The following is a 54,606-nucleotide window of genomic DNA, read 5'->3' as shown; positions in this document are numbered from 1 at the left end:
CTTCGTTCCAGCGCAGCTTCTTGCGCAATGTCGCGAAGTAGTTCCAGCCTTGGGGGTGTAGAAATCGCACGCGGTGCTCAGACCTTTTGACGAGGATACGATCGCCATGCAGCAAGGACGCGAGTGACTGCATGTCGAAGTTCGCGCTGACATCGCGCCCGCTCACCACTTCGACGGCCACTTCTGTCGCATCGGAGAGCACGATGGGGCGGTTGGACAGCGTATGCGGCGCGATAGGAACCAACACCCAGCCCGGGATCGACGGATGAAGCATGGGGCCTCCTGCGGACAGTGAATATGCCGTTGAGCCAGTGGGGGATGCAATGATGAGGCCGTCGGCCCTTTGATTGGCCACGAACTGCCCACCGACTTCAACGCGCAACTCCACCATGCCCGAGGTTGCTCCACGGTTGACCACCACATCGTTCATGGCCAAGGCTTCAAACACCACACGCTCGTCGCGAACGACGGTTGCATGCATCAGCGGTCGTTGGTCTTCTTCGTAGGCACCTCGCAGCATCGGTGGTAAGGTGGTCTGATAGGTGTCGAAGGGAATGTCGGTGATGAATCCGAGCCGGCCCTGGTTGATTCCGATCAACGGCGTTCCAAAACGAGCTAAGCGGCGGCCAATGCCTAGCATCGTTCCATCTCCCCCCACCACCAGCCCCAGATCGCACCGCGCACCGATCTGGTCTACATTCAAAGATGGGTAGTGTGTCAATCCGGTGTTGCTGGCGGTTTCTGCTTCCAGCACCACCTCACATCCCTGACGCTCCAAGAAATGCGCAATGTCTTCCAAAGCCCGGCGAGAGCCATCGCCGGGGGCGCCTGCAGCTGAAGTCTGGTACTTGCCTATAAGTGCGACATGGCGGAAATTGGACGTCATCGCGAAATTACATCATTAAACAGATGTGAGCTTTGCGACGCGCTTCATCATCCGCGTCTTGCAAGCGCTGTCGCGCTCTGATTCCAGAGCGGCCACCACGATCCAAGTTTTCACGTCCTGGCCGAGCTCTTCCGCCAGCGCTCCAGCAATTGCTGGGCTCAGGTGCCCGCGAGTTTTTGCAGTGTGCAACGCACTCCTAGATAACTTCAATTTGTCCGTCCAGTATGGCGCTGGCTGCGTTGAAAGCGCAGCCTCTAGCAGATTCATTGTTGATTGCATATTGGGGACTCCTACATGTTGTAGTCATGCCTACAGGTTGAGGGCATCGTATCAAAAGGGTTGACTACAAGGTGTAGTCATCGCGAAACTCCGTACCGCTTACGTGGTGTAAGCATATCCGGAGCCGCCAATGTCCCAACCGTCCCCCTTTTGCACACCCCCAGCCACCAAAGGCGCTGCACGCGCTGTGGCGGCTCCTGCAGCGCCTGCGCTGGGGGTGTGCACCCGCAAGGGCCAATCCGGCGCCGGGATGCTCAACACATGGCAGTCCATTGCAACCCTCGTGGAGGGCATGCAGCAGCGCGCCGCAGCCGCGCCCAGCAAGCGGAGCGCGGGCGCGGCAGCGACGCGCGGTATCCAAACTCTCCCCGTTGGTAATCACGGGGAGAACCTGAACGAGTCACAAGCATGACCCGCGCAAAGAAAACAGACCTCGTCCTCGACGGCAACGAGGTAAAGCTGCGCCTCACAGCCGAGCGGACCAAAACGAAGCAACCCGTTCATGTCGATTGGGTCCGCTTCACCTGCAACCTGCGTAACGCGCCCACGCCCTCGGTCGATGATTTGTTCCCCGCGCCTGCTGGCGCATGGCAGGAACAAAACTTCCAGCGTATGGCCGCTGTGCTGCGCGAATTGTCGGACCCAGACTTTTCTGCCAGTGCCCAGGCCAAGGCCCTCGCAGAGCAAGCATGCGAAGCCCTCGGCCCCGATTTCAGCGTGTTCCCTGAAATCCGCAAGGGCCATGACTTCTACCGCTTTCGCTGGTCCATCGTGCGCAATGAAGTCGAATGCGGTTGGGTCGGCTACCTCTCCAGCGGCGACAGCCCACGCCAGCACGCGCAGGCCCGCACCATTCACTGCAACCTCTACGGCACGGCTTGCACCTTCGCCCGTCACGGCTTCAATCAGCGCCTCGCCGCCATAGTGGAGCGCACCGAAGCCACTATCACCCGCGTAGACCTCGCCCTCGATTTCTTCGACGGCTTCGCCGGTGGAATGGACCGCGTCCAGGCCGACTACAAGGCCGGGTTGATGGACCACCATGGCCGCACACCCAGCTGCAATCAGGTCGGTGATTGGTGCAACGGTCGCGCCCGGTCCTTCTACTTCGGCAGCAAGGAAGCAGGCAAGCAAACCAACGTGTACGAAAAGGGCCACCAGCTCTTTGGCCCCAAGGACGACAGCCCATGGCTTCGCGTCGAGCTGCGCTACGGCAACAAGCTGCGCGTGCTGTCCTCCGACATGCTGCGCCGTCCTGCCGATTTCTTTGCAGGCGCCAGTGAATGGCACGCCGCCATGCTGCGCGAAGCCGGATCACAGGCCACGCCCGAGCCCGTCCGCACCACGCAGCGCCTCGCCGCTGAAACCATCTGCGCCGAGGTCAAGCGCAACGTGCAGTGGCTCATGGACACCGCCGCGCCAAGCATCGCGCTGTGCTTCAAGCACCTCGGCAACACGCAGTTCATCGAAGAAATCCTGTTCAACAAAAAAGCGCCTGGACGGCTCCAGCGCTTCAACGAAAACGAGATAGCAGGTGCGTTTGATCGCGCCTTCTATCGTGTTCTCGCACCTGGGCGTGGCCGGTCCGGGATGCAACCTGTTTAGGCCGTAACCAAGGACCCAAAAAATGAAGATGACCAGCAAAGCCGTGTTGCACGGCCTCAAGCAATCCAAGGGCGACTACGAGGGCCGCGCCTTCGATTCCACCACCTTCCACCTGTCGGTGGACATCGCGCAAAGCAGCAGCGGTGAATCCATCGGCGTAGTCACTCGCCCGTTCAAGCTGGGCGACTCCACCGAGTTCCAGAAGTGGGCACACCTCAAGAATTCTTGGCCCCTCGGCGGCGTGATGTGCGAATGCGAGTTCGACATCGTGGCCGGTGCGGACAACACCACAAAGCTCACGCTGCTTGCCATCAAGCCAGCAGCCTCGCCCAAGGCCGCGTAAGGCCACAAGGCACCCCATGCGCAACGTGATCCAGTCCCGCACAACAGGCGCTTTCCTTGCGCCGTCTTTCGAGGACGGTCAACCGGAATGGGTCATGTTGCTCTGCGAAGCCGCAGTGGTGGAAGACCTCGAGACCTGCGTGCAGCTTATCGAGGACCACACCGAGCCATTCCACCGCCCCCAGGTCGTGGACCTTGACGACCTCTACAAAAAGCAGGAGCCACACCATGGAAATTGACCTCGCATTTTTCGCCCATCGCGTTGCAATGCTCGCCTGCCTTTCTGGCTTCGTCGGCGGTCTGCTGTTCGTGCTGGTGCATGGCGCAGTAGTCGCCCTCTCTGAGCGTCTGCGCTCTCGCGCACACCGTGCCGAACGCATCGCCCAGGCACGCATTCGCGCTCAATCAATCATGCGGGCCATGCCACGTGGCTGACCCCACCGTTATCGAATGCCCCGGCACCTGCACGGTGACCGTGGTGCATGAATTAAGCCTCCCTCCGCTGCAACTCGATACAGCGGATGGAGCAGCCATCGCGGGCGCCGTCCTCGCGGTCTGGGTAGTCGGCTGGGCATTTCGCATGCTCATTCGCGCCCTGCACATCGACGGCAATTCATCAACTTCATCCGAGGAAAACTGACATGCAAAAAACCTTCAATCGCTCGCTCGTCGCCGTTGGCGCTCTGGCCGGTGCTGCTGCTGCAAATGCCGCTGCGATCGACGTCACCGCCGTGGTCACTGACATCGCCGCTCAGGCCGCCCCCATTGGCCTGATCGGTTCTGCCGTGCTGATCTTGTTCGTGGGTATCAAGGCATTCAAGTGGGTGCGTAAGGCTCTGTCCTAAGCCACGCCCCAAGCGCTCCCCGACCGGCCGGCGGGGGCCTTGCAAAAGCTCACGCGGTGGGTTTCTTCAAGGTGCAAAACAAATGGGCCTATTCGTCATCATCGCCATTTTGGGGGCCGCATGGCTAATGTTTACCGCCTGATTTTTGGCGTTGTCCTTGCTGTTGCGTCCTTTGGAGCTGCGGCATTTGCTGCAAATCCCCAGTTTTATAGTCAAAGTGGTGCGTTTCTTGGATATCAGTTGTATCCCTCGGCAGGTGCCGTTTGTTCCGCCATCCATGGCGTCATTCAGGGCAACGATCAATCAGGGGACAACGTCTATAGCGTTCAAAACGTTACCTCTACCTCCTGTGTAATCGGTCGAAGCTATAGGGGCAGTGACCTCATTCTTTATGCTTATGGCATCGGTCAACAAGCTGGTGACTGTCCATCAGGCTCCACTGGCACCAGCCCTAATTGCACATGCACGGCCCCACTTGTCGAAAAAGACGGCCAGTGCAAACCCGCCGGTTGTGGCCCTGGAATGCATGAAGAGGGCGGCGCATGCGTCCCCGACAAGTGCGACCCAGAGGACACTCGCGTAAATGGCGTATGCGTCAAGCCTCCAAAGTGTGACCCCGGTTACACCCGTGTCAATGGCACTTGCAAAAAGAATGGTTGTGAACCGGGTAAGTCAGTCGGAGACCGAATTACCAACGGCGATAACACCACCTACACCTGTGAGTCCGGCTGCACTGTAAAGACCAATCCATCTATCTGCATCAAGTTTGGCGACACGCAAGAGTGCACCGGTACTGGTCGCCTAACTGGCGGTACCTGTACGCCATCTGATGGCGGCGGCTCTACTCCAGGCACTGGCGGCACTGGTGGCGATACGGGCGGTAGTGGCCCTGGCACAGGCCCCGGCACAGGCGGTACAGGCACTGGTGGCACAGGTACAGGCGGCACCGGCACGGGTGGTACTGGAACCGGTGGCGGCGGCACAGGTACTGGTGGCACAGGTACGGGCGGAACTGGCACCGGTGGCACTGGCACTGGGGGTACAGGAACCGGCGACGGTGGTACAGGTACAGGCGGCACAGGCACAGGCGGAACTGGCACAGGCGGAACTGGCACCGGTGGTACTGGCACAGGTACTGGTACACCGGTCCCTAACTATCCGAAGCCCAAGCCTGTCCCCCCCACACCCGAAGGCACATGCCCCCCCGGCATGCATAAAAGCGGCTCGTGGTGCATCAACGACCCGGTGCCACCTGATGGCGACGGTAAATGCCCCCCTGATTCCGTCAAGGTCGGCAGTACCTGCGTGTATCCCCAGCCCGGTGGCGGTGGTACTGGCACAGGCGGCGGCGGCACAGGCAGCGGTGATGGTGATGGCGACGGCGAAAAGGGCGGCTTTGGCGGCTCCTGCATGTCCGGCTTTGCCTGTGAAGGGGATGCCATCCAGTGCGCCATTGCCAGAGAGCAGTACGCCCGCAACTGCAAACTGTTCGACGACACAAGCGCTGAATCTGACCTCTACAACGCCAACAAGGGCAAGACCGGCAACCAGACCGGCGACTTACCTGGCAATGAAACCATCAGCCTGAGCGGTCGCATTGACACATCAGACCCGCTTGGCGGTGGTGGCTGCATTGGAGATTTGAACGTCACCGTATGGGGTCAGGCCGTCACCTTGCCCCTGTCCAACGTCTGCCAATACCTCGCCATGCTTGGCAACATTCTCGTGGCCGTGTCGATGCTCATGGCCGCACGCATCGTCACAAGGGGATAGAACCATGCCCATCTTTATCGCTGCCATCGGCGGCATGTTGATAAACCTCGTCGGCACCATGGCGGGCCGTGTCCTGCTTGCCTTGGGCATCAGCGTAGTGACCTACACCGGCGTCTCTTCGTCCCTCGACTGGATGAAGGCCGGGGCACTCTCCGCGCTTGGTGGTCTGCCCGCTGAAATGATCGGCCTGATTGGCTTCATGAAAGTAGGGGTTTGCATCAGCATCATCACCAGCGCTATCGCTGCCCGCGCCATCGTCAGCGGCATCAGCGGCGACAGCTTCAAGAAGTGGGTGATGAAATGATCTACCTGACCACCGGGGCGAACGGCGCCGGAAAAACGCTCATTACCCTGCGCGATGTGCGCGCCCAGCAACTCAAGGAAAACCGTCCGGTTTATTACCACGGCTTCGACATGGACGAGGCCAAGGCAGCGGAATTCGGCTGGCAAAAGTTCGACCCCAAGAAGTGGCAAGACCTGCCGGATGGCTCCATCTGCGTGATGGACGAATGCCAAAACGAATTCCCGCTTAGGCGCTCCGGTAGCGATGTTCCCGACTACGTGCAGGCCATCGCCCAGCATCGGCGGCGGCGCGGTTTTGACTTCTGGATGATCTGCCCGCACCCATCGCTGATCGATGTTTTTGTGCGTCGGCTGATCGACAAGCCTTCATGGCACCGCCACCTGAAACGGGCCTTTGGCGCCGATGTGGTGAGCGTCCTGCGCTTCTCAAGCCCTGACATGAAGTGCGAAGAACCCGGCGCAGGGGCACGCGGTGAAGTCTCGATGGTGGGCTACCCCAAGGAGGTTTACAGCTGGTATCGCTCGGCCAGCCTGCACACCGGGAAAAAGAAAATCCCTCGGGCCGTCTATGTCGTTGCCGCGTGCGTCATCGCTGTCCCTGCGGCCCTGTACTTCGCCGTCACTGGCGTCTACAAGAACGTAACCAAGCAGGCCAAACCCGCTACAGAAGCGGTAGCCAACGTGCCAGGCACAAACGGCCCCAACACCGGCAACCCAAACATGCGCCAAGTCGCCCATGTGATGACCGCCGATGAATACATTGCCCAGCGCTCCCCGAGGCTTCAAGACTTTGCGCACACGGCACCCGCCTACGATGAAGTCACCAGGCCTACAGAGGCGCCATACCCTGCCGCCTGCGTCCAGATGGGCAAAACCTGCAAGTGCTACACCCAGCAGGCCACGCTATTGCAGGTGAGCGGCGCTGTGTGCCTCCAGATCGTGGCGCAAGGCTTCTTCATGGACTGGAAAACGGCCAGCAAGGGCGACTACAGCCACCGCGACAGGGGTGACTATCAGCAGGGCCGCAACATGCCGCCAGCGGGCCAGCAAATGGCCCAAGCGGCCCCTGTTCGCTCCGTGCCAGTGCCTGACCCTGCCCACAAGCATCAGCAGGTGCAATCGACGTCTGAATGGGCACAAGGTCTAGCAGCCCGCAATGCACAGGTGCGCTCCAGCTTGACCCAGTGATTCAGTCGGCGCGTATGTCTTCGGTCTGCGCTGTCTCTTTCACCAGTGCCCACCTGTAGCCGGGTGGTGCTGCTGGCTTTTCATGTGTGCGAGTCCTTGGTCCAGCTTCAATGATGCCGTCGCGCACGCCCGCTTTGATGACCCAGTACGTGGCCCAAAAAATGGCAATCAGCACGATCAATGCAACGGCCAGTTCGAAAATTGCTTGGCGCTGCAGCGCCTCTTCAAAAGCTCTGGTGTTCATGCCCCCAAAGCTAGCACAGGCGTTCAAATGTCGCCAAAACGGATCTGGCCAGGACAATTCATGCGCTGACGGAGATAGGGCAGCGGGCCAGTGGGCGCATTGCGCGGATGCGGTCCAGGTGGCCTTTGTAGCCTGTCCGCTTCACCGGCTCAGCGAACACCAGCGCTACCTGCGCAGCCTTCACCAGCTTGCCCAGGTCGCGCACCTTTTTCGCCAGCTCACGCGCCCAGCTCGGCGTGGTCTTGCGCACTGGATAGGCCACCCGGCCCGCTGCCTTGAAAGCTGCGCCACGCTCGGTCCTGATTGCCCGCAGGAGCCGCGTCGTAGGCCGCGACGTAGCCCACACCAGCAAGCGACCGAACTGCAAAGGCATCTGCAGCGCCAGAGCTTCAGGAAATTTGCGGTAGTTGCTTGCGATCATGGTGTTCCCCTTCAGGTGTACCGGGCCCCTAGATTCCGAGCCGGACAACTGTTGTCTGTTGCCCGTGCAAGCTGGCCTTGCTTGCACCGTTCCCCTGAGTTCTTCGCCGTGCCATTAGCGTTGCAGGGATTGGGTTCCGGAGGGGGGAGGGTTTGTAAAGCGCAGCTTTATGGATTCCCCCCGCAGGAACCCAAAGAGCCGCAGGCGCGGTCCTGGCTTAGCGTTGGCCGAAGAGGCGAAGAAATCTGGGGAATGGTGCTGGGCGCTACCTCTCACGGGCAACGGACGCTGCGCGGCGAGCGCCTAAAGCTGCGAAGCAAGCTCAAGCCAATTGAAGCCTTCGATAGCGTGCACGGTTTGATACATTCGCGCTATCAAAATTACAGCTAACTGAATCCTGTTTTGACCATCTACGGCTACGCCCGCGTTTCAACCCTTGAACAGAACACGGCAGCACAGCTAGCGGCCTTTCGGCGGGCTGGCATTGATAAGGTTGTGCAAGAAAAGCGCTCGGCTGTTAAGCAGCGCCCTGAGCTCGAAAAACTCTTGACCGTCTTGGTCAAGGGCGACGTTTTGGTGGTCTACAAATTGGACCGCCTTGCTCGGTCTGTGTCTCACTTCGTCAAGGTCTTTGAGTACCTGAAATCGAAGGGCGTCGGCTTCCGTTCTTTGACGGAGTCAATCGAGACCGACACGGCACATGGCCGCATGTTCCTGCACCTGCTGTCTGCCTTCGCTGAGTTTGAACGCGAATTGATCAGGGAGAGGTGCTTAGCTGGTCAGCGTGCTGCAAGGGCTGCAGGCAAGACCTGGGGCCGAAAGCGTGCCTTGTCTGATGACGATGTAGCCCAGGCTGCAGCCTGTTGGCGATCTGGTTGGTATGACCAGCGGACCCTTGCGGATATGCTGGGGGTGTCCATAAGTAGCCTACGCGACCACATCCACCGCCATGAAGGGCGGGGCCGCTGGGCCAAAACACGATTACAAAAGTAAAAGATGGCCGCTGAGTGTGTGCGGCAGAATTCGGCCAGTAGCAGTCGGTGGTGGGTTAAAGAAGCAGACATTCAACGTTTGAGTTCAGCGGCCGCCGCAGGCGGTCCGCTGGAACGACTGGTTAGAACCCACTGAGCAAGCCCCCAGAGGGCAGACCTGGATTGTGAATGCCGCCAATCCCTAGCCCGCCCAACCCGAGGTTGGGAACTGTGCGGCTCCACGATGCCTTAACTGCCTCGCCAGGAAGCGACATGAAGTTCTGATCGCCTGATGCATCTCGCATGATCTCCACACAGCGATCGAGCGGCGTTTGCTTAAAGAACTGATGAAAGAACGCAATGTAGCCAACGGCCGCATCGCTCCAAGCAACCGAAGCAGTGTTCCCAACGATGGCCCAGTACGGGTGATCGGGCGTGGAGTTCATGGCCATGCGACACCCGGAGAATCCGAAGCACGAGGACATCGTGATGAGCAAACCGCCCTGCATAAAGTTCATCAAGGGTTGCAGTTCGCGTTGCAAGTCGTTCCAGCTGAGAAATTCGCCATCAGTCAGCCCCACGCCTTCGTCGTTTCCATGCATGCTCAGATGAAGCATCGGTCGCTTGCCCGAGAACTGCGGCTCTTGAAGAGTTTGAACTAAACGTTCTCCCAGAGCCTTCCGCAAAGCCTCAAGGCTCGACGCAAGGTGGTATGCGTGCGGAATCCGAGCTAGCTTGAGTGCGCTGCACAACGCTCGCCCTTCAATCTGATCGTCGAGAAGATCGTCAGCGGACGGAGATTCGACGATGTACACGAATCCTTCGAGCATGCATCACCTGTATTTGTGGGCTCTAACGCAATGTAGACCGCACCAAGCCGCAGGCCATATCTGGCGCTTGCGGTCTAAACTGGCACGCAGAAAACGCCGCAAGGGGCTTGTAACCTAGCGTTGTGGCACGTGAGCTGCATGAAAAAGCATTACTAAATTCAGCCATGAAACCCGCCGCCCCTCCTGTGTTGCGCGCCACACGGTTGCTGGATTTGGTCCGTGAGCGAATTCGTTCCAAACACTATAGCTTTGCGCATGGGGCTGGGCCACGCCATGGAGTCGTTCATCGTCAAACGACGGCTTTGTGGCTGTGCACTGACCAACTGCTCTGGGCCCTGAGCAGACGGTGGGCACCATTTCCCTAAACAGTCATCTATTCACAATCCGGCTTGCTCACAGTTCGAGCGATGCTGTTGGAGATCCTATATCGCAGGTTTCTCGGTCTAATTTACGTTGGTGGGCTATCAAGGCCTCCGCGCTCTATAACGGTATTCACCTGGGTATTAATGCCACTCTCGAAGCCAATGACCAGCCCGCTAACTCGCGCGGCGGTCCTCACCGCATTCGTCTTTGTCTCGCTGGGCGCCTTCCTGGACCTTGTTCAAGGGGGCCGCTTCGTTTTTTTCTACGGCGCTCAGTACACGCAAGCGGCGTTGGTGGCCTTTCTCTTCCTCCTCCCTGCCTGCGCCGGTCTGTTGCTCACCCAACCGCGTTTCACTGCCCATATGCAATGGCGCTATCCAACTCGTTGGGTGCGCTGGCTGTTCATCAACCCTCTCATCACTGTCATCACTGCAGGAGCCATAGTCGTTGCGCCTCGTGGCTGGCTCGCGGCAGGCACTTGGGCCTTCGGCACACCGCAAGCTCCTCTCGTCGCTAAGGTCATTTCGGTGGAACAGTTCAGAGCTCGCAAGGGGTGCGACCAGCATGCCACCCTCAGCCTCCTATCGGTTCAAGCAACTATCTGCCTCGCCGATCACTACGTCGGCGCCCCGCTCCGGACGGATCAGGAAGTTTTCGTTTCCGGGAAGGCCTCTTTTACTGGGTTTTTTATTGGCAACTTTGCAGCCAAATGAGTATCTTCCAGCGGCCGCCTAACGCCTCCACCAAGAGGACCAGTCGCGCTTACATGGTGGTGCGTTGAGTGTCCGCTCTTACTTGCCGCCACCGGCTGCTCCTGGCCGAATTCTGCCCCACGGCGTGGGGCGCTGGCGGGCCTGAGTAGACGGTGGGTGTAACCTGTCCGTCAACCAGAAGCCAAAATGTGGCGCTGAATGCGTGCCTTGCCTGATGAAGATGTGGCCCAGGCCGCCGGGCGTTGCCCTTCCTGCTGGTGCGACCAGACCAATCTGGCGGATATGCTTGGCGAGCCGCTCAGCAACTTGCGTGACCACCCCCACCGCCTCGGAGGCCGGGACCGCTGGGCCAAAACACGATTACAAAAGTAAAATCATTCCATGCTCGATGACCGTGCCAAGTTGTTGCTCAAAGCCCTGGTCGAGCGTTACATCGCTGATGGGCAGCCTGTAGGGTCGCGTACCCTTTCCCGTGCGTCCGGGTTGGATTTGTCGCCTGCCACGATACGAAACGTGATGGCGGACCTGGAAGAGCTAGGGCTGATCGCGAGTCCACATACCTCAGCAGGCCGTATCCCTACCGCGCGTGGATACCGATTGTTTGTGGACACCATGTTGACGGTGCAGCGAGAGTCTGTCATGCCGCCGCAGCTGGCACCTGAACAGCCTCAAAAGGTCATCGCCAACGCTGCGCAGCTGTTGTCCAACCTCTCCCAATTCGTTGGAGTGGTGATGGCACCTCGGCGTACCTCGGTATTTCGTCACATTGAGTTTCTGCGACTCTCTGAAAAGCGGTTTCTGGTCATCATCGTGTCCCCGGAGGGCGATGTTCAGAATCGTGTGATCTTTACCGAGGTGGACCACTCCCAGTCACAGCTGGTGGAGGCTTCCAACTTTCTGAACGCCCACTACGCGGGACTTGCGATGGAGCAGGTACGGGAACGCTTGAAGTCCGAGGTCGATGTGTTGCGCGGAGAGATCGCATCGCTCATGCAGGCGGCGGTCAACGTGGGTTCGGAGGCGCTGTCCGAGGCGCAGGATGAGGTGGTGATTTCCGGGGAGCGCAACCTGCTGTCGGTCAGCGACTTCTCCAGTGACATGGGCAATTTGCGCAGGGCTTTCGACTTGTTCGAGCAGAAGACTCAGATTCTCCGGCTCCTGGATATTTCCAGCCAAGCGGAGGGAGTGCGCATCTACATCGGTGGAGAGAGCCAGGTCGTACCATTTGAAGAGCTGTCGATCGTGAGCTCCCCGTACGAGGTCGATGGCAAGGTGGTAGGAACATTGGGAGTGATAGGTCCTACGCGCATGCCATACGACCGCATGATCCAGATTGTGGACATCACCTCCAAGCTGGTATCCAACGCGCTCAGCCACCGCAAGTAAGCCCCTACAATACGGCGCTTGCCACGTTGTATAGCGCTGTAGCATGGCCTGGGGGCGTTAGCTCAGTTGGTTAGAGCAGAGGACTCATAATCCTTTGGTCGTTGGTTCAAGTCCAACACGCCCTACCACCCTTGCTCGCAGGGTGGATGTATCAGCAAACGATGTGTTTTGTGATCCAAATCGCTCAGTTTGTTTTTGTAGCCTTCATCGTGCATTACAATCTCGGCTTGCGTTGAATTGACTGTCTGTTTGCATAGCCTGATTCAGGAAGGCAATCAGAAAGAAAGCAAATTTCAGGGGTTGCCAAGAAATCATGCTATAATTCAAAGCTTAGCGGCTGTAGCTCAGCTGGATAGAGTACTTGGCTACGAACCAAGGGGTCGTGGGTTCGATTCCTGCCAGCCGCACCAATGTTTAAAGCCTGCAATCGCGAGATTGCAGGCTTTTTCATTTGTCCAGGCGTATTGCGCCGATTGGAGAGTTCTGGCGATGAGCAAGGCTTTTACCAAGGAAACTGACGGTGCCGATGATGACGAGGGTTTGGCATTGCCTCCTTTGCCGCCGGGTGGCAAAAACTACATCACCCCGTCCGGGTATGCGCGTCTGAGGGCGGAGCTGTTGGATCTCATCGACAACGAGCGGCCCAAGATCGTGGATGTGGTTCACTGGGCTGCCAGCAATGGGGATCGGTCTGAGAACGGTGACTATCTTTACGGCAAGAAGCGCTTGCGCGAGATTGATAGGCGTATCCGTTTTTTGACCAAGCGGCTGGAGATCGCCGAAGTGGTGGACCCCAGTTTGCACGCGGGTAGCGAACAGGTCTTTTTTGGGGCTACCGTCACCTACTCAGACGACGAGGATGGTGAGCGCACGATCACCATCATAGGCATCGACGAGGCGGACAGTCGTATGGGGCAGGTCAGCTGGATTTCACCCGTTGCACGGGCGCTGCTGAAGTCGCGCGTTGGGGATGAGGTGCAGCTACCAACACCAGGCGGTGTGCGCCACCTTGAGGTGTTGGAGGTGCAGTACCCACCCCGTAGTGTCGTCTCGTAGCGATTGCAAACAGGCAGTGCTCCTGCGCACCACTTTCCGCGACCTGAGCGGGCTTGGTGTACTGCTGCGCCAGTGCGTCAGGGTTGTGGTGTGATTCTGGCCGCGCGCAGCACAGCCTGGGTGCGGCGCAGGTTGCGCAGTGCAAGCTCCAGGTGGGATTGGTCGCGTACTGCCACTATGAAGCGCAAGTCCGTGGTGTCCAAGGCCGCTTCATCATCCATATCCACATGGGTGATGTCGGCCTCTGAATTGGCAAGCTCTGCTGCTACCCGTGCCAGCACCCCTTTGCCGTTGTTTACGGTAACAACCACGCCCGTTTCGAACATGCGGGTGGGCTCATCCGACCAATCGACAGCGATGAACCGCTCGCTGTCTTTGTGTTGCAGACGCTTGGCGACACTGCAATGTGCGTTGTGCACCACCAGTCCCTCGCCACGGCCCAGATAACCGACGATGCTGTCGCCCGGCACTGGGCGACAGCAGGCGGCATACTGCACGGAAGCATTCTCGCTACCGTCCAGGGTCACAGCGCCTTGCGACAGGGTTTCGTGCGATGTGTAGCGCTCGCGGGTCATGAGCAGGGCATCCGGGCGGTGTCCATGCTCAGACATCAGCACCATGAGGCGCTTGGCTACGATGCTGGCAATGCGCTTGCCCAAACCCAGGTCGGTCATCAGCTCGCTGCGCGTGCGGTTGCCAGTAAACCGCAATAGTTTGTCCCACAGCGGTTGCGTCTCTGCGTTTACTGGAGGCAACTGCTCCAAGCCTTCGGCGCGAATGGCCTGGGTCAACAGCTTTTCTCCCAGCCCCTCAGATTCAGTATGAGCCAAGGTTTTGAGGTAGTGGCGGATCTTGGACCGTGCACGGCCCGTGCGCACAAAGCCAAGCCACGCGGGGTTGGGTGTGGAGATAGGGTCGGTGATGATCTCCACCACATCCCCATTCTTGAGTTCGGTGCGCAGCGGGATCTGCTCGTTGTTGATCTTGGCGGCCGTGGTGCGGTCGCCCACATTGCTGTGAATGGCGTAGGCAAAGTCCACCACGGTGGCGCCGCGAGGCAGTGCCATGATCTGGCTTTTGGGTGTGAAGACGTAGACCGCATCGGGAAACAGGTCCACCTTGACGTGGTCCCAGAACTCCGCCGCATCCCGCGTTTCGTTCTGTATGTCCAGCAAGGATTGCAGCCACTTGGTTCCGAGGCGCTCGGCTGCAGTGCCTTCCCCGTCCTGGGCCTTGTAAAGCCAGTGTGCCGCCACGCCCGCTTCGGCAATCACGTGCATCTCGTCGGTGCGCATCTGGAACTCAATGTTCACGCCCGAGGGCCCTACCAGGGTGGTGTGCAGAGACTGGTAGCCGTTGAGTTTGGCAATGGCAATGTGGTCCTTGAACTTGCCAGGTACCGGCTTGTACATCTGGTGCAGTACACCCAAGGCGGTATAGCAATCGGTCACTGTCGGCACGATGACTCGGAAGCCGTAGATGTCCGTCACCTGGGCAAAGCTCAGGTGCTTGAGGTCCATCTTCTGATAGATGGCATACAGCGTTTTCTCGCGGCCAGCCAGGCGCACCTTCATGCCGATCTTGGAGAAGGCCGCATCCACTTCGGTCTGCACTTTTTGAACCAGATCGCGTCGGCGGTTCCTGGATTTGTTGACGGCCTTCGCCAAGGTGGCGTAGCGCCAGGGGTGCAGGTGTCTGAAGGCCAGATCCTGCAGTTCACGATAGGTCTGGTTCAGGCCCAGGCGGTGGGCGATGGGGGCATAAATTTCCAGCGTCTCGGACGAGATGCGGCCCCATTTGCTGCGCGGCATGTCTGACAGCGTGCGCATGTTGTGCGTGCGGTCGGCCAGCTTGATGAGGATGACGCGCACATCACGCGCCATGGCCAGCAGCATTTTGCGAAACGATTCAGCCTGGTTCTCTTCGCGGGTGTTGAACTGCAGCTTGTCCAGCTTGGTGAGGCCGTCTACCAGTTCGGCCACCGGGGCGCCAAACCGGTCGATCAGGTCGGCCTTGGTCACGCCGCAGTCTTCCATGGCGTCGTGTAGCAGCGCGGCCATTAGCGCCTGGGCATCGAGCTTCCACGCCGCGCACTGTGCGGCCACTGCAATAGGGTGGGTGATGTAGGGCTCACCGCTGTTGCGCAGTTGCCCCAGGTGGGCTTCGTCGGCAAAACGGTACGCCTGGCGCACCTGCTCGATGCTGACGGGGTCCAGGTAGTCCAGGCTGTCGGTCAGCGCCGCGAAGCTGGCCGCAGCCGCATTGGCGGCCGCAGCGGCTGCCGAGAAATTGCCTGCCGGAGATGGTTCACCCGGCCGGGGCTGCGTTGCAGAAGGTGAATTGAGCACCGCGTTCATGCCTTAAATGTAGCGCGGGACTGCGCCAGAGGACTTTCGGGCAAAAAAAAGCACCGCTGGCGCGGTGCTTTTGGGTGGGCATTGCCCCGCAGAACGTTCAACCGGGAACCTTCTTGAGCATCTCCAGGCCCACTTTGCCTTCGGCGATTTCACGCAGGGCGGTCACAGCAGGCTTGTTGCGGCTTTCGATGCGGGGGGCGTGCCCTTGGCTGAGCATGCGGGCACGGTACGTGGCGGCCAGTACGAGCTGGAAGCGGTTGGGGATCTTTTCCAGACAGTCTTCTACGGTGATGCGTGCCATCGGTTACTCCGGGGATTCAGGTGATATTGAGCGACTGGAAGGTGTCAGCACGGGCGCGGCGCTGGGCGGCGTACTTGAGTCGCTGGGCGTGAACTACGGCTTTCAGGTCGAAAAGCGCGCGCTCAAACAACTCATTGATTATAACGAAGTCGAATTTGCTGACCTGGGCCATCTCGATGGCGGCATTTTTGAGGCGGACCTCGATGACATCCGCAGAGTCTTCGCCCCGGCGCTCCAGCCTGGAGCGCAGCTCTTCCCAGCTGGGGGGCAGGATGAACACCAGCACGGCATTGGCAAAAGCCTGTTTGATCTGCAGTGCGCCCTGGAAGTCTATTTCCAGAATCACATCCGAGCCCTGTGCAATGCGTTCTTCGATGGCCTTCTTGGAGGTGCCGTAGCGGTTGCCGTGCACATGGGCCCATTCGACAAACGCGTTGCCTTGCACCATGGCGTCAAACTCGGACTCCGACGCGAAGAAGTACTCGCGGCCATGCTTTTCCTGGCCGCGGGGCGCACGGGTGGTGTGCGAGATGGAGGGGTGGACATGCGAGTCCAGCTCCAGCAAGGCCTTGACCAGGCTGGACTTGCCGGCCCCACTGGGGGCTGCCACTACGATAAGGTTTCCTGGATAGTCCATGGTTGATGTGCGCCAGGCGCTATCAAAAAATGAGTGTTATTCGATATTTTGCACTTGCTCACGCATCTGCTCGATCAATACCTTCATGTCCACGCTGATGCGCGTGAGGTCGAGAGCGGCAGACTTGGAGCCCAGCGTGTTGGCTTCGCGGTGCAGCTCCTGGATCAGGAAATCCAGGCGTTTGCCCACTTCGCCACCCTTTTTGAGCAGGCGCTCGATTTCGTCCAGGTGCGAATCCAGCCGCGTGATCTCTTCTGCCACGTCGATGCGGATGGCAAACGCCGTGGCCTCGGTCAAGGCGCGGTCACGCGCAGCTTCGGGCAGGGTGGCGCCATCGGTGAGGGCCATGGCCTCTTTCCAGCGTTCCATGAAGCGCAGGCGTTGCTGCTCTACCAGCAGCGGAACCATGGGTACGGCTTGTTCGGCCAAGGCCCGCAGCTGCTTGACACGGTCCAGCAGCATGGTCGCCAAGCGCTTCCCCTCGCGCTCGCGGGCTGCCAGCAAAGCGGTCAGCGCTTCCTCGGCCAGGGCGGGGATCGCTTCGCTCCAGTCCTCGGTGCCAGAGTGCGCGTTGGCGCACAGACGCAGCGCGTCAGCCACGGTGAGGGGGGCGGCTGTGGGCAGCCACGCCTTGATGGAGTCTTGCAACGAATTGAGACGCTGCAACAGCCGCGCGGGCGGGTCTTGCAGGCTGTTGCTATCGTCGGTATCTAGGGCGGCTCGCACTTCGACCTTGCCGCGCTTCAGGCGCGCCGTGAGCAGGCTGCGCAGCGTGGGTTCCATGGCGCGCAGTTCGTCGGGCAGGCGGAAAGACAGGTCCAGAAAACGGCTGTTGACGGATCGGATTTCCAGTCCCAGCCTGCGCGTCTGGGGAGCGCGGGCGTCGGTTTCAGCGCCAGTGGCAGATGCGCCATGCTGTGCGCTGGCGTATCCGGTCATGCTGTAAACTGGCATTGGACTTTTTGATGGTTGCTTGCGATCCGGCGATTATCCGGGTTCCGCCTTACCCCCGAGTCATCTTCGCAAAATATGTCAAAAATCAAACCGGCCCCCTTGCCGCCCGATACCGCGATTGGCGGCTACCGTGTGGTGCGCCGGTTGTCCTCCGGTGGTTTTGGTGTGGTCTATCTGGCCCTCGATGCCGAAGGCCAGCAGGTGGCTATCAAGGAGTACCTTCCTTCGTCCCTGGCCACCCGCGCGCCTGGCGAACTGCTTCCGAAGGTGCCGCCAGAAAAGCTCTCGCTGTATCGGCTGGGACTCAAGAGCTTCTTTGAAGAAGGCCGTTCGCTGGCCCAGATCTCGCACGCCTCGGTGGTCAGCGTGCTCAACTTCTTTCGCGAGAACGAAACGGTCTACATGGTGATGAACTACCTGGAGGGCGCGACCCTGCAGGACTTCATCATCACCGCGCGCGACCTCAAGACGCAGAAGGTGTTCCGGGAGTCCACCATCCGCTCGCTGTTCGACGAGGTACTGCGTGGGCTGCGCATCGTGCACCAGCACAAGATGCTGCACCTGGACATCAAGCCCGCCAACATTTTCATCACCGATGACAACAAGGCGGTGATGATTGACTTTGGCGCGGCGCGCGAAGTGCTGAGCAAGGAAGGCAATTTCATCCGCCCCATGTACACCCCCGGCTTTGCTGCGCCCGAGATGTACCGGCGCGATTCGCAGATGGGGCCGTGGACCGACATCTACGCCATCGGCGCCTGCATTTACGCTTGCATGCAGGGCTTTCCGCCCAACGAGGCGCCTCAACGCGTGGACAAGGACCGCCTGTCGCTGGCACTGACAAAGTTGCGTGGCGTGTATTCCGACAACCTCATCGAGGTGGTGGAGTGGTGCATGGCGCTCGATCCGCTGTCTCGGCCTCAGTCGGTATTTGCATTGCAAAAGGAGCTCAGCCGCGAAGGTGAGCGCCGCTACACCAAGCTCACTGTGGGCGAGAAGATGCGGCTGCAACTCGACACCCTGGTGTCTGACACCAAGAAGAATGTGCAGAAGGTGGGTGAAGCCACCGGTATCGGAGCCAAGCCCAAATGAACCAGGCACACGCAATGCGGGTTCGGGCGAGGTACATGTCCACGGATGGCGCCCGGGTGCATCCTTGTTTGCGTGAGTCCTTATGAAGTTCTCGGTATTCCAGATCAGCCGCCGTGGCGGCCGCGAGAAGAACGAAGACCGCATGGGCTATTGCTACACGCGCGAATCGGGCCTGTTTGTATTGGCCGATGGCATGGGAGGTCACCCCGAGGGCGAAGTGGCCGCGCAGATCGCGCTGCAGACCATCTCGGCGCTGTTCCAGCGCCAGGCCAAGCCGCAGCTCAAGGATGTGCAGGAGTTCCTGTCCGGCGCATTGCTGGCGGCACATCACCAGATCCTGCGCTACGCCACAGAGAAGGGCATGCTCGACACACCGCGCACCACCTTGGTCGCGGCGGTGTTGCAGGCCGGTACCGCCACCTGGATCCATTGCGGCGATTCGCGCCTGTACATGGTGCGCGATGGTGATCTGCTGACCCGTACGCGGGACCACTCGTACATGGAGCTGCGCAACACGCCGCCGCCTGGCCTGGACAAGATCAACCGCAACGTGCTGTTCACCTGCCTGGGTTCGCCCACCAAGCCCATTTACGACATCACCGGCCCTGTGTACCTGGAGCAGGGCGACCGCATTCTGTTGTGCTCTGACGGCCTGTGGGGCACGCTCAGCGACGAAGACATCGCCAAGCAGCTGGGCCGCAACACCGTGTCGCACGCGGTGCCCGAGCTGGTGGAAGATGCCCTTCGCAAAGCCGGGGACAGCAGTGATAACGTGACGGTGGTGGCCCTGGAGTGGGAGACGCCGGATGCGTTCGAGTCCACCCAGGGGGTGTCCACTGACAGCATCAGCGACGACGTGTTTGCGTCCACCATCCAGGCGGGCCCGCTCGATGGGCTGGTGGATGATCTGGACGATGCGGCCATCGAGCGGTCGATCGCCGAAATCAACGAAGCCATTCGTCGCTCTGCTGCCCGCAAGGCCTGAACTGCCATCGGCGCTTTGGGTTGCATCCGGGCTCCCTCCATGCGAATGCATGGAATCAGATTTTTCGCCTTACATCGCCCACCTCATGACGCAGGTGGGCGACTCGCTTGATACAGAGAATCACATGACCACCTTCATCCGCACCGGCAACCGCGCCGCCAACCAACTGCGCCCTGTCCGCATCACGCGCCACTACACCATGCACGCCGAAGGCTCGGTGCTGATCGAATTTGGCAACACCAAGGTGCTCTGCACCGCCTCGGTGGAAGAGCGTGTGCCCCCGCACAAGCGCGGTAGCGGCGAGGGCTGGGTCACGGCGGAGTACGGCATGCTGCCGCGCGCCACCCACACCCGCAGCGACCGCGAGGCCGCACGGGGCAAACAGACCGGCCGCACGCAGGAGATCCAGCGTCTCATCGGCCGCAGCCTGCGCGCCGTGTTTGACCTCAAGCTGCTGGGTGAGCGCACCATCCAGCTCGACTGTGATGTGATCCAGGCCGATGGTGGCACGCGCACGGCCGCCATCACTGGCGCGTGGGTTGCAGCCCAGGATGCGGTCAACCAGTTGCTGGCCAGCGGCAAGATCGCCCAGTCGCCGCTGCTGCAGCCCGTGGCGGCGATCTCGGTCGGCATCGTGCAGGGCACGCCGCTGCTGGACCTGGAATATGTGGAAGACGTGGATTGCGACACCGATATGAATGTCGTGATGACGGGCGCTGGCCACTATGTGGAGGTGCAGGGCACAGCCGAGGGCGTGGCCTTTACCCGCGCCGAGATGGACCAACTGCTGGGGCTGGCCGAACAGGGCATCGCCCAGCTGGTGCAGCTGCAGCAGCAAGCCCTGCAAAATACTCCTTAATTGATAGCTGCTTGCGCATATTTCACTAGCGCTTGCAGCCATTTTGACCATGAAAATTGTTCTAGCATCCAATAACCGCGGCAAACTGGCCGAGTTGCAGGCCATGTTTGCGCCCCTGGGCGTGGAGCTGCTGCGCCAGGCCGATCTGGGTGTGGGCGAGGCCGAGGAACCCTTCCGCACCTTTGTTGAAAATGCCCTGGCCAAGGCACGGTTTGCATCCGAACACACCGGCCTGCCCGCGCTGGCCGACGATGCTGGCATGTGCGTGGATGCCTTTGGTGGCCTGCCGGGCGTGGACACCGCTTATTACTGCACCCAGTTCGGCTACGAGAAAAGCGACGACAACAACGTGCGCGCCTTGCTGGAGCAATTGCAGGGAGTGACCAATCGCCGCGCCGCCATGGTCAGCACCCTCGTTGCCGTGCGCAGCCCGCTAGACCCGGAGCCGCTGATTGCGGTAGGTCGGGTGGTGGGGGAGATCACCACCGCCCCCCGTGGCAGCAACGGCTTTGGTTTCGACCCCGTGATGTTCATCCCCGAGTTCGGCAAGACCTTTGCCGAGCTACCCGTGGAGGTGAAAAATGCCCACAGCCACCGGGGCCGCTCGGCGGCCCAGATGCTGGCTTTGATGCGTGAGCGCTGGCTGTAGAGGGGGCGCTGAACGTGGTTCATATTCCCATCACGCCCCAGGGCGACGTTGAGCCCGCCGTGGTGCGCGACATCCAGCACTACATGCGCCCTGGCCTGCTGCAACTGCCCAGCCTGCCGCCGCTGTCGCTGTACGTGCACCTGCCCTGGTGCCTCAAGAAATGCCCGTACTGCGACTTCAACTCGCACGAATTTCGCGCAGGGGGTACCGGCGGCGCGGTGCCCGAGCAGCGCTACATCGATGCCCTGATGGCCGACCTGGAGGCCGCTCTGCCCCTGGTCTGGGGGCGATCCGTGCACAGCATCTTCATTGGCGGTGGCACGCCCAGCCTGTTTTCGCCGGCAGCCATCGACCGGCTGATCGGCGACATCCGCGCCCGCCTGCGGCTGGAGCCAGATTGCGAGATCACGATGGAGGCCAACCCCGGTACGTTCGAGAAAGACCGTTTTCGCGCCTTCCGCGCGGCGGGCGTCACACGCCTGTCGGTGGGGGTGCAGAGCTTTAACGACCAGCACCTGAAGGCCCTGGGCCGCGTGCACGACCGTTCCCAGGCGATGGCGGCGGTGGAGGAGGCTGCTGCGTCCTTCGACACCTTCAACCTCGACATCATGTACGCCCTGCCGGGCCAGACGCTGCCAGAGCTGGAGCAGGACCTGCGAACGGCGCTGGCCTTCAAGCCGCCGCACATCTCCATCTACCACCTCACCATCGAGCCCAATACCTACTTCGCCAAGTTCCCCCCAGCCATCCCCGAGGACGACCAGGCCTACGCGATGCTTGACCGGATCACGGAGATGACGGGGCAGGCGGGTATGGCGCGGTACGAGATTTCTGCGTATGCGCAGCCGGGCCACCAGTGTTTTCACAACACCAACTACTGGCAGTTTGGCGACTACCTGGGCATCGGCGCGGGTGCGCACAGCAAGCTGAGCTTTGCGCACCGCGTGGTGCGGCAGGTGCGCTTTCGGGACCCCGCGCGCTACATGGACAACGCCCTGGCAGGCCATGCCGTAGCGCAGGACGACGAGGTGCGCCGCGCCGATCTGCCGTTTGAGTACATGCTCAACGCCCTGCGCCTGCGCGAAGGCTTTGCGCTGCAGGACTTCATGGCCCGCACAGGCCTGCCGTTGACCGCCATCGCCAAGGGCCTGGAGGCCGCCGAGCGCAAGGGCCTGATCGAGCGCGACATGGCGCGTGTACGGCCTACCGAGCGGGGCTTTGACTTTCTGAGCGATCTGCAGGCGCTGTTCCTGGCGGACTGACCGCGCGGGTTTCAGTCACCCCTCATCGGCAGCGCAACATCATCTCAACCGCACTTTGCGGCGAGGATGCGGCCGGTGCCGTCCACCTCCAGGTTCAGCCGCTGGGTGTCGTATTCCTTGGTGATGATCTGCCCGGGGCGCAGGATGCGCGCCGTCTGCGCGCCCGAGCGCTGACGGGCAGATTCAACAACCGATGCGGTGCTGTTTTGCCCCACGACAAACTGCGCGGGCTGGGCGTTGCACACGCTGGCGGGGGGTGATCCAGACCCTGCGGCGGCCGAGCCCGCCGATAGCGCGGGTGTCTGCCCATAACCCGCGCAACCGGTGACGGCCGCTCCCAGGGCCAAGCAGCAGGCGACGGCAAAAGTGGGTCGGGTCTTCATCATGGCAGCGGGCTCCTGAGTTCAAAACGCCCACCATAGCGGAATGCAGGTGCCATGGGGTTTCCGTAGCAATATGGGCCGGTTTCCAGCCGTAACGGGCTGTTGCCTGCATCCGTCTCCGCTGGAGCGGGTTCTTGACTTGTATCAAGATGTGTTGTGACATGGCAACATGCTCGCCAACTGATCGCGGGGCCACCACTCCTCGACGGGTTGCCGTAAGCCCGGTTCCGCACAATGGAGCGTCCGCCGTTGTGCGTTGTGTGTTGGCAACGGCGGGCCCTTGCCATCTGGGGCTGCGTGATGCGCGGGCCTGTGTCGACGTCACCGTACCGAACCTTCTGACCATGCCTGACGATTCCCGCCTTCGCCTCATCCGTGCCCTGGGCGACACCCTGGATGGTCTGGATGTTGCGCTGTGTGCGTTTGACGACAGCGACCGCACGCTGGCCTGGAACAGTACCTTCTTCAAGTTCTTTCCAGAGCACGCGGGGCATGTGTACGTAGGCGAGCCTTACGAGGCCAACCTGCGCCGCTTCTACACCCAGCGGCTGGATGCCCAGGAGCTGCCCAACATCGAACGCTACATCACGGCCGGTGTTGAGCGGCACCGCGCACAGACCCGGCCTTACAGCTTTGAGCACCGGGGGCTGCGCGTCCATGTGTCGTCGTTGCCCATCGATGGCGGGGGGCGGGTGCGTGTGTGGCGTGCCGAGGCGCTACCGGCTCAGAGCGAATCCATTGACAGAGCCGCGCAATCCAGCGCCGACATCCACGAACCCGGCTACCTGCGCAGTCCGGTGATCGAAAGCACCGAACTGTTTGACCGCATTCCCGATGGGCTGATGATCTGCGCTGAAGACCAGCGCATCCAGTGGGTCAATCAGCCCTTCATGCAGATGTACCACCTGCCAGACCGCGCTGCCGCAATGGGGCTGGCGTTTGACGAGGTGTACCGCCACGCATGGTCCGTCGGGGGTGAGGGCGACATGGCACCGTTTTACGACGGTCTTTCGACCTTGCAGGAGCACATGCGTTTTGCGGGGGCGCCGTTTGAAGTGCCCTTGCCACGCAGCCGCTGGAGCCGCGTCATCGCCAAGCAGGGCAGCGATGGCACGGTGTTCTACGCCCATGTGGACATCACCGAGCTCAAGCGCCAGCAGCGCTTGCTGGCGCAGGCCGAACGCAGCGCCCGCGACAGCGAGGCGCAATTGCGGGAGAAATCCATCCTGCTCGAAGCCACGCTGGAGCACATGGACCAGGGCGTGGCCAAGATCAGCGCCACGGGGGTGGTGGAGCTGTGCAACCGCCGGGCCATGGAACTGCTGGACCTGCCGGCCGAGCTGATGGCATCCAAGCCCACGCTGGTGAATGTGCTGGCCTACCTGCGGGCTCGTGGCGAATTCCAGGGCGCATCGCAGGAAGTGCAGGACCTGCTGCGACACAGCAATGGCGGGGTCGATCAGCCCCAGGTGTATGACCGTCCCCGGCCCGATGGCCGCATCCTGGAGGTCCAGACCGTGCCCATTAAAGGCGGCGGCGCGCTGCGCACCTTCACCGATGTCACCCAGCGCAAGCAGGCCGAGCAGCAGATCCGCCATGTGGCAGAGCACGACGGCTTGACGGGCTTGCTCAACCGCACCGCCTTTTTGCAAGCATTGCAGGCCGCAGCCACCGACGTGCACCGGTCGGGCCGTGGCTTCGCTGTCTTGTACGTGGATCTGGATGGGTTCAAACCCGTCAATGACCGCCACGGGCACGCCGTAGGTGACCAGTTGCTGGTTTGGGTGGCCCGGCAACTGACGCAGGCCGCGCGCGAGGACGATGTGGTGGCGCGCCTGGGCGGCGATGAGTTCGCGTTGCTGCAGCGGGGCGTATCGGACGGTGACAGTGCGTACCGCCTGGCCGACCGCCTGGTTCAAGCCCTGAGCCGGCCCACCGAGATCGAAGCGCATGCGCTGCAAATCGGCGCGTCCATCGGTATTGTCCTGTCGCCCGGTGACGGCACCGAGGCCGAAGAACTCCTGCGCAAGGCCGATTCCGCGATGTACCTGGCCAAGGCCACGGGGCGGGGCTGCGCAAGGATTTACGGAACGTGAACGTTGGGCTGCCCGGGCGCTTAACCCACGATCCCTTTCTGCTGCTGATCGACGGAGCTTAGAGGAATCGGTCCTGTCCTACATGCCCACATTGGTCACCGTCCTAACATTGGTCTGTCGATCCCCTCGACATCCCTCCCGCTTGCATCGTGCAAGTGTTAAGCCCGCAACCTGCGGGCTTTTTTTTGTCCGCCCTTCGGCATCACCACGGGGGTGAAAAAAGCGACTGCGTCGTAGGTCTTTTGCCGGGCGGCAAAGCCCCGGAGCCCATCTGTTGGCACCATTGCGGAATGGGTGATGTCGTCATCATCCGGCCATCCCAGCGCGCTACATCACAAGAATGATTCTGTACAAACCCGGCACGCAATTTCTCTACAAAGGCAGAACGGTGAGCGTGGACTACGTCATTATCAAACGCACCGGTCTGTGGATCCGTTTGGCGCACAGCGAAGAGGTATGCCGCCCTGAAGATTTGACCCCCATCGCACCGCAGGGAGCGGGACTGGCGAGGTGAAAGAAAGGCCACACGCAGGGCACAGGCCCGGCGTGGCACCCCACCGGGAGGTCTACTTGAGCTGCTGGGACAACCACAACAGCCCCCAAACGATCGCCACCAGCTGAACCAGGTTGACGAAGAGCGCCGCCGAATGCACGCGGCGAAAGTGGTGAATCGCTCCGTCGCTACTCGCCTCGATCTGTGCACCGAGCTGCTGCATGGCTTGCAGCAAGTGCTTGCGCAGCAGCGAGACGATGCAGGCATTGACCGCCACGCCGATTGCAAAGGCGTACCTGCCCCAAAGCGCATAGCTTACAAACGCCCCCAGTGACGCCCAGAACGCAGCACGGTAGTACACGTTGAAAAACCCCCGAACGAACCGCGCGTCCAGTGGGGTGTCATGTTTTAGCGTAAGAAGCGGCAGACCGCCCATCAAGAAGTAGGCGGTGGTGACCAGCAGGGCCACCGTGAAAAAGAACGATGCGTAGAGGGCCGACGACAACATCTTTCTCTCCTCGACATGGCTAGTCACTTCAGGCCGCAGGCCCGTACCCAATTTCTCCATCCTGCCCATGAATGCGGCAAGGTTCAGTAAAAACGCAGTCTAGGGGGCAGATGCGTTCTTGTGAATTGGGTTGGGTGAGGGGTGGTCAGCCACAGACATGTTGCTGCACTGGCCTTTGCGCACATTTCGCTGTTGTAGCTGCGCCGGGCCAAGAACTGGCGGAGACTGTGAGATTCGAACTCACGGACGGTTGCCCGTCGGCAGTTTTCAAGACTGCTGGTTTAAACCACTCACCCAAGTCTCCGGGAGGGAAGGCGCGAATTCTAGCCGACTGCGGGTGCTGATTTTTTCAGCATGCCCCGGTTCTCGATGAACTTGACCACATCGGCTACGCCAGCCAGGGTTTTGAGATTGGTCATCACAAAGGGCTTGAGGCCCTGGGCGTTGGTGCGCATGCGGGTGGTGTCGGCGTGCATCACATCCAGGTTGGCGCCCACGTGGGGGGCCAGGTCGGTCTTGTTGATGATGAACAGGTCGCTTTTGGTGATGCCAGGGCCGCCCTTGCGGGGGATTTTTTCGCCAGCGGCCACATCGATGACGTAGATGGTGAGGTCGCTCAGCTCGGGGCTGAAGGTGGCGGCCAGGTTGTCGCCGCCGCTTTCGACAAACACGATGTCGGCGTTGGGGAACTCGCCCAGCATGCGGTCGATGGCTTCGAGGTTGATGGAGCAGTCCTCGCGGATGGCGGTGTGGGGGCAGCCGCCGGTTTCCACGCCCAGGATGCGCTCGGCGGGCAGGGCGCCGCTCACGGTGAGCAGGCGCTGGTCTTCCTTGGTGTAGATGTCGTTGGTGATGGCGATGAGGTCATAGTCATCGCGCATGGTCTTGCACAGCATTTCCAGCAGCGTGGTCTTGCCGGAGCCCACGGGGCCGCCGATGCCCACGCGCAGCGGGGGCAGGTTCTTGGTGCGGTTCGGTATGTGATGCAGGTTGCTGGTGGTGGTCATCGTCATGATCGGAAGAGGCGGGAGTATTGGGTCTCGTGCTGGGCACTCAGGATGGCCAGCATGGGGGAGAAAGCCTGGCGCTCGCTGTCCATCAGGCCGATGGCGTGGTCCGCGGCAGCAGGGATTGCATCGGCCAGTCGGGCCAGGATGCGCTGGCCTGCGCTTTGGCCCAATTGCATGGATTTGAGCGCTGCCTGCACCATGTTTTCGGCCCAGCCAAAGGCGTAGGCCAGCAGCACGTCGCGCACGGGCGCCTGCGTGGTGGAGGCGGCTAGCGCAAACGCCACGGGGTAGGTGGGGGGAAGGGCGGCCAGGTGGCGCACGGCGGGCATATGGGTCTCGTCGCCCTGGTTCTGATTGCGTAACCAGTCGGCCATCGAGCGACCCATTTGCTCGGCCTGCAGCCGCAGTTCGCTGGTTTCGCGGGTGTGTTGCACCCAGTCGTTCAGTTCGCGCACATGCGCCCAGTCGGCGCGCCGCCACGCGCCCACGGCCTTGGCGATGAGGGCCATGTCGCCACGGGCCTGGGTGATGTGGAGCTGGTCCAGCAGCCAGTCGCCCACGGCGGCTTCGCTGGCCAGGCCGGCGTTTTCAATGGCGCTTTCCAGCCCCTCAGAATACGAGAACCCGCCCACGGGCAGTGCGGGGGAGGCCAGCCACATCAGCTGCAAGAAGCTGGTAGCGGGCAGGGGCGTGGGGCGGTCCAGGCGCATGGGGCGGTGGCTCAGTGGTCGTGGTTGCAGTTCGGGCCGTGCACGTGCCCTTGGGCCACCACAGGGATGGACACGGTGCGGCCACGGGCTGTGGGTGTGGCCGCAGCCGGTGTATCGGTGTGGGAGTGCCCGTGGTCATGGTCATGCGCGTGACCATGGTCGTGATCATGATCGTGGCCATGACCCCCATGGTGGTGCCCGCCGCCATGCCCCGACGCGTAAGCGCCGCCTTCGGGCTCAAACGGCAGGTTCTGCTCGTTCACGATGAGGTGCATGGCGCGCAGCATGTCGGCCAGCACGTGGTCGGGTTCGATCTTGAGGTGGTCGGGCTGCAGTTCGATGGGCACGTGCCGGTTGCCCAGGTGGTAGGCGGCGCGGGTCAGGTCGAAGGGGGTGCCGTGCTGTGTGCAGTGGGTGATGACCAGCACGGGCTGCGGCGCTGCAACCACGCGCACCATGGAGCCGTCTTCGGCCACCAGCACATCGCCGCCGCGCACCACGGTGCCGCGCGGCAGGAAGATGCCCAGTTCGCGCCCGGCCGAGTCGGTGGCCGCAAAGCGGCTTTTCTGGCGCACGTCCCAGTCCAGCTCGACGGTGGTGGCGCGCTTGAGCAGCACGGGAGCGAGGCCTTGGCCTTGGGGGAGAAGTTTGGAGACCTGGATCATGGCAAGAGGGGAGGGCGGTGCCGGAAGGGCGAGGTCCACATTGTGGCCTTGGCCGAGGGGCGATGCGCGGCTGCTCTACAGCGCACGGCTCATGTACCTGCTGTGGGGGTCGAGCCGGTAGCTGCCGAATGGCGCGCAGTCGGCAAAGCCATAGCGCAGGTAGAGCTGGTGCGCGGGTTCAAAGAAGGGCTGGGTGCCCGTTTCCAGGCTGATGCGCTGGTAGCCCAGGTCCACCGCCTGGCCCAGGATATGTTCCAGCACGGCCCGGCCCACCCCCTGGCCACGCACGCTGGCTGCTGTGCGCATGGACTTGAGTTCGGCATGGTCGGCGTCCAGGTGCTTGAGTGCACCGGTACCCACCAGCTCGCCCTCGCCGCGCCAGGCCGTCCAGAAGCGGATCTCGGGCTGGCGCAATTGCACCATGTCGAGCGCGTGCACGCTCTCCGGTGGCGAGGTGGCACGCATGTCCTTCAAGTGCTCCTGCATGAAGGCTTCGATGCGGGGATCGGTCAGGTCGTCCAGGCGGATCCGCAGGTCTTGCAGCAAGGCGTTCATGGGCGGCGACCTCAGAACAGGAAGTAGCGCTGTGCCATGGGCAGCACGGTGGCTGCTTCACAGGTGAGCAGCTGGCCGTCGGCGCGCACGGTGTAGGTCTGCGCGTCCACCTCCATCTTGGGTGTGTAGCTGTTGTGCACCATGTGCTGCTTGCGCACGCCACGGATGTTGCGCACCGCGCTCAAGGTTTTGCGCAGGCCAAAGCGCTCGCCAATGCCAGCAGCCAATCCTGCCTGCGAGACAAAGGTGAGTGACGTTTTGGCGATGGCCCCGCCAAACGCGCCAAACATGGGTCGATAGTGCACGGGCTGCGGCGTGGGGATGGACGCGTTGGGGTCGCCCATCGCAGCCATGGCAATCAGTCCGCCCTTCAGGATCAGCGCGGGCTTGACGCCAAAGAACGCTGGCTTCCAGATCACGATGTCGGCCCATTTGCCGACTTCGAGCGCCCCCACCTCGTGGCTGATGCCGTGCGCAATCGCTGGGTTGATGGTGTACTTGGCCACATAGCGCTTGATGCGCGTGTTGTCGTTGCGGGCGGTGTCCCCTTGCAAGCTGCCGCGCTGCACCTTCATCTTGTGCGCGGTCTGCCAGGTGCGCAGGATGACCTCGCCCACGCGGCCCATGGCCTGGCTGTCGCTGCTCATCATGCTGATGGCGCCCAGGTCGTGCAGGATGTCTTCGGCCGCGATGGTTTCCTTGCGGATGCGGCTCTCGGCAAAGGCCAGGTCCTCGGCAATGCTGGCATCGAGGTGGTGGCACACCATGAGCATGTCCACATGCTCGTCCAGCGTGTTGTGCGTGTACGGCATGGTGGGGTTGGTGGACGATGGCAGAAAGTTGTCTTCGCCCACCACGCGCAGGATGTCCGGTGCGTGCCCGCCGCCCGCGCCTTCGGTGTGGAAGGCGCAGATGCCGCGCCCGGCCACGGCGGCGATGGTGTCTTCCACAAAGCCTGATTCGTTGAGCGTGTCGCTGTGAATGGCGACCTGCGTATCGGTCTCGTCCGCCACGTCCAGGCAGTTGCTGATGGCCGAGGGCGTGGTGCCCCAGTCTTCGTGCAGCTTGAGGCCAATGGCGCCCGCGTTGATCTGCTCGTGCAGTGCATCGGGCAGGCTGGCGTTGCCTTTGCCCAAAAAGCCCAGGTTCATCGGGAAGGCGTCGGCCGCCTGCAGCATGCGCTCCATGTTGAAGGGGCCGGACGTGCAGGTGGTGGCCAGTGTGCCCGTGGCGGGGCCGGTGCCGCCGCCCAGCATGGTGGTCACGCCGCTGGCCAGGGCTTCCTCAATCTGCTGCGGGCAGATGAAGTGGATGTGGCTGTCGATGCCGCCTGCGGTGACGATGTTGCCCTCGCAGCTGATGACCTCGGTGCCGGGGCCGATGATGATGTCCACGCCCGGCTGGGTGTCAGGGTTGCCTGCCTTGCCGATGGCGGCGATGCGGCCTGCCTTGAGGCCAATGTCGGCCTTGAAGATGCCGGTGTGGTCAATTACCAAGGCGTTGGTCAGTACGGTGTCTACCGCCCCTTGTGCATTGGTGCGCTGGCTTTGCGCCATGCCGTCGCGGATGGTTTTGCCGCCGCCAAACTTCACTTCTTCGCCATAACTGCCAGCCCGTAAGGTGTGGTCGGCCTCGACTTCGAGAATGAGTTCGGTGTCGGCCAGGCGCACGCGGTCGCCCACCGTGGGGCCGAACATTTCGGCGTAGGCGCGTCGTCCAATGGTTGCCATGTGAGGGGTGCTCCGCAAGAACGGTTTACTATGTTTTTGATAGCTGCTAGGGCAATTGATACCGGCGCTATCGGCCAATTGGGCTTGAATTTTCTAGAGCGGGCCCTGGGTCAGGCCCTGAAAGCCGAACACGCGGCGGTCGCCCGCGTAGTCCACCAGCTCCACGGTGCGCTCCTGGCCGGGTTCAAAGCGCACGGCGGTGCCGGATGCGATGTTGAGCCGCATGCCGCGTGCAGCCGCACGGTCAAAGCCCAGGGCGTTGTTGGTCTCGGCAAAGTGGTAGTGCGAGCCCACTTGGATGGGCCGGTCGCCGGTGTTGCGCACCACCACTGTCAGCGTACGGCGGCCGGTGTTGAGCATGTGCTCGCCGGGTTCGGTAAAGAGTTCGCCAGGGATCATGGTCAGGTCCTCGAGGGGTGAGCTGCTGCGGTGTCGGTATGCATGACGCCAGTCAGACCTGTCAGGCCATCTGGGCCAGCAGGGCGCCACCCATCAGCGCCACGGCAGCGCCTGCAGCGCGGCTGAGCCACACGGTGCGGTGGCGCAGCGCCCAGCCTGCCGCCAGCCCCGCGCCATGCAGCAGCACGGTGGCGGTCATCATGCCCGCCAGGGTTTGCCAGGCGCTGTGGCTGCCCGCCAGCTCGTAACCGTGGGCCACGCCGTGAAAGACGGCAAACACCCCCACGCCCAGTGCGGCCACGAGGCCAGGCACGCGCAGGCGCGACACGACGAGCAGGCCCGTGGCCAGCAGCGACGCGGCAATCATCGGCTCCACCGCAGGCAGTGCCACACCCTGCAGGCCCAGCGCAGCGCCCACCAGCAGCATGGCCGCAAAGGCCACGGGGCCCCACAGCAGGTCGCGCCCGGCGCTGCGCGCGGCCAGGGCGCTCCACAGGCCCACGGCCACCATGGCAGCCAGGTGGTCCAGGCCGAACAGCGGGTGGGCAAAGCCGCTCAGAAAACTGTTGTGGATATGGGATTCAGCACCTGTATGGGCGCTGGCGCTGGTATTGATTGCGCTGACAGCTATGAAAAAGAGAGCAACTGTGTGGCGGTGTGAGAGTGCGATGCGCATGGGGGCTCCACAGAGAGAAAGACGAAGAGGGGGTCAGACGATCGGCTGATGGACGGTGACGAGCTTGGTGCCGTCGGGGAAGGTGGCCTCCACCTGGATGTCCGGGATCATCTCGGGGATGCCTTCCATCACGTCCGCGCGGGTCAGCACGGTGCGACCTTCGCTCATGAGCTGCGCCACGGTCTTGCCGTCGCGGGCACCTTCCATCACGGCGGCGCTGATCAGGGCCATGGCCTCGGGGTAGTTGAGCTTCAGGCCCCGGGCTTTGCGGCGCTCGGCCAGCAGGGCGGCGGTGAAGATCAGCAGCTTGTCTTTTTCGCGAGGAGTTAATTCCATTTCGTTTCACTCAAAGCTGGGGTCAATAGCTCGCGCGACCGCCGAGGCGGTCGAACGCGAGGGGTCAGTTCCATGTCGTTCTACTCAATTCAAGGCTGGATGGGCTCGTGTGGCAGGTTGTCCTGACCGGGCGGTCCTGAGGGCAACGGATTCATCATAGGCAGCAAGCCCCGTGCCCGCCATACGCCAGAGGGCGAAGGTGCGCTGGATGTGAAGGCGAATCGTGGCATGGAAACTGCACTTGCAAGGGCTGCCGTCGTCCTTTGCCCATGCCCCTTTCCACCGCCCCCCTTGCACCGCCCGACGCGGCCTCGGCAGCAGCCTTGGGGCCGGATGCCGACGCGCAGGCGCCGCAGCAGGTCGTGAAGGTCCGGCGCGACTACAACAGCTGGGTGGCCACCGAGACCATGGAGGACTACGCGCTGCGCTACACGCCCCAGCGCTTTCGCAAATGGTCCGAATGGCGGGTGGCCAACACCGCGTTTGGTGCGGCGTCGTTCCTGATCCTGGAGGCCGTGGGCGCCACGCTGCTGGTGCAGTACGGCTTCATCAATGCCTTCTGGGCCATCGTGGCCACGGGGCTCATCATCTTTCTGGCGGGGCTGCCCATCAGCGTGTACGCCGCCCGCTATGGGGTGGACATGGACCTGCTCACGCGCGGCGCGGGCTTTGGCTACATCGGCTCCACGCTCACCTCGCTGATCTACGCCAGCTTCACCTTCATCTTCTTCGCGCTGGAGGCCGCCGTGATGGCCTACGCGCTGGAGCTGGCACTCGACATCCCGCCCACCTGGGGCTACCTCATCTGCGCCATTGTGGTGATTCCGCTGGTCACCCACGGTGTGTCAGCCATCAGCCGCCTGCAGGTGTGGACGCAGCCGCTGTGGCTGGTGATGCTGGTGGTGCCGTTTGCCTACGTGCTGGTGCGCGATCCTGGTGCGTTTTCCGGGGTTGTGCACTACGGTGGTGAATTGATGCGCGGCGCCACGTTCCAACTGCCCTTGTTTGGTGCGGCGCTCACGGTGGGCATTGCACTCATCACCCAGATGGGGGAGCAGGCTGACTACCTGCGCTTCATGCCCGCCCGCACGCCTGCCACGCGCGGGCGCTGGTGGCTGGGGGTGCTGGTGGGCGGGCCGGGCTGGGTGGTGCTGGGGGTTCTCAAGATGCTGGGCGGCGCGCTGCTCGCCTATCTGGCGCTCACCCACATGGTCCCCGCCGACCGGGCGGTGGACCCGAACCAGATGTACCTGGCCGCCTATGAATATGTGTTCCCCAACTACGGCTGGGCGGTGGCGGCCACGGCCTTGTTTGTGGTGGTCTCGCAGCTCAAGATCAACGTGACCAACGCCTACGCAGGCTCGCTGGCGTGGTCCAACTTCTTCTCGCGCCTCACGCACAGCCACCCGGGGCGGGTGGTGTGGGTGGTGTTCAACACGCTGATTGCCTTCATGCTGATGGAGATGAACGTGTTCCGCGCCATGGGCGAGGTGCTGGGGCTGTACTCCAACATTGCCATCGCCTGGATCATGTCCGTGGTGGCCGACCTCGTCATCAACAAGCCGCTGGGCCTGTCGCCCAAGGGCATCGAGTTCAAGCGCGCGCATCTGTACGACATCAACCCGGTGGGCGTGGGCTCGATGGCGCTGGCGTCCATCCTTTCCATCAGCGCGCACCTGGGGCTGTTCGGCCCGCTGCCGCAGGCGTTCTCGGCCGTCATTGCGATGGCGGTCGCCTTTGTCACTGCGCCGCTCATTGCCTGGGCCACCGGAGGGCGCTACTACATTGCGCGCCAGCCCGATCCCACTGCGGTGACCGATGTGGTGGCGGTGCCCATGCACGGTCCGGTCAGCGGCAAACAAGGTGCTGAACTGGGCAGCTACGTGCGCTACACCGTGCAGCGCTGCGTGATCTGCGAGCGTGAATACGAAGCCCCGGACATGGCCCAGTGCCCGGCTTACCGGGGGGCTATCTGCTCGCTGTGCTGCACGCTCGATGCGCGCTGCGGCGACCTGTGCAAACCCCACGCGAGCATGGCGGTGCAATGGTCGGCCGCGCTGCGCTGGGTGCTGCCGCGCGCCATGTGGCGCTACCTGGACACGGGCCTGGGTCACTTTTTGCTGCTGATGCTGGTGATCGCGCCGCTGCTGGCCTCGGTGATGGGGCTGCTGTACCACCAGGAGCTCAACACCATCGCCCAGGCGGCCACTGACACCGAGGTGATGGCGGCACCCGAAGTGGCGCTGCGCTCGGGCCTGCTCAAGGCCTATCTTGCACTGCTGGTCATTTCGGGCATCGTGGCCTGGTGGCTGGTGCTGGCGCACAAAAGCCGCCAGGTGGCGCAGGAGGAATCCAATCGCCAGACCGGCCTGCTGGTGCGCGAGATCGAGCTGCACCGCCAGACCGACGAGGCGCTGCAGACCGCGCGCAGCGTGGCCGAGCAGGCGCGCCAGGTGGCCGAAGCGGCCCAGCGCGCGGCCGACCAGGCCAACCAGGCCAAGAGCCGCTACATCAGCGCCATCAGCCACGAGATCCGCACGCCGCTCAACAGCATCCTGGGCTATGCCCAGCTCATGGGCGAAGACGCGGGCGTGCCACCGCACCGCAAGCAGGCGGTGCATGTGATCCGGCGCGGCGGCGAGCATTTGTTGTCGCTCATCGAAGGCACGCTCGACATCGCGCGCATCGAGTCGGGCAAGCTCACGCTCGAGGTGGCGCCCATGCGCTTTGCGGACGGGCTGCACGAGATGGCCAGCCTGTTCGAACTGCAAGCTGCCGCCAAGGGCCTGGCGTTCACGTTTGATGTGCAAGGCGTGATTCCGGAAGTGGTGCGTGCCGATGACAAGCGGCTGCGCCAGATCCTCATCAACCTGCTGGGCAACGCCGTCAAGTTCACGGCGCACGGCACTGTCACGCTGCGCGTGCGCCATGCGCGCGAGATGGCACGCATCGAGGTGCAGGACACGGGGCCGGGCCTCACGGCCGAGGAGATCGAGCGCATCTTCGAGCCCTTTGCACGCGGCGGCTCGGGCGGCGGCAGCACCACGGCCGCGCCGGGCGCAGGCCTGGGCCTGACCATTGCCAAGATGCTCACCGCACTCATGGGCGGCGAGCTGACGGTGAGCAGCACGCCGGGCGTAGGCTCGGTGTTCCACGTCAAGCTGTTCCTGCCCGAGGTGCATGGGGATGTGCTGGGCAAGGCGGCGGCGCCCGTGGCGGCGCAAGCCCAGCGCGCCCGCAGGGGATATGCCGGCGAGCGCCGCCGCATCCTGGTGGTGGACAACGAGGAGCCCGACCGCGAACTGCTGCTGCAACTGCTGGAACCCCTGGGCTTTGAGCTGCGCCAAGCAGCCAGCGGCCACGATGCGCTGGACCTGCTGGCCACCGGCTACCGGCCGCACGCCATCTTCATGGACCTGGCCATGCCGGGCATCGACGGCTGGGAGACTTTGCGACGTGTGCGGCAGATGCGGTTACCGGACGTGCAATGTGCCATCGTCTCCGCCAATGCCTTCGACAAGGCGCTCGACAACGACGTGGACATCCTGCCCGAAGACTTCATCGTCAAACCGGTGCGCCACAGCGAGCTGCTGGACTGGCTGGAGCGCCGCCTGGGCCTGCAATGGCAATACGACGAGGCTGCGGAGGCCCCCACGGGGCCAGCGCCCACGGCGGCCTCTGCGGCGCCCGCACCCCTTACGTACCCCGATACCACTGCGCTGACGGCTTTGGCGCAGGCAGTGTCTTTGGGCTACTACCGGGGCATTCTCAACACCCTGGACGACATTGAACGCAGCCAGCCCGCACACAGCGCTTTTGTGGGCACCATGCGGCAGCTGGCCAAGCAGTTCCAGTTCGATGCCATGGGCCAGATCCTGGAACAGGCACCCTCGTGATGACCACCGCCAACCCACCTTCCTTTCAGGCCCCTGCCGCGCCGGGTGCCGCGCTGGACCGCACCGACAGCGATGTGGTGCTGATCGTGGACGACGTGCCGGACAACCTGGCCGTCTTGCACGACGCGCTGGATGAGTCGGGCTACACCGTGCTGGTGGCCACGCATGGCGAGGCCGCCTTGCAGCGCGCCGCGCAGGCCCTGCCCGACATCGTGTTGCTGGACGCGATGATGCCCGGCATGGACGGCTTTGAAGTGGCCCGGCGCTTGAAGGCATCGCCCGTCACGGCACACATTCCCATCATCTTCATGACCGGCCTGACCGAGACCGAACACTTGGTCGCCGCGCTAGAGGCGGGCGGCGTGGACTACGTCACCAAGCCCATCAAGCCGCGCGAGGTGATGGCGCGCATGGGGGTGCACCTGGGCTCTGCCCGCAAGGCCCGGCAGGACGCGCGCCAGGCCCGCGAGGCGCGCAACGCGCTCGATGCGTTTGGCTACGCCAGCATCACCGTACGCGCGGTGGACGGCCGCATCGTGTGGCAGACCCCGCTGGCGCGCGAGCTGCTGCAAAGTTACTTTGGCGAAGTGGGCCCGGACGGCGCGCCCACCGCCTTCGGCCAATGGGCGCCCGAGCCGGTGCAGGCCTGGCTGCGTCGCCATGTGCTGGCCGACAACGCGGCCGAGCTGCTGGCCGCTTCGCTGGCCGAGCCCCCGCGCCTTGCGGTGGAGCAGGGAGCCCGCAGGCTGACCTTCCGCCTGCACCAGCAGGCTGGCGACAGCGCCGGCGGCGGCGACTGGCTCATCGTGATGCGCGAGGTGTCGGATGCCAAGATCATCGAATCCATGAGCCTGTCCTTCAAGCTCACCGCGCGCGAGGCCGAGGTGCTGTACTGGGTGGTCAAGGGCAAGATCAACCGCGACATCGGCGACATCCTGGGCGCCAGCCCTGCCACCGTCAAAAAGCACCTGGAGCGTGTGTTTGCCAAGCTGGGGGTGGAAACACGCACCGCAGCAGCGGCCATGGCCATGAACCGCATCCGGCAGTTGCATCCCCAGTTTGAAGGGTGACCGTCGGGGCCAAAAAAACGCATTGACCTCGTCATGTTGCAGCGCAATAATCGCGCACCTTCATTTCCGGAGCCCCAGCGTGGAAAGTGCCAGTTGTTGCAGTGAACCCCAGCAAGCCGTGACGGCTGCTGCCTGCCAGGCCTCCTGACGCCCGCTCCCGGGCCGTGGATTGCCTTGTGCAAGCTCCGGCCCCGTCTCTCCCAGCCCCTGTTGTACCCCGTGCGCCCCCGTCGGCCATGGCGGTGTGGGTGGCTTTACCGTCTTGCCGCTTTGCTGCATCTGTGCCGTCTGCACGGGCCGCGCCCCTTTGGCTGGGGCATGGCCCGCCTGCTGTGACGGTGCCCCCTGGCGCCGATCTGCGTCTGCGTGCTCTGCCCTGCCTGCCAAGGACAACGGCCATGCGTTTTTTTGTTGTGGATCTGCCCAGCCTTTTTCAGCGTGCGGTGGCGCCTGGCGCTGAACGCGCCGAGCATGCTGCATCGTTGCCTTCAGGCGCACAGGGCCCTGCCCATGGGGCCGCTGACAGCCTGCAAGCCGTGGTCGAACTTGACGGCACCACGTTGTGGCCCACGCACCGCATTCGCTGCTACCTGCATGGCCAGCCGCCTGCGCGGGCATTGCGCCGCCGGGCGCGGCCGATTTAAGCCGGCCCAGCCTGTATTGCAACCACTACCCAGGAGGCCCCATGGACCCAGACCCGCGCAGGCGCTCCGAAGCGCCGCCCCACACCACATTCCCATTGAACTTTGCATACCAGGCCCAGGGCCGGGGGCGATGGCTCGCGTGACGGCGTGAGCCTCACGCCTCTGGCCGTTGCCGGCCAGAAGGAGTGACTCACCATGTTCCGTTTCATCCACATTTCTGCGCACACGGCACCACTGCCCGTGATGCGCAACGCCGTCAGCGCTTGCTGCTAGGGAGACCGCCATGAGCTTCCTGCACCACCTGTTCGACCGCTTTCTGCACACCCGCCATGTGACGCGCCACTTTGCGCGGCGGCTGATCCTGGACACGCTGACCCTGGGCCGCGCGCCCACCCCCGCCACCTCGCCCGACCTGCTCAGCCGCGAGCTGCAGCGCGCCGCCAGCGATGAACTGCCCGCACTGATCGAGCGCCTGCAGTCTGACCCTGCAGGCCTGAGCGATGCCCAGGCTGCCGCCGCCCTGGCCCAGCACGGCCCCAACGAGGTGGAGCACGAAAAGCCGCTGCCCGCCTGGCTGCACCTGTGGCACTGCTACAAGAACCCGTTCAACGTGCTGCTCACGGTGCTGGCACTGATCTCGTACCTCACCGAGGACCACGAGGCCACCGTCGTGATTCTGGCCATGGTGGTGCTCTCCACGCTGCTGCGGTTTGTGCAGGAGGGCCGCTCCAACCGCGCGGCCGAGCGCCTCAAGTCGCTGGTCAGCAACACCGCCACGGTGCTGCGCCGCAGCGGCGCGGAGGCCGCAGCCACGCCGCGCGAACTGCCCATCCACCAGCTGGTGCCGGGCGACCACATCGTGCTGTCGGCGGGCGACATGATCCCGTCGGACTGCCGCGTGCTCACGGCCAAGGACCTGTTCGTGAGCCAGTCGGCCATGACGGGCGAATCGCTGCCGGTCGAAAAATTTGCCGAGCGCAGCCAGCCCGGCACGAGTGCGCTGGACGCCACCAACCTGCTGTTCATGGGCACCAACGTGGTCTCGGGCTCGGCCACGGCGCTGGTGGTGGCCACGGGCAACCATACCTACTTTGGCACGTTGGCCACCCGCGTCACGGCCACCGACCGCACGCCCACCGCGTTCCAGGCAGGCGTCAACAGCGTGAGCTGGCTGCTGATCCGCTTTGCGCTGGTCATGGTGCCCATCGTGCTGGTGGTCAACGGCTTTACCAAGGGCGACTGGCTGGAGGCGTTTCTGTTCGCGCTGTCGGTGGCCGTGGGCCTCACGCCCGAGATGCTGCCCATGATCGTGACCAGCACGCTGGCCAAGGGGGCCGTGCTGCTGTCGCGCAAGAAGGTGGTGGTCAAGCGGCTGGACGCGATCCAGAACTTTGGCGCCATGGATGTGCTGTGCACCGACAAGACCGGCACGCTCACGCAGGACAAGATCTTTCTGGAGCGCCACACCGACGTGTTTGGCCACAACAGCGACGAGGTGCTGGCCTTTGCCTACCTCAACAGCCACTACCAGAGCGGCCTGAAGAACCTGCTGGACCACGCCGTGCTGGAGCATGTGGAGCTGCAGACCGACCTGCGCCTGGCGCAGGACTACCGCAAGGTCGATGAGGTGCCGTTCGACTTCGTGCGCCGGCGCATGTCGGTCATCGTCAGCGAGCGCAACGACCACCACGAGCTGATCTGCAAGGGCGCAGTGGAGGAGATGCTGGACGTGTGCACCCAGGTGCGCGTGGTGGAGGACACCGGCGCGCAAGACCTGCCGCTGGACGCCACCCTGCGCGCACGGGTGCTGGAGGTGACGCGCGGCCTGAACAACGAGGGCCTGCGCGTGGTCGCCGTGGCCATGAAGGAGACGCCGCCCCAGCAGACGGTGTACAGCGTGGCCGATGAATCGGGCCTCACGCTGATCGGCTACGTGGCGTTTCTGGACCCACCGAAGGAATCCACCGCCCCTGCGCTCAAGGCGCTGGCCGCGCACGGTGTGGCCGTGAAGGTGCTGACCGGCGACAACGAGCTGGTGACGCTCAAGGTCTGCCGCGAGGTGGGCCTGGCGGTGCAGGGCGTGTTGCTGGGCAAGGACGTGGACGCCATGGACGACGCCACCTTGGCGCGCGCAGCCGACACCCACAACGTGTTTGCCAAGCTCTCGCCACTGCACAAGGAGCGGCTGGTGCGCGCGCTGCGCGCGGGCGGCCATGTGGTGGGCTTCATGGGCGACGGCATCAACGACGCCCCGGCGCTGCGTGCGGCCGACATCGGCATCAGCGTGGACAGCGCGGTGGACATTGCCAAGGAGGCGGCCGACATCATCCTGCTGGAGAAAAGCCTGATGGTGCTGGAAGAGGGCGTGATGGAGGGCCGCAAGACCTTCAGCAACATGCTCAAGTACATCCGCATGACGGCCAGCTCCAACTTCGGCAACGTGTTCTCGGTGCTGGTGGCCAGTGCGTTCCTGCCATTTTTGCCGATGCTGCCGCTGCACCTCTTGGTGCAGAACCTGCTGTATGACCTGTCGCAGATCGCCATTCCGTTCGACAACGTGGACGAGGAGCTCATCCGCAACCCGCTGAAGTGGAACCCGGGCGACATCGGCCGCTTCATGGTGTTCTTCGGGCCCATCAGTTCGGTGTTCGACATCACCACCTTCGCCGTCATGTGGCACGTGTTTGGTGCCAACAACGTCGGGGCGCAGACGCTGTTCCAGTCGGGCTGGTTCGTGGTGGGGCTGCTCACGCAGACGCTGATCGTGCACATGATCCGCACGCCCAAGCTGCCATTTGTGCAAAGCGTGGCGTCGGTGCCGCTGCTTGCGGCCACGGTGCTCATCATGGCGGTGGGCATTTTCATCCCCATGGGGCCGCTGGCCGGGCACTTCAAGCTGCAGGCGCTGCCGCTGGCTTACTTTCCGTGGCTGGTGGGCATTCTGGCGGGCTACGTGCTGCTGACGACCGTGATGAAGCGCTGGTACGTGCGGCGCTACGGCTGGCAGTGAGCGGACGCCAAGCGCGGGCCCGGGTCAGCGCGCCAGCGCCTGCTCCAGTTGCTGCTTGTTCATCCGGGAGCGACCCCGGATGTTCTCTCGCTTGGCGTCCTCATACAGCTGCTCGCGCGTGCGGCCCTGCGGGCCGCGGTGCGAGTTTTTGCCGCCGCGCACGGGGGCCGGCGTGGCCTTCAGGGTCTTGGGGTTGGCTGTGCGGGCTTCGCCGTGTTGGGCGCGTTCCTTGTTCACTGTGCGCGCGGCAATCTCTTCGGCGGTGCTTTCGCTCTCACCGCGTTCCAGCAGGCTGTCCTTGATGTGTTCGTACTGGCGCTCGCGTTTGGCGCTCCAGGCTGCACGTGGCATTGGGGGCTCCTTTCCGATCAACAGCTGGGTTTTTCAGCTTAGGCCTGTGACCGGGAAGCATCGTCAGTACTTCGTGACGGCGGTTGTAGGACGGGCCCGCTGGGCTGGCCGGAGGAGCGCCGCAGGCACTTCGGGCGCATATTTGAGAAAAAGTGGCTGCAAGCGCTAGTGTTTCATGCGCTGGCAGCTATCTTTTTTGTAGTGTTTCTACATCCCCAGCGACTTGAGTAGCGCATCCGTGTCGTCCTGGCCGGCTGGCGGTGGGGCGGGCACGGGCGGTGCTTCTTGCGACTGGGCCATCAGCGCGTCCGGGTCGGGAGCTTCCTGGGCTTCAAAGTCGTAGAGCTTGATGAACTCGGTGCGGTCGATGGCGAGTTCCAGGTAGAAGATGTTGTTGTTGCTGGTGTAGAAGGTCACGCGCCGGGCCTCGGGCTTGTCGAGGTTGGCGTCCACCGACAGCTGCACCTGCTTGTTCAGCACCAGCATCTTGGGCTGGTTCTGCGTGATGTGGGTCTGCAGCTCGCGCCGCACCTTGCCGGTGAAGTCGCCCACCACCTGGTTCATCAGCTCGCCCATCACGTTGCTGACCTCGTCGGAGGTGTACGAACTGACCAGGTCATCCTTGGACATGCCCATGTTCAGCAGGTAGTTGGCGTACAGCTCCATCGCCGCCTGGCCTGAGAAATTGATGATCACCAGCCCCGAGAAGCCGCCGTCAAACAGCACAAAGCAGCCAATGTCGGGTTTCAGGCAGGTCTTGCTGATGCGCTGCACCATGCCGGAATAGTGGATCTGGCTGTGTGTAGCCACGCCCAGCACGCGGGTGACGGAGTTGCACAGGCTGATCAAAAGGTCTTCGGTGCCGTAAACGGGGGATTTTTCGGGGGTGCTCATGGTGGGGGTAGCGGAAAACAACTTGGTGCACAGCATAGGCGATGATGCCGCCGTAAACCAGAGTGCAGGCCCTGCCGTGGTGCCGATCCCCCCGTGGTATCCCGGTCATTGACTTTCGACGGGGCTCGGATATCGTGCTTTTCATCCAAATAAGAGAGGGGGGCCCGATGGGCAATGTCTATTTCTATGGCCTGACCGATTTCCAGGCGATCGCCACCGGGGCGGCCGTGCTGGCCAGCGGCGGTGGTGGCAGTTACCAAGACGCATGCGCCATCGTGCAGCAGCTGGCAGACCAGGGCTACACGGGCACGGTGCAGGTGCAGGACTACGACGGCGCCACCAATGCCTGTGTGCTGGCCATCATGGGTTCGCCCGACGCGGCCGACAACCTCACCCTCACGGCGGTGCAGAACTCCATCAGCAACACCGTGGCCGTGATGCAGGCGTACACCGGCATGCAGCCAGGCGCCTTCATCCCGGTGGAGATCGGACCCATCAATTCGCTGGTGCCGCTGATTGGCGCGGCCATGTCGGGCGGCAGCATCTGGGTGGTGAACGGCGATGGCGCAGGCCGTGCCGTGCCTGAGCTGCCCCAGACCACCTTCACCGCCCCTTCCGGGCCAGCGCCCAGTCCCGCCGTGCTGGCCAGCGATGCGTCCACGCTTATGGCGGCGGAGTACGCGGTGCTGGGCTCCGGCACGGCGTCGGGCATCGAGTCGCTGGCGGGCGGGGTGGTGGGCGGCTTCGGCGGGTATTCGGGCATTGCGATGTGGCCCTCCAACGCGGGCAACCAGTTCGCGTTGTCGGGCAGCTACATTCCGGGCACGCTGGAGCAGGCGCGCCAGCTGGGCCTGCAGCTCTTGCAGGCGGTCACGCCGCTGAGCACCCAGGCCGTGGCGGCGGGCATCCAGAACCTCACCGGCCGTGCCGCGCGCGCCGTGGTCACCAACTTTTTCATCACCTCGGTCAGCCAGTCCACGTCCAGCGCGTCGCTGGACTCGGGCATCATCCGGCTGGACAATGCATCCGACCCGGCCCAGAGCACCGAGACACATTACCTCTACAACCTCAACGAGAACCTGATCATGTATTCGGCGGCGAGCACCACCCCCGACATCATTGCGCCCGACTCGATCTGCTACTACTCAGAGAGCACGGGTCGTGGGTTCTCCAACGCCAGCGACGACCTGGCCCAGTATTTCGACCCTAAAACGGGCCGCAGCACCGGCAACCAGGTGAGCGTGATTGCGGTGCAGACTGCACCCCAGCTCTACAACACCCCCGGCGTCGTGGCATCGTTTGCCGCGCTGCTGCGCAATATCGGTTACGCGGGTGGCATGCCGCCCGGCTGAACCTTGAAGCCCGCACCGACGCACGAGAGAAACGGAACGCTGTGAAAAAAGGTGGTCATGGCCATGGGTGAGGCGGACCTGAACAAGGAGCGGCTGGAGCTGGCCCTGGAGGCCGCCGGGCTCGACCTGTGGGAGAACGACCTCATCACCGGCAACGTCACGCGCAAGGCGACCAAGACGTTTGAAGAGCTGGGGTTCTCCGAGGATGAAATCGTCTCGGGCGTTCAGGACATCTACGGCCTGTTCCACCCCGACGACATCGACACCGTGCGCAAGGCCGTGGCCGACCACCTGACGGGCGTCACGCCGCAGTACCGGTGTGAGTTCCGGCTGCGCTCCAAGAGTGGCGAGTGGGTCTGGTTTGCCAACTATGGCCGCATCATGGACGGCCACAGCGAGACGCCTGGCAAGCGCTTGATCGGCGTCACGTTCAACATCCACGACCGCAAGTGCCGCGAGACCGAGATCGCCCAGATCAACCAGCAGCTCACCGAGCAGAACCGCCTGCTGCAGCAGCTCAACGCCACGCTGGAGCGGCTGGCCGCCAACGACTCGCTCACGGGCCTGTCCAACCGCCGCACGCTGATGGAGCTGGGTGCCAAGGAATACAAGCGCACGGAGCGTTTTGGGCACCCGATGTCCGTGCTGGTGGCAGACATCGATTTGTTCAAGACCGTCAACGACCTGTACGGCCACCTGGCGGGCGACCGCGTGATCTGTGCCGTGGCCCAGGTGTGTGCTGGGCACAAGCGCAGCGGCGTGGACATCGTCGCGCGGTTTGGGGGCGAGGAGTTTGTCATCGTGCTGCCCGAGACCGATAGCGCGAGCGCGTTGCAAGTGGCAGAGTCGCTGCGCCGCGAGGTCGAGTCCTTGCTGGTGTGCGTGGGCGACGAAGGGCAGGAGGTGGCAGTCACCGTGAGCATTGGCGTAGCCACCCTGTACAAGGGCTCGGGGATGAATTTTGAAGAGCTGGTGAACCGTGCCGACCAGGCCCTTTACCAAGCCAAGGGCACAGGGCGCAATGCCGTGTACTGCGCCGACATGCCGCCCGAAAAAGGGGGCGTGGTCGAGCAGGTTTCGCTCGACCTGGGAGGGGGGATCTCTCAGCCCTGAGGCCCGCGCGCAGCCTGGTGGATCGCCGCCCGGATGCGCGGGTAGGTGCCACAGCGGCAGGCATTGCCCGACATGGCGGCGTCGATGTCGGCATCGGTAGGCTGCGGCGTTTTCTTCAGCAGGGCACAGGCCGACATCAGCTGCCCGCTCTGGCAGTAGCCGCACTGCGCCACATCCACTGCGGTCCATGCGGTGCGCAGTGCAGAGGCTTCGGGGCCCTGCAGGCCCTCGATGGTGGTGACCTGGGCATTGCCCACGGCCGACAGGGGCGTGATGCAGGCGCGCACCGGTTCGCCGTTCAGGTGCACGGTACAGGCGCCGCACAGTGCCATGCCGCAGCCAAACTTGGTGCCGTTCATCTGCAGCTCGCCGCGCAGCACCCACAGCAGGGGTGTGTCGGGTTCGGCGTTGACGGCGACGGGTTGGCCGTTGAGGTTGATGGTGGTGGTCATGGGGGCTCCGGTGCGGCGGGTCAGCTGAGCTTGAGCGGCAGCGCGCGCAGGCGTTGGCCGGTGAGGGCAAACAAGGCATTGGCCACGGCGGGTGCAATGGGCGGCACGCCGGGCTCGCCCACGCCCTCGGGGGGCTCGGCGCTGGCGATGATGTGGGTCTCCACGCGGGGGCAGTCGGCCATGCGCAGCAGGGGGTAGTCGTGCAGGTTGCTCTGCTGCACCTGGCCGTCCTTGATCGTCACTTCGCCCCACAGCGCAGCGGTGAGGCCATAGACCACGGCGCTTTCCATCTGCTGGGCAATGAGGTTGGGGTTGATGGCCGCGCCGCAGTCGACCACGCACACCACGCGGTGCACGCGGATGGCCTTGTCGGCACCCACCGACACCTCGGCCACCTGCGCGACGATGGAGCCGAACGACTGGTGCAGCGCCACGCCGCGCGCCCGTTGCACGCCCGACGCATCCGGCGGCAAGGGCTGGCCCCAGCCCGCCAGCTCGGCCGCCTTTTGCAGGACCTTCAGGTGGCGCGGGTGTTTTTGCAGCAGCGCGGCGCGGAAGGCCACCGGGTCCTTCTTGGCGGCGTGGGCTGCTTCGTCCACAAAACTCTCTTTGAAGAACGCCTGGTGCGAATGCCCCACCGAGCGCCAGAAGCCCACGGGCAGCGGCAGGTCGATGATCTCGTGGGCAATGCGTGCGTGGGGCCACTCGTAGGGTTGGTCGAACGCGCCTTCGGACGTGGTCTTGTCCGGCCCCGCGCCCGGCAGGCCAAAGGTGCGGGCCAGCACCTGCGGCACGATGGCCTGACCGGCCGACACGTTGTGCCAGGCCACCAGCTGGCCCTGTGCGTCCAGCCCGGCCTTGAACCGGGCCACGCAGGCGGGGCGGTAGAAGTCGTGCTGCATGTCCTGCTCGCGGGACCACAGCGTCTGCACCGGCGCGCCGCCCGCGGCCTTGGCAATGGCGGCGGCCTGGGCCACATAGTCCACCTCCAGCCGCCGGCCAAACCCGCCGCCCAGCAGCAGCTGGTGCACGGTCACCTTGGTGTCGTCGATGCCCAGGGCCTTGGCGGCAGCCATGCGCGCCAGGCCCGGCACCTGGGTGGATGTCCACACGCTGGCCGCGCCATCCTTGAACTGCACGGTGCAGTTGATGGGCTCCATGGTGGCGTGGGCCAGGTAAGGCGCGCGGTAGTCGGCAGTGAGGGTGGTTGCAGCGCCTTGCAGGGCCTGGTCCACATCGCCCACGCTGTGGTAGCCAAAGCCCTGGGCCTGGTCCAGCGCCTGGGTCAGCTGGGTCATGACGGCGGCGCTCGACAGCGCGGCGGCGGGGCCATGGTCCCACTGCACGGTGACCGCGGCGGCGGCCTTCTTGGCGTGCCAGGGCGTGTCGGCAATCACGGCCACGCCGCCAGTGCCGCCGTGGTACGGCGCTACGGCCAGCACCTGCTTCACCCCGGGCATTTTTTGCGCGGCTGCGCCATCGAACTGGACCACCTTGCCGCCGCGCGTGGGGCACATCACCACGCTGGCGTGCAGCAGGCCGGGCGGGTGGGCATCGATGCCAAACACCGCACTGCCATCGAGCTTGGAGGGCGCCTCGATGCGGGTGAGCGGCTTGCCGATCAGCTTGAATTCAGCAGAGGCCTTGAGGGGCACCTTGCCCGGTGGCGGCTGCTGCGCCGCCAGTGCGGCCAGCTCGCCAAACGTGGCGCGTTGGCCTGCCGCATGTTCCACCACGCCAGCGTTGGCCTTGCATTCGGTGGCCTGCACCTTCCATTGCACGGCCGCTGCGTTGATGAGCATGGCGCGGGCGTGGGCACCGGCCTCGCGCATGGGGCGCCACAGGTCCTTGATGCTGCTGGAGCCGCCCGTCATCATCACGCCCACCTCGCGCATGGTCTTGGCGGTCAGCCAGCCCGCCACGGCCTTGATGGAGCCGTCGTTGTCGGGGTGGAACGGCAGGCCGTCCACCACCGTGGCCAGGTTGTTGTAGATGTCGTCGATGGGCGCCATCTCCAGCCGCACCTGGGCCCAGTCGGCGTCCAGCTCTTCCGCCAGGATGGCGGCCAGCCCGGTGTGCGCGCCCTGGCCCATTTCGGACTTGGCCATCATCACCGTCACCGTGTTGTCGGCGGCTACCTTGAGCCAGCCATTCAGCGCCACCTGGCCTGTGCCCTGGGGCAGGGGCTGCGCGGTGTGCAGCCGCTGGCGCGGGGGCACCACGCCCCAGCCGATGACCAGCGCGCCGGCTGTTGCGGCGCCACCGAGAAGCACTGTGCGTCGTTTCACCATGGGTTGTCCTGAGCGGTTGAGAAAGTGCACGCCGGCGCCTTCGATGGCGATCGCCGGGTGGCAAGGGCAGGGAGCCATCCTAGCGCCACTGCGCACTGCTGTGCCGCTGAAGAGTGTCGGCTATGTGACGCTGCGCCGCACGCGCATGGCAATGCGGTTGAGCCCGACGGGCGTCAATCCCAGGTAGCGGGCCAGGTCTTTTTGCGGGATGCGCAGCGCCAGGTTGGGGTGCGATGCCAGGAAGGCACGGTAGCGGCCCTCGGGGGTAAGGGTGAGCAGTTCGCGCTCACGCGCCTCCTTGCGTGCGGCGTACACCAGGGTCAGCTGGTACAGCGCCTTTGCCCAGGGCAGGTGGCGTTCGGCCAGCGCGAGCAGCACGCCGTGGTCGATGCGCTCCAGGGTGGCGGACTCGATGGCCGTCACCATGAAGGCCGTGCGGCCGCCCGGCTGCAGGGCGGACACGCTGGCAAAAAAGCGTCCTTCTTCGGCAAACGACTTGATCCATTCCGTGCCGTCATCCTGCAGGTAGCTCAGCTTGAACAAGCCTGCTTGAACCGCGTAAACATACGGGTGCTGCACCCCCTGCAGAAAAACCGTGCCGCCTGCCTGTACCGCGTGCGTGGTGATGGCGCGCTCTGCCGTGGCCCAGTCGGGCAGGGCCTGCGTGCCCGCCGCCTGTGTGAGGAGCGACCAGAAGGCGGGTTGCTGGATGGGGGCCATGGCGCGCAGTATGCCGCGTGGCAGCGTGGCGAAGTTTCCGCCGCGCCTGGGGGTGAGAGCCTCCTTCGTTCGCCAATTAACCTGGGTTGATGACGACGGACGGAGGCATGCCTAGAGTGCGGCCCATGTCACACGCTCGCACCCCCACCACCGCACGCCAGGCCGCGCTCGCAGGCCCGTTGCCACGCACCATCGTCACCGGCGCCAGCTCGGGCATTGGCCTGGCGCTGGCCCTGGAGCTGGCACGGTGCGGCGTGCCCGTACTGGCCGTGGCACGGCAGGCCGAGCCGCTGCAGGCGCTGACAGATGCCCATGGACTGATCGAGCCCTGGGTGGCCGACCTGTCCCGCATTGAAGAGATCGACGGCCTGGCGGCGCAGTGGCTGCTGCGCTATCCCGATATTGGCGCGCTGGTGAACAACGCAGGCATCCAGCACGACCTGCGGGTGGACGATGCCGGCTACAGGGCACAGGACATGCGCGCGGAGGTCGAGATCAACCTGCTGGCGCCGATGGCGCTGACGCGTGCGTTGCTGCCCCATTTGCAGGCCCAGCAGCGCGCATGGGTGGTCAATGTCGGGTCGGTGCTGGGCTCTTGCCCCAAGCGAACGGCGGCGGTTTACAGCGCCACCAAGGCCGGGCTGGACCTGTTCACCCAGGCGCTGCGGGTGCAGATGCAAGGCAGCCCAGTGCGGGTGGTTCACGCTGTGATGCCGCTGGTGGACACGCCCATGACCCGGGGCCGAGGGCGCGGCAAGATCCCTCCCGATGTCGCTGCACAGGCACTGGTCCGCGGCCTGCTGGCGGGGCACGCCGACATCCGTATCGGCAAGGCGCGCGCGGCCTGGCACTTGCAGCGTTGGACACCCGGGCTGCTGGCCCGCCTGCTGCGCACGGCTTGATCCAAGCCTGCCGGCTCAACACCTGTTTTCTCATCGACCCCAGGAGATCACCCCATGGCCACCCGTTATGCCTTCTTCATCCACCTGCGTGCACTGCCCGAGTGGCTGCGTTTGCCCCGTGAGCAAAGGCGTGAGTTGGGTGAGGCGCACCTGCATGCCCTGCTGCCCCGCTACCAGGGAGCCCTGCGCCTGCGCCACTTCGATGCAGAGGCCTTCGCAGCGCCCTGCAGCGACCTGATGCTGGTGGAAACCGATGACCCGCTCAAGCACTACGACTTCATGGAGCGGCTGCGCGATTCCCCCCTGCTCACCGTGCCGTATTTCGAGGTGCTGCAGATCCTGCCTGCCATCGAAGACGGCTATGTGGCGTTCGAGCGCGCCGAAACGGCTTAGGCCGCCTTGCAGTCGGCCAGCGCCGGAGCCTTGTGCGTGGGCTGCCGGTCCAGCCAGGCAATGTAGGCCGTGAGCGCCAGCGCACTCAGCGTGACGGCGGCCGCCACCAGCGGAATGGTCTGCAGCGACCACCCGGCCGTGATGACTGCACCCCCCAGCCAGGCACCAATGGCATTGCCGAGGTTGAATGCGCCGATGTTGAGTGTGGACGCCAGGCTGGGCGCATCGCCCGCCTGCGACACCACCCGCGCCTGCAGTGGCGTGCCCGCCGCGAACGACACCATGCCCCACACCACCACGGTGATGACGGCAGGCCACAGCCACACGCTGGTGAACGAAAACGCTGCCAGCACCCCCGCCAGCACGGCGAAGATGCCCATCAGCGAGGGCAGCAGCTTCCAGTCTGCCAGGCGGCCGCCCAGCAGGTTGCCAATGGTCAGGCCCACGCCGCACAGCAGCAGCACGCCGCTCACGTTCTGGGGCGAGACACCGGTCACGTCGCGCAGGATGGGCGTGATGTAGGTGAACAGCGTGAACATGCTGGTGGATGCGAGCACGCTCACCGCCAGCGCCAGCCACACCTGGCGAATGCGCAGCACGCGGAACTCGCCCAGCGCGCTGCCGCTGATCTGGTGGCGCAGGTGTGGCACCCAGCGCACCACGGCGGCCACGGCCAGCACCCCAATCACCACCACCGCCCAGAAGGTGGAGCGCCAGCCCAGGTGCTGGCCCAGCAGCGTGCCCAGTGGCACGCCCAGCACGTTGGCGAGCGTGAGCCCGGTGAACATCAGCGCCATGGCCTGGGCGCGCTTGTGGGGCTCCACCACGCTGGCCGCCACCACGGCGCCAATGCCAAAAAACGCAGCGTGGCAGAACGAGGTGACCACGCGTGCCACCATCAGCCACGCATAGCTGGGGGCCAGCGCGCAACCCACATTGCCCACGATGAACAGCACCATCAGCCAGGTCAGCGTGGTCTTGCGCGGCCAGCGCGCGGTGGCCACCGCCAGCAGCGGTCCACCCACAGCCACGCCCAGTGCGTAGGCCGACACCAGCATGCCGGCGGCGGGGATGGAGACGGACAGGTCACCTGCCACTTCGGGCAGCAGCCCCAGGATCACGAATTCGGTGGTGCCAATGCCAAAAGCGGCAATGGCCAGGGCCAGCAGGGGGAGGTTCATGGAGAGCAGAGGAACTAAAGGGCAGCACCGGGGCCGATGGGGTCAGGCGTGCAAGACTAGGGAAAACCCTTGGATTCTACGGAGGCCCCACAACCTTTGCAGGCCAAGGTTTTTGCATGAAATGGGCTGGTAGCGCTAGTGAAATATGCGGTAGCAGCTATTGTTTTCATAGTGAATGCCATCCTTGCCCTTGTGCGCCTGTGGCGTGCATCGGGGGGGGTGAGTCGCCTCGCAACGGCCCCCGTGTGATGCGGGCTCGCAGCGGGGCGTGTACGCCACCCGGCGTATTTCGCCAATCGGCCCCGCTCTCCAGAATCCATTCCATCGCCCGATCCACAGGGGCTCCACACCGGGGCCCACCGGGCGAAGCGGTTTGATTGATTTCCTGATTGAAACCACCACCGGAGAAGCACACATGCAACGTCGTTATTCCCTCAAGGCCCTCGCGGCCGTCGCTACGCTCGCTGGCCTGTCTGCGCTGCCAGCCCACGCGCAGGACACCATCAAGGTCGGTATCCTGCACAGCCTGTCGGGCACCATGGCCATCTCCGAGACCGTGTTGAAAGACACGGTGCTCATGGCCATCGACGAGATCAACGCCAAGGGCGGCGTGCTGGGCAAGAAGCTCGAACCCGTGGTGGTGGACCCGGCCTCCAACTGGCCCTTGTTCGCTGAAAAGACCAAGCAGCTGCTCGGCCAGGACAAGGTCTCGGTCATCTTCGGCTGCTGGACCTCGGTGTCGCGCAAGTCGGTGTTGCCGGTCGTGGAAGAAATGAACGGCCTGCTGTTCTATCCCGTGCAGTACGAAGGTGAAGAGCTGTCCAAGAACGTGTTCTACACCGGCGCCGCGCCCAACCAGCAGGCCATCCCTGCGGTGGACTACCTGATGAGCAAGGACGGCGGCAGCGCCAAGCGCTGGGTGCTGCTGGGCACCGACTACGTCTACCCCCGCACCACGAACAAGATCCTGCGCGCCTACCTCAAGTCCAAGGGCGTGAAGGATTCGGACATCGACGAGAAGTACACCCCCTTCGGCCACTCTGACTACCAGACCATCGTGGCCGACATCAAGAAGTTCAGCCAGGGCGGCAAGACGGCCGTCGTCTCCACCATTAACGGTGACTCCAACGTGCCCTTCTACAAGGAACTGGGCAACGCCGGCCTGAAGGCCAAGGACGTGCCCGTGGTCGCCTTCTCGGTGGGCGAGGAAGAGCTGCGCGGTGTGGACACCAAGCCGCTGGTGGGCCACCTGGCTGCCTGGAACTACTTCCAGTCCATCAAGAGCCCGGCCAACACCGAGTTCATCAAGAAGTGGAGCGACTACGCCAAGGCCAAGAACATTGCCGGCCACAAGGACAAGCCGCTCACCAACGACCCGATGGAAGCCACCTACATCGGCATCAACATGTGGAAGCAGGCGGTTGAAAAGGCCAAGAGCACCGATGTGGACAAGGTGATTGCCGCCATGGCCGGCCAGACCTTCAAGGCGCCGTCGGGCATCGTCTCCAAGATGGACGAGAAGAACCACCACCTGCACAAGAGCGTGTTCATCGGCGAGATCAAGGCCGACGGCCAGTTCAACGTGGTGTGGAAGACCCCTGGCCCTGTGAAGGCCAAGCCATGGTCGCCTTACATCGAAGGCAACGACAAGAAAAAAGACGAACCCGAAAAGAAGTGATCTCCCCCTGAGCGGCTACACCGCTTCCCCCTCTCTCACGCTGCGCGTGGGAGGGGGACGCCCCCAGCGCGGCGGGGCGGCCCTTGCGCGGGGGCGCTGGCATGGGCTGCGCTCACCGCAGAGGCTGGTCGTTTCTTTCACCCACTGGCCCTTCCATGCTTTTCTCTTTTTTCTCCCGTCTGATCGCCTGCGTTGTGTTGTGTGCAACTGCGCAGGCGTACGCACTTACCGCCGAGCAGGCTCTGGCCATGGCCGCTGGTGAAACCGACGACCGTGTGGCCGCCGTGCAGCAGGCCGTGGTGGAGCCCAGCGAACGCACCGCCGCTTTTTTGCAGGCGCTGGCCGACGATGCGGTGAAGGTGGCTGACGGCAAGGCGCTGATCGTGCGCGATGACAAGGGCATCGACCCTGTCACCGGTGCTGAGGTCCCTGTGCCCGCTGATGCCGAAGACATCATCAACAATAACCGCATGCGCGGTGAGATCGACACGGCCCTGGCGGGCCTGGCGCTGTTTGGCAAGGATGAATCCCAGCGCATGGCCGCCGCCAAGGCCCTGACCAAGGAGCCTGACGCGGGCCGCCTGCCCCTGCTAGACAAGGCACTGGCGCAGGAGACCAACGACAAGATCAAGACCCAGCTGGAGCTGGCGCGCGCCGCCACGCTGCTGGGCAGTGACGACGCTGCACAGCGCATCGCTGCGGCACAGGCACTGTCGCTCAGCGCCACACCCGATACGCGGCTGCTGCTCAACGAACGCGTCACGGTCGAAGAAGACGCCAAGGTCAAGGCCGCACTGCAGGCCGCACTGCGCGCCATGGAAGGCCAGCTCGCCTGGGGCGAACGCCTGGGCGCGGCGTTCTCGGGCATCAGCCTGGGCTCCATCCTGCTGCTCGTCGCCTTGGGCCTGGCCATCACCTACGGCCTGATGGGCGTGATCAACATGGCCCACGGCGAGCTGATGATGATCGGCGCCTACGCCACCTATGTGGTGCAGGGCATCTTCCAGAAGTATTTTCCGGGTGCGTTCGACTGGTATCTGGTCGCCGCGCTGCCCCTGGCCTTTGGTGCCTCGGCCGCCGTGGGCGCGGTGCTGGAGCGCGGCGTGCTGCGCTTTCTGTACGGCCGCCCGCTCGAGACGCTGCTGGCCACCTGGGGCATCAGCCTGGTGCTGATGCAACTGGTGCGCACGATTTTTGGCGCGCAGAACGTGGGTGTGGAAAACCCCGCGTGGATGAGCGGTGGCGTGCAGGTGCTCTCCAACCTCACGCTGCCCTACAACCGCCTCGTCATCATCGGCTTTGCCATCGCGGTGCTGCTGGGCATGGGCTACCTGATCGGCCGCACGCGCCTGGGCCTGTTCGTGCGCGGCGTCACGCAAAACCGCCCCATTGCCTCGTGCATGGGCGTGAACACGGCGCGCATCGACACCATGGCCTTTGCGCTGGGCTCGGGCATTGCGGGCCTGGCTGGTTGCGCGCTGAGCCAGGTGGGCAATGTGGGGCCTGACCTGGGCCAGAGCTACATCGTCGATGCCTTCATGGTGGTGGTGCTGGGCGGCGTGGGCCAGCTGGCGGGCACGGTGTATGCCGCGCTGGGCCTGGGCATCCTGAACAAGTTCCTTGAAGGCTGGGCGGGCGCGGTGCTGGCCAAGATTGCGGTGCTGGTGTTCATCATCATCTTCATCCAGAAGCGGCCCCAGGGCATCTTCGCGGTCAAAGGGCGTACGGCCGACTGAAGCACCAGAGACGACTGATCATGACTACGCCAACCTCTCCCAACATCCAACTGCCCGCACCCGCGCCGCTGCTCACGCGCGGTGGCTGGTCGGCCTTTATCGTGGCGCTCATCGTGGTGTGCGCCGTGGCCCCCGTGCTCAACCTGTGGGTGCCTGCGGGCAGCATGTTCCACCTGTCGGACTACGCCGTGGCCCTGCTCGGCAAGATCATGTGCTACGCCATCTGCGCGCTGGCCATGGACCTGATCTGGGGCTACACCGGCATTTTGAGCCTGGGCCACGGCCTGTTCTTTGCGCTCGGCGGCTACGTGATGGGCATGTACCTCATGCGCCAGATTGGCCGCGATGGCAACTACAAGAGCGACTTGCCAGACTTCATGGTGTTCCTCGACTGGAAGGAGCTGCCCTGGCACTGGGCGCTGTCTGACAGCTTCATCGCCACGCTGATCCTCATCGTGGCGGTGCCCGGCGTGATCGCGTTTGTGTTCGGCTACTTCGCCTTCCGCTCGCGCATCAAGGGCGTGTACTTCTCCATCATCACGCAGGCCATGACGTATGCGGCCATGCTGCTGTTCTTCCGCAACGAAACCGGCTTTGGCGGCAACAACGGCTTTACCGACTTCAAGCGCATCCTGGGCACGCCCATTGCCACGCAGAACATGCGCATGACGCTGTTCGTGCTGACGGGGTTGTCGCTGCTGGGCTTCTTCCTGCTGGCGCGCTGGCTGGTGCGCAGCAAGTTCGGCCGCGTGCTGCAGGCGGTGCGCGATGCCGAGAGCCGCGTCATGTTCTCAGGCTACTCGCCACTGCCCTACAAGCTCACCATCTGGACCATCAGCGCCATGATGTGTGGCGTGGCGGGCGCCCTGTATGTGCCCCAGGTCGGCATCATCAACCCCGGCGAGATGAGCGCCGCCAACTCCATCGAGATCGCCGTGTGGGCGGCCGTGGGCGGGCGCGCCACACTCATCGGGCCCATCGTGGGCGCGTTCATCGTCAACGGTGCCAAGAGCTGGCTCACGGTGACGGCGCCGGAGTTCTGGCTGTACTTTCTGGGCGCG

The 54,606-nt window shown here is 63.6% G+C and carries 56 protein-coding genes and 3 tRNA genes (2 of these 59 only partly in view); 32 read left to right on the top strand and 27 right to left on the bottom strand.

Annotated elements, in window-relative coordinates:
* On the bottom strand, positions 1-886 hold the 5' portion of the coding sequence (locus AC1Q64_RS06450; protein ID WP_056060503.1) for an NAD kinase. 11 nt of this gene lie to the left of the window's left edge; 886 of the gene's 897 nt are visible here — the first part of the coding sequence; the start codon lies at positions 884-886; its stop codon lies beyond the left edge, outside the window.
* Between the two features lie 15 nt (positions 887-901).
* Positions 902-1,165: a hypothetical protein gene (locus AC1Q64_RS06445; protein ID WP_260666452.1), complete on the bottom strand. Its 264-nt coding sequence runs from the start codon at positions 1,163-1,165 to the stop codon at positions 902-904.
* Between the two features lie 408 nt (positions 1,166-1,573).
* Between AC1Q64_RS06445 and AC1Q64_RS06440 the strand changes: the two genes are divergently transcribed.
* From AC1Q64_RS06440 to AC1Q64_RS06415, 6 genes are read left to right on the top strand one after another with little or no spacing between them, the layout of a single operon-like run.
* On the top strand, positions 1,574-2,770 hold the full coding sequence (locus tag AC1Q64_RS06440) for a replication initiation factor domain-containing protein (RefSeq protein ID WP_492250809.1): 1,197 nt from the start codon (positions 1,574-1,576) through the stop codon (positions 2,768-2,770).
* Positions 2,771-2,792: 22 nt separating this feature from the next.
* Complete coding sequence (locus AC1Q64_RS06435; protein ID WP_492250808.1) at positions 2,793-3,113, top strand: hypothetical protein; 321 nt, start codon at positions 2,793-2,795, stop codon at positions 3,111-3,113.
* 16 nt (positions 3,114-3,129) lie between these two features.
* Entirely contained in the window at positions 3,130-3,351 is a 222-nt protein-coding gene (locus AC1Q64_RS06430) for a hypothetical protein (RefSeq protein WP_492250807.1), read from the top strand.
* Positions 3,341-3,547, top strand: coding sequence for a hypothetical protein (locus tag AC1Q64_RS06425; protein ID WP_492250806.1), 207 nt, complete (start codon positions 3,341-3,343; stop codon positions 3,545-3,547). Before AC1Q64_RS06430 ends, AC1Q64_RS06425 begins: the two co-directional genes overlap by 11 nt.
* A complete protein-coding gene (locus AC1Q64_RS06420; protein ID WP_492250805.1) occupies positions 3,540-3,752 on the top strand; it encodes a hypothetical protein in 213 nt (70 codons plus the stop codon). The genes AC1Q64_RS06425 and AC1Q64_RS06420 overlap by 8 nt, the downstream gene beginning before the upstream one ends.
* Position 3,753: 1 nt before the next feature.
* Positions 3,754-3,957: a major capsid protein gene (locus tag AC1Q64_RS06415; RefSeq protein ID WP_492250804.1), complete on the top strand. Its 204-nt coding sequence runs from the start codon at positions 3,754-3,756 to the stop codon at positions 3,955-3,957.
* 841 nt (positions 3,958-4,798) lie between these two features.
* Here AC1Q64_RS06415 and AC1Q64_RS06410 read toward each other — a convergent pair.
* A complete protein-coding gene (locus AC1Q64_RS06410; protein WP_492250803.1) occupies positions 4,799-5,101 on the bottom strand; it encodes a hypothetical protein in 303 nt (100 codons plus the stop codon).
* Positions 5,102-5,166: 65 nt separating this feature from the next.
* Here AC1Q64_RS06410 and AC1Q64_RS06405 point away from each other — a divergent pair, with 65 nt between their 5' ends.
* The 3 genes from AC1Q64_RS06405 to AC1Q64_RS06395 are packed head-to-tail and all read left to right on the top strand — an operon-like array spanning position 5,167 to position 7,221.
* Complete coding sequence (locus AC1Q64_RS06405) at positions 5,167-5,730, top strand: virulence factor TspB C-terminal domain-related protein (protein ID WP_492250802.1); 564 nt, start codon at positions 5,167-5,169, stop codon at positions 5,728-5,730.
* A 4-nt stretch (positions 5,731-5,734) separates the two neighbouring features.
* The gene (locus AC1Q64_RS06400) at positions 5,735-6,034 is read left to right on the top strand and encodes a DUF2523 domain-containing protein (RefSeq protein WP_492250801.1); all 300 of its coding nucleotides are present in this window, start codon (positions 5,735-5,737) and stop codon (positions 6,032-6,034) included.
* Positions 6,031-7,221, top strand: coding sequence for a zonular occludens toxin domain-containing protein (locus tag AC1Q64_RS06395; protein ID WP_492250800.1), 1,191 nt, complete (start codon positions 6,031-6,033; stop codon positions 7,219-7,221). Before AC1Q64_RS06400 ends, AC1Q64_RS06395 begins: the two co-directional genes overlap by 4 nt.
* Position 7,222: 1 nt before the next feature.
* Here the strand turns inward: AC1Q64_RS06395 and AC1Q64_RS06390 are convergent, their stop codons facing one another.
* Both AC1Q64_RS06390 and AC1Q64_RS06385 read right to left on the bottom strand, forming a co-directional pair.
* Positions 7,223-7,465 (bottom strand): DUF6019 family protein, encoded by a 243-nt coding sequence (locus AC1Q64_RS06390; RefSeq protein ID WP_492250799.1) that lies wholly within the window; start codon positions 7,463-7,465, stop codon positions 7,223-7,225.
* Positions 7,466-7,523: 58 nt separating this feature from the next.
* Positions 7,524-7,886: a hypothetical protein gene (locus tag AC1Q64_RS06385; protein WP_492250798.1), complete on the bottom strand. Its 363-nt coding sequence runs from the start codon at positions 7,884-7,886 to the stop codon at positions 7,524-7,526.
* A gap of 402 nt (positions 7,887-8,288) precedes the next feature.
* Between AC1Q64_RS06385 and AC1Q64_RS06380 the strand changes: the two genes are divergently transcribed.
* Positions 8,289-8,879, top strand: a complete 591-nt coding sequence (locus tag AC1Q64_RS06380; protein ID WP_492250797.1) for a recombinase family protein — start codon at positions 8,289-8,291, stop codon at positions 8,877-8,879.
* A 121-nt stretch (positions 8,880-9,000) separates the two neighbouring features.
* On the opposite strand, the gene AC1Q64_RS06375 is transcribed toward AC1Q64_RS06380, so the two are convergent.
* Complete coding sequence (locus AC1Q64_RS06375; RefSeq protein ID WP_492250796.1) at positions 9,001-9,687, bottom strand: hypothetical protein; 687 nt, start codon at positions 9,685-9,687, stop codon at positions 9,001-9,003.
* Positions 9,688-10,211: 524 nt separating this feature from the next.
* Here AC1Q64_RS06375 and AC1Q64_RS06370 point away from each other — a divergent pair.
* The 5 genes from AC1Q64_RS06370 (at position 10,212) to greB (ending at position 13,205) form a co-directional block, all read left to right on the top strand.
* Positions 10,212-10,763, top strand: a complete 552-nt coding sequence (locus AC1Q64_RS06370) for a hypothetical protein (protein ID WP_142142790.1) — start codon at positions 10,212-10,214, stop codon at positions 10,761-10,763.
* Positions 10,764-11,144: 381 nt separating this feature from the next.
* Positions 11,145-12,149, top strand: coding sequence for a heat-inducible transcriptional repressor HrcA (gene hrcA / locus AC1Q64_RS06365; protein WP_056060538.1), 1,005 nt, complete (start codon positions 11,145-11,147; stop codon positions 12,147-12,149).
* Positions 12,150-12,200: 51 nt separating this feature from the next.
* A tRNA-Ile gene (locus AC1Q64_RS06360) sits at positions 12,201-12,277 on the top strand.
* 205 nt (positions 12,278-12,482) lie between these two features.
* Positions 12,483-12,559, top strand: a tRNA-Arg gene (locus tag AC1Q64_RS06355).
* Positions 12,560-12,638: 79 nt separating this feature from the next.
* Positions 12,639-13,205, top strand: a complete 567-nt coding sequence (greB, locus tag AC1Q64_RS06350; protein ID WP_492250795.1) for a transcription elongation factor GreB — start codon at positions 12,639-12,641, stop codon at positions 13,203-13,205.
* 77 nt (positions 13,206-13,282) lie between these two features.
* Here greB and AC1Q64_RS06345 read toward each other — a convergent pair whose 3' ends face one another.
* The 4 genes from AC1Q64_RS06345 to AC1Q64_RS06330 all read right to left on the bottom strand — a co-directional run bounded on the left by AC1Q64_RS06345 (position 13,283) and on the right by AC1Q64_RS06330 (position 17,454).
* Positions 13,283-15,562, bottom strand: a complete 2,280-nt coding sequence (locus AC1Q64_RS06345; RefSeq protein ID WP_291435106.1) for a RelA/SpoT family protein — start codon at positions 15,560-15,562, stop codon at positions 13,283-13,285.
* A 97-nt stretch (positions 15,563-15,659) separates the two neighbouring features.
* Positions 15,660-15,863, bottom strand: coding sequence for a DNA-directed RNA polymerase subunit omega (gene rpoZ, locus AC1Q64_RS06340; protein ID WP_005794722.1), 204 nt, complete (start codon positions 15,861-15,863; stop codon positions 15,660-15,662).
* A 16-nt stretch (positions 15,864-15,879) separates the two neighbouring features.
* Complete coding sequence (gene gmk / locus AC1Q64_RS06335; protein WP_056060545.1) at positions 15,880-16,500, bottom strand: guanylate kinase; 621 nt, start codon at positions 16,498-16,500, stop codon at positions 15,880-15,882.
* Positions 16,501-16,536: 36 nt separating this feature from the next.
* On the bottom strand, positions 16,537-17,454 hold the full coding sequence (locus tag AC1Q64_RS06330) for a YicC/YloC family endoribonuclease (RefSeq protein WP_492250794.1): 918 nt from the start codon (positions 17,452-17,454) through the stop codon (positions 16,537-16,539).
* A 75-nt stretch (positions 17,455-17,529) separates the two neighbouring features.
* Here AC1Q64_RS06330 and AC1Q64_RS06325 point away from each other — a divergent pair, with 75 nt between their 5' ends.
* From AC1Q64_RS06325 to hemW, 5 genes are all read left to right on the top strand, one after another.
* Complete coding sequence (locus AC1Q64_RS06325) at positions 17,530-18,546, top strand: serine/threonine protein kinase (RefSeq protein ID WP_492250793.1); 1,017 nt, start codon at positions 17,530-17,532, stop codon at positions 18,544-18,546.
* An 82-nt stretch (positions 18,547-18,628) separates the two neighbouring features.
* Complete coding sequence (locus AC1Q64_RS06320) at positions 18,629-19,531, top strand: PP2C family protein-serine/threonine phosphatase (RefSeq protein WP_056747320.1); 903 nt, start codon at positions 18,629-18,631, stop codon at positions 19,529-19,531.
* A gap of 124 nt (positions 19,532-19,655) precedes the next feature.
* On the top strand, positions 19,656-20,390 hold the full coding sequence (gene rph / locus AC1Q64_RS06315; protein ID WP_056060554.1) for a ribonuclease PH: 735 nt from the start codon (positions 19,656-19,658) through the stop codon (positions 20,388-20,390).
* A gap of 49 nt (positions 20,391-20,439) precedes the next feature.
* Positions 20,440-21,039: an RdgB/HAM1 family non-canonical purine NTP pyrophosphatase gene (gene rdgB, locus AC1Q64_RS06310; protein ID WP_395456148.1), complete on the top strand. Its 600-nt coding sequence runs from the start codon at positions 20,440-20,442 to the stop codon at positions 21,037-21,039.
* A gap of 14 nt (positions 21,040-21,053) precedes the next feature.
* Positions 21,054-22,301, top strand: a complete 1,248-nt coding sequence (gene hemW, locus AC1Q64_RS06305; RefSeq protein WP_492250792.1) for a radical SAM family heme chaperone HemW — start codon at positions 21,054-21,056, stop codon at positions 22,299-22,301.
* 44 nt (positions 22,302-22,345) lie between these two features.
* On the opposite strand, the gene AC1Q64_RS06300 is transcribed toward hemW, so the two are convergent.
* On the bottom strand, positions 22,346-22,687 hold the full coding sequence (locus AC1Q64_RS06300) for an I78 family peptidase inhibitor (protein WP_056060563.1): 342 nt from the start codon (positions 22,685-22,687) through the stop codon (positions 22,346-22,348).
* Positions 22,688-23,028: 341 nt separating this feature from the next.
* Here AC1Q64_RS06300 and AC1Q64_RS06295 point away from each other — a divergent pair, with 341 nt between their 5' ends.
* Positions 23,029-24,780, top strand: coding sequence for a PAS-domain containing protein (locus AC1Q64_RS06295; protein ID WP_492250791.1), 1,752 nt, complete (start codon positions 23,029-23,031; stop codon positions 24,778-24,780).
* Positions 24,781-25,346: 566 nt separating this feature from the next.
* On the opposite strand, the gene AC1Q64_RS06290 is transcribed toward AC1Q64_RS06295, so the two are convergent.
* The 10 genes from AC1Q64_RS06290 to AC1Q64_RS06245 all read right to left on the bottom strand — a co-directional run bounded on the left by AC1Q64_RS06290 (position 25,347) and on the right by AC1Q64_RS06245 (position 31,862).
* Positions 25,347-25,781, bottom strand: a complete 435-nt coding sequence (locus tag AC1Q64_RS06290; RefSeq protein ID WP_492250790.1) for a hypothetical protein — start codon at positions 25,779-25,781, stop codon at positions 25,347-25,349.
* A gap of 216 nt (positions 25,782-25,997) precedes the next feature.
* Positions 25,998-26,085, bottom strand: a tRNA-Ser gene (locus AC1Q64_RS06285).
* Between the two features lie 19 nt (positions 26,086-26,104).
* Entirely contained in the window at positions 26,105-26,788 is a 684-nt protein-coding gene (gene ureG / locus AC1Q64_RS06280) for an urease accessory protein UreG (protein ID WP_492250789.1), read from the bottom strand.
* Between the two features lie 2 nt (positions 26,789-26,790).
* Positions 26,791-27,501 (bottom strand): urease accessory protein UreF, encoded by a 711-nt coding sequence (locus tag AC1Q64_RS06275; protein WP_492250788.1) that lies wholly within the window; start codon positions 27,499-27,501, stop codon positions 26,791-26,793.
* An 11-nt stretch (positions 27,502-27,512) separates the two neighbouring features.
* Positions 27,513-28,166: an urease accessory protein UreE gene (gene ureE, locus AC1Q64_RS06270; protein WP_492250787.1), complete on the bottom strand. Its 654-nt coding sequence runs from the start codon at positions 28,164-28,166 to the stop codon at positions 27,513-27,515.
* Between the two features lie 75 nt (positions 28,167-28,241).
* A complete protein-coding gene (locus AC1Q64_RS06265; RefSeq protein ID WP_492250786.1) occupies positions 28,242-28,721 on the bottom strand; it encodes a GNAT family N-acetyltransferase in 480 nt (159 codons plus the stop codon).
* A gap of 11 nt (positions 28,722-28,732) precedes the next feature.
* On the bottom strand, positions 28,733-30,451 hold the full coding sequence (gene ureC / locus AC1Q64_RS06260; RefSeq protein ID WP_492250785.1) for an urease subunit alpha: 1,719 nt from the start codon (positions 30,449-30,451) through the stop codon (positions 28,733-28,735).
* A gap of 93 nt (positions 30,452-30,544) precedes the next feature.
* Positions 30,545-30,850: an urease subunit beta gene (locus AC1Q64_RS06255; protein ID WP_492250784.1), complete on the bottom strand. Its 306-nt coding sequence runs from the start codon at positions 30,848-30,850 to the stop codon at positions 30,545-30,547.
* Between the two features lie 61 nt (positions 30,851-30,911).
* The gene (locus AC1Q64_RS06250) at positions 30,912-31,526 is read right to left on the bottom strand and encodes a HupE/UreJ family protein (protein ID WP_492250783.1); all 615 of its coding nucleotides are present in this window, start codon (positions 31,524-31,526) and stop codon (positions 30,912-30,914) included.
* Positions 31,527-31,559: 33 nt separating this feature from the next.
* Positions 31,560-31,862 (bottom strand): urease subunit gamma, encoded by a 303-nt coding sequence (locus AC1Q64_RS06245; RefSeq protein WP_108626693.1) that lies wholly within the window; start codon positions 31,860-31,862, stop codon positions 31,560-31,562.
* 269 nt (positions 31,863-32,131) lie between these two features.
* On the opposite strand from AC1Q64_RS06245, the gene AC1Q64_RS06240 reads away from it, so the two are divergent.
* From AC1Q64_RS06240 to mgtA, 4 genes are all read left to right on the top strand, one after another.
* Complete coding sequence (locus AC1Q64_RS06240) at positions 32,132-35,758, top strand: hybrid sensor histidine kinase/response regulator (RefSeq protein ID WP_492250782.1); 3,627 nt, start codon at positions 32,132-32,134, stop codon at positions 35,756-35,758.
* Positions 35,758-36,828, top strand: a complete 1,071-nt coding sequence (locus AC1Q64_RS06235) for a response regulator (RefSeq protein WP_492250781.1) — start codon at positions 35,758-35,760, stop codon at positions 36,826-36,828. The genes AC1Q64_RS06240 and AC1Q64_RS06235 overlap by 1 nt, the downstream gene beginning before the upstream one ends.
* Positions 36,829-37,226: 398 nt before the next feature.
* On the top strand, positions 37,227-37,472 hold the full coding sequence (locus AC1Q64_RS06230) for a hypothetical protein (protein WP_492250780.1): 246 nt from the start codon (positions 37,227-37,229) through the stop codon (positions 37,470-37,472).
* A gap of 283 nt (positions 37,473-37,755) precedes the next feature.
* A complete protein-coding gene (gene mgtA / locus AC1Q64_RS06225) occupies positions 37,756-40,482 on the top strand; it encodes a magnesium-translocating P-type ATPase (protein WP_492250779.1) in 2,727 nt (908 codons plus the stop codon).
* 24 nt (positions 40,483-40,506) lie between these two features.
* On the opposite strand, the gene AC1Q64_RS06220 is transcribed toward mgtA, so the two are convergent.
* Together AC1Q64_RS06220 and AC1Q64_RS06215 are read right to left on the bottom strand one after the other, a co-directional pair.
* Entirely contained in the window at positions 40,507-40,833 is a 327-nt protein-coding gene (locus AC1Q64_RS06220; RefSeq protein WP_056060603.1) for a hypothetical protein, read from the bottom strand.
* Between the two features lie 207 nt (positions 40,834-41,040).
* A complete protein-coding gene (locus AC1Q64_RS06215; RefSeq protein WP_056062049.1) occupies positions 41,041-41,727 on the bottom strand; it encodes a DUF3334 family protein in 687 nt (228 codons plus the stop codon).
* Between the two features lie 167 nt (positions 41,728-41,894).
* Between AC1Q64_RS06215 and AC1Q64_RS06210 the strand changes: the two genes are divergently transcribed.
* Positions 41,895-43,079 (top strand): S-methyl thiohydantoin desulfurase domain-containing protein, encoded by a 1,185-nt coding sequence (locus AC1Q64_RS06210; protein ID WP_476017016.1) that lies wholly within the window; start codon positions 41,895-41,897, stop codon positions 43,077-43,079.
* 57 nt (positions 43,080-43,136) lie between these two features.
* A complete protein-coding gene (locus AC1Q64_RS06205; RefSeq protein WP_492250778.1) occupies positions 43,137-44,192 on the top strand; it encodes a sensor domain-containing diguanylate cyclase in 1,056 nt (351 codons plus the stop codon).
* Here the strand turns inward: AC1Q64_RS06205 and AC1Q64_RS06200 are convergent.
* The 3 genes from AC1Q64_RS06200 to AC1Q64_RS06190 form a co-directional block, all read right to left on the bottom strand.
* Positions 44,183-44,644, bottom strand: coding sequence for a (2Fe-2S)-binding protein (locus AC1Q64_RS06200; RefSeq protein ID WP_492250777.1), 462 nt, complete (start codon positions 44,642-44,644; stop codon positions 44,183-44,185). The two genes, AC1Q64_RS06205 and AC1Q64_RS06200, sit on opposite strands and share 10 nt — an antisense overlap.
* A 20-nt stretch (positions 44,645-44,664) precedes the next feature.
* Complete coding sequence (locus AC1Q64_RS06195) at positions 44,665-46,935, bottom strand: xanthine dehydrogenase family protein molybdopterin-binding subunit (RefSeq protein WP_492250776.1); 2,271 nt, start codon at positions 46,933-46,935, stop codon at positions 44,665-44,667.
* 120 nt (positions 46,936-47,055) lie between these two features.
* On the bottom strand, positions 47,056-47,655 hold the full coding sequence (locus AC1Q64_RS06190; RefSeq protein WP_492250775.1) for a Crp/Fnr family transcriptional regulator: 600 nt from the start codon (positions 47,653-47,655) through the stop codon (positions 47,056-47,058).
* A 125-nt stretch (positions 47,656-47,780) separates the two neighbouring features.
* Between AC1Q64_RS06190 and AC1Q64_RS06185 the strand changes: the two genes are divergently transcribed.
* Together AC1Q64_RS06185 and AC1Q64_RS06180 are read left to right on the top strand one after the other, a co-directional pair.
* Positions 47,781-48,557 carry an SDR family NAD(P)-dependent oxidoreductase gene (locus AC1Q64_RS06185; RefSeq protein ID WP_492250774.1) on the top strand — a complete coding sequence of 259 codons (777 nt, stop codon included), beginning with the start codon at positions 47,781-47,783 and terminating at the stop codon, positions 48,555-48,557.
* Between the two features lie 54 nt (positions 48,558-48,611).
* On the top strand, positions 48,612-48,950 hold the full coding sequence (locus AC1Q64_RS06180; protein ID WP_260666487.1) for a darcynin family protein: 339 nt from the start codon (positions 48,612-48,614) through the stop codon (positions 48,948-48,950).
* On the opposite strand, the gene AC1Q64_RS06175 is transcribed toward AC1Q64_RS06180, so the two are convergent.
* Positions 48,947-50,131, bottom strand: a complete 1,185-nt coding sequence (locus tag AC1Q64_RS06175; RefSeq protein ID WP_108497591.1) for an MFS transporter — start codon at positions 50,129-50,131, stop codon at positions 48,947-48,949. The genes AC1Q64_RS06180 and AC1Q64_RS06175 overlap by 4 nt on opposite strands.
* A gap of 415 nt (positions 50,132-50,546) precedes the next feature.
* Here AC1Q64_RS06175 and urtA point away from each other — a divergent pair, with 415 nt between their 5' ends.
* The 3 genes from urtA to urtC form a co-directional block, all read left to right on the top strand.
* The gene (gene urtA / locus AC1Q64_RS06170) at positions 50,547-51,809 is read left to right on the top strand and encodes an urea ABC transporter substrate-binding protein (RefSeq protein ID WP_348714554.1); all 1,263 of its coding nucleotides are present in this window, start codon (positions 50,547-50,549) and stop codon (positions 51,807-51,809) included.
* A gap of 155 nt (positions 51,810-51,964) precedes the next feature.
* A complete protein-coding gene (gene urtB, locus AC1Q64_RS06165; RefSeq protein WP_291435553.1) occupies positions 51,965-53,545 on the top strand; it encodes an urea ABC transporter permease subunit UrtB in 1,581 nt (526 codons plus the stop codon).
* A gap of 20 nt (positions 53,546-53,565) precedes the next feature.
* Positions 53,566-54,606, top strand: partial view of an urea ABC transporter permease subunit UrtC gene (urtC, locus tag AC1Q64_RS06160; RefSeq protein WP_056060630.1) — the 5' portion only. Its footprint extends 99 nt past the window's final position; the window shows 1,041 of its 1,140 coding nt (coding positions 1-1,041); its start codon is at positions 53,566-53,568; the stop codon falls past the right edge of the window.

Source organism: Acidovorax sp. GW835-FHT14G06 (assembly GCF_058793595.1).
Note: the sequence above shows the minus strand (reverse complement) of the source record. Positions and strands in the feature narration are given on the sequence as shown.

Bases quoted from the DNA above. Each gene is read 5' to 3' on its own strand.
- AC1Q64_RS06220 (WP_056060603.1), bottom strand. From the start codon at position 40,833: ATGCCACGTGCAGCCTGGAGCGCCAAACGCGAGCGCCAGTACGAACAC.
- AC1Q64_RS06245 (WP_108626693.1), bottom strand. From the start codon at position 31,862: ATGGAATTAACTCCTCGCGAAAAAGACAAGCTGCTGATCTTCACCGCC.
- AC1Q64_RS06195 (WP_492250776.1), bottom strand. From the start codon at position 46,935: ATGGTGAAACGACGCACAGTGCTTCTCGGTGGCGCCGCAACAGCCGGC.
- AC1Q64_RS06230 (WP_492250780.1), top strand. From the start codon at position 37,227: ATGCGTTTTTTTGTTGTGGATCTGCCCAGCCTTTTTCAGCGTGCGGTG.
- rdgB (WP_395456148.1), top strand. From the start codon at position 20,440: ATGAAAATTGTTCTAGCATCCAATAACCGCGGCAAACTGGCCGAGTTG.
- urtB (WP_291435553.1), top strand. From the start codon at position 51,965: ATGCTTTTCTCTTTTTTCTCCCGTCTGATCGCCTGCGTTGTGTTGTGT.
- AC1Q64_RS06180 (WP_260666487.1), top strand. From the start codon at position 48,612: ATGGCCACCCGTTATGCCTTCTTCATCCACCTGCGTGCACTGCCCGAG.
- AC1Q64_RS06430 (WP_492250807.1), top strand. From the start codon at position 3,130: ATGCGCAACGTGATCCAGTCCCGCACAACAGGCGCTTTCCTTGCGCCG.
- AC1Q64_RS06415 (WP_492250804.1), top strand. From the start codon at position 3,754: ATGCAAAAAACCTTCAATCGCTCGCTCGTCGCCGTTGGCGCTCTGGCC.
- AC1Q64_RS06210 (WP_476017016.1), top strand. From the start codon at position 41,895: ATGGGCAATGTCTATTTCTATGGCCTGACCGATTTCCAGGCGATCGCC.
- AC1Q64_RS06250 (WP_492250783.1), bottom strand. From the start codon at position 31,526: ATGCGCATCGCACTCTCACACCGCCACACAGTTGCTCTCTTTTTCATA.
- greB (WP_492250795.1), top strand. From the start codon at position 12,639: ATGAGCAAGGCTTTTACCAAGGAAACTGACGGTGCCGATGATGACGAG.
- AC1Q64_RS06255 (WP_492250784.1), bottom strand. From the start codon at position 30,850: ATGATCCCTGGCGAACTCTTTACCGAACCCGGCGAGCACATGCTCAAC.
- AC1Q64_RS06235 (WP_492250781.1), top strand. From the start codon at position 35,758: ATGACCACCGCCAACCCACCTTCCTTTCAGGCCCCTGCCGCGCCGGGT.
- AC1Q64_RS06265 (WP_492250786.1), bottom strand. From the start codon at position 28,721: ATGAACGCCTTGCTGCAAGACCTGCGGATCCGCCTGGACGACCTGACC.
- AC1Q64_RS06190 (WP_492250775.1), bottom strand. From the start codon at position 47,655: ATGGCCCCCATCCAGCAACCCGCCTTCTGGTCGCTCCTCACACAGGCG.
- AC1Q64_RS06295 (WP_492250791.1), top strand. From the start codon at position 23,029: ATGCCTGACGATTCCCGCCTTCGCCTCATCCGTGCCCTGGGCGACACC.
- gmk (WP_056060545.1), bottom strand. From the start codon at position 16,500: ATGGACTATCCAGGAAACCTTATCGTAGTGGCAGCCCCCAGTGGGGCC.
- rph (WP_056060554.1), top strand. From the start codon at position 19,656: ATGACCACCTTCATCCGCACCGGCAACCGCGCCGCCAACCAACTGCGC.
- AC1Q64_RS06185 (WP_492250774.1), top strand. From the start codon at position 47,781: ATGTCACACGCTCGCACCCCCACCACCGCACGCCAGGCCGCGCTCGCA.
- AC1Q64_RS06175 (WP_108497591.1), bottom strand. From the start codon at position 50,131: ATGAACCTCCCCCTGCTGGCCCTGGCCATTGCCGCTTTTGGCATTGGC.
- AC1Q64_RS06390 (WP_492250799.1), bottom strand. From the start codon at position 7,465: ATGAACACCAGAGCTTTTGAAGAGGCGCTGCAGCGCCAAGCAATTTTC.
- AC1Q64_RS06330 (WP_492250794.1), bottom strand. From the start codon at position 17,454: ATGCCAGTTTACAGCATGACCGGATACGCCAGCGCACAGCATGGCGCA.
- AC1Q64_RS06325 (WP_492250793.1), top strand. From the start codon at position 17,530: ATGTCAAAAATCAAACCGGCCCCCTTGCCGCCCGATACCGCGATTGGC.
- AC1Q64_RS06400 (WP_492250801.1), top strand. From the start codon at position 5,735: ATGCCCATCTTTATCGCTGCCATCGGCGGCATGTTGATAAACCTCGTC.
- AC1Q64_RS06445 (WP_260666452.1), bottom strand. From the start codon at position 1,165: ATGCAATCAACAATGAATCTGCTAGAGGCTGCGCTTTCAACGCAGCCA.
- AC1Q64_RS06215 (WP_056062049.1), bottom strand. From the start codon at position 41,727: ATGAGCACCCCCGAAAAATCCCCCGTTTACGGCACCGAAGACCTTTTG.
- ureC (WP_492250785.1), bottom strand. From the start codon at position 30,451: ATGGCAACCATTGGACGACGCGCCTACGCCGAAATGTTCGGCCCCACG.
- urtA (WP_348714554.1), top strand. From the start codon at position 50,547: ATGCAACGTCGTTATTCCCTCAAGGCCCTCGCGGCCGTCGCTACGCTC.
- AC1Q64_RS06440 (WP_492250809.1), top strand. From the start codon at position 1,574: ATGACCCGCGCAAAGAAAACAGACCTCGTCCTCGACGGCAACGAGGTA.
- rpoZ (WP_005794722.1), bottom strand. From the start codon at position 15,863: ATGGCACGCATCACCGTAGAAGACTGTCTGGAAAAGATCCCCAACCGC.
- mgtA (WP_492250779.1), top strand. From the start codon at position 37,756: ATGAGCTTCCTGCACCACCTGTTCGACCGCTTTCTGCACACCCGCCAT.
- ureG (WP_492250789.1), bottom strand. From the start codon at position 26,788: ATGACCACCACCAGCAACCTGCATCACATACCGAACCGCACCAAGAAC.
- AC1Q64_RS06405 (WP_492250802.1), top strand. From the start codon at position 5,167: ATGCATAAAAGCGGCTCGTGGTGCATCAACGACCCGGTGCCACCTGAT.
- AC1Q64_RS06200 (WP_492250777.1), bottom strand. From the start codon at position 44,644: ATGACCACCACCATCAACCTCAACGGCCAACCCGTCGCCGTCAACGCC.
- AC1Q64_RS06395 (WP_492250800.1), top strand. From the start codon at position 6,031: ATGATCTACCTGACCACCGGGGCGAACGGCGCCGGAAAAACGCTCATT.
- AC1Q64_RS06385 (WP_492250798.1), bottom strand. From the start codon at position 7,886: ATGATCGCAAGCAACTACCGCAAATTTCCTGAAGCTCTGGCGCTGCAG.
- AC1Q64_RS06240 (WP_492250782.1), top strand. From the start codon at position 32,132: ATGCCCCTTTCCACCGCCCCCCTTGCACCGCCCGACGCGGCCTCGGCA.
- AC1Q64_RS06425 (WP_492250806.1), top strand. From the start codon at position 3,341: ATGGAAATTGACCTCGCATTTTTCGCCCATCGCGTTGCAATGCTCGCC.
- AC1Q64_RS06290 (WP_492250790.1), bottom strand. From the start codon at position 25,781: ATGTTGTCGTCGGCCCTCTACGCATCGTTCTTTTTCACGGTGGCCCTG.
- hrcA (WP_056060538.1), top strand. From the start codon at position 11,145: ATGCTCGATGACCGTGCCAAGTTGTTGCTCAAAGCCCTGGTCGAGCGT.
- AC1Q64_RS06345 (WP_291435106.1), bottom strand. From the start codon at position 15,562: ATGAACGCGGTGCTCAATTCACCTTCTGCAACGCAGCCCCGGCCGGGT.
- ureE (WP_492250787.1), bottom strand. From the start codon at position 28,166: ATGATCCAGGTCTCCAAACTTCTCCCCCAAGGCCAAGGCCTCGCTCCC.
- AC1Q64_RS06275 (WP_492250788.1), bottom strand. From the start codon at position 27,501: ATGCGCCTGGACCGCCCCACGCCCCTGCCCGCTACCAGCTTCTTGCAG.
- AC1Q64_RS06370 (WP_142142790.1), top strand. From the start codon at position 10,212: ATGACCAGCCCGCTAACTCGCGCGGCGGTCCTCACCGCATTCGTCTTT.
- AC1Q64_RS06375 (WP_492250796.1), bottom strand. From the start codon at position 9,687: ATGCTCGAAGGATTCGTGTACATCGTCGAATCTCCGTCCGCTGACGAT.
- AC1Q64_RS06435 (WP_492250808.1), top strand. From the start codon at position 2,793: ATGAAGATGACCAGCAAAGCCGTGTTGCACGGCCTCAAGCAATCCAAG.
- AC1Q64_RS06320 (WP_056747320.1), top strand. From the start codon at position 18,629: ATGAAGTTCTCGGTATTCCAGATCAGCCGCCGTGGCGGCCGCGAGAAG.
- AC1Q64_RS06300 (WP_056060563.1), bottom strand. From the start codon at position 22,687: ATGATGAAGACCCGACCCACTTTTGCCGTCGCCTGCTGCTTGGCCCTG.
- AC1Q64_RS06205 (WP_492250778.1), top strand. From the start codon at position 43,137: ATGGCCATGGGTGAGGCGGACCTGAACAAGGAGCGGCTGGAGCTGGCC.